37 protein-coding genes (1 of these 37 cut by a window edge) are annotated in these 43853 nt (G+C 66.8%); 22 read left to right on the forward strand and 15 right to left on the reverse strand.

Going from position 1 to position 43853, the window contains the following annotated elements:
• A protein-coding gene (locus tag AVT10_RS08475; protein ID WP_066689847.1) for a Glu/Leu/Phe/Val family dehydrogenase crosses the window boundary here: on the forward strand, positions 1-821 show its 3' portion. It extends 229 nt beyond the left edge of the window; only the last 821 of its 1050 coding nucleotides appear in the window; its start codon lies off the left edge, out of view; its stop codon occupies positions 819-821.
• A gap of 49 nt (positions 822-870) precedes the next feature.
• Here AVT10_RS08475 and AVT10_RS08480 read toward each other — a convergent pair whose 3' ends face one another.
• The gene (locus tag AVT10_RS08480) at positions 871-2646 is read right to left on the reverse strand and encodes a cation:proton antiporter domain-containing protein (protein WP_066689891.1); all 1776 of its coding nucleotides are present in this window, start codon (positions 2644-2646) and stop codon (positions 871-873) included.
• 106 nt (positions 2647-2752) lie between these two features.
• On the reverse strand, positions 2753-3973 hold the full coding sequence (locus AVT10_RS08485) for an NADP-dependent isocitrate dehydrogenase (RefSeq protein ID WP_066689848.1): 1221 nt from the start codon (positions 3971-3973) through the stop codon (positions 2753-2755).
• Positions 3974-4093: 120 nt separating this feature from the next.
• On the opposite strand from AVT10_RS08485, the gene AVT10_RS08490 reads away from it, so the two are divergent.
• Together AVT10_RS08490 and AVT10_RS08495 are read left to right on the forward strand one after the other, a co-directional pair.
• A complete protein-coding gene (locus AVT10_RS08490) occupies positions 4094-4825 on the forward strand; it encodes a phosphatidylserine decarboxylase (protein ID WP_066689849.1) in 732 nt (243 codons plus the stop codon).
• Between the two features lie 2 nt (positions 4826-4827).
• Positions 4828-5595: a CDP-alcohol phosphatidyltransferase family protein gene (locus AVT10_RS08495; RefSeq protein ID WP_066689850.1), complete on the forward strand. Its 768-nt coding sequence runs from the start codon at positions 4828-4830 to the stop codon at positions 5593-5595.
• On the opposite strand, the gene AVT10_RS08500 is transcribed toward AVT10_RS08495, so the two are convergent.
• Entirely contained in the window at positions 5558-5782 is a 225-nt protein-coding gene (locus AVT10_RS08500) for a hypothetical protein (protein ID WP_066689851.1), read from the reverse strand. The two genes, AVT10_RS08495 and AVT10_RS08500, sit on opposite strands and share 38 nt — an antisense overlap.
• A 254-nt stretch (positions 5783-6036) precedes the next feature.
• On the opposite strand from AVT10_RS08500, the gene rpsB reads away from it, so the two are divergent.
• The 12 genes from rpsB (at position 6037) to rpmE (ending at position 17359) form a co-directional block, all read left to right on the forward strand.
• Positions 6037-6816, forward strand: coding sequence for a 30S ribosomal protein S2 (rpsB, locus tag AVT10_RS08505; RefSeq protein WP_066689852.1), 780 nt, complete (start codon positions 6037-6039; stop codon positions 6814-6816).
• Between the two features lie 90 nt (positions 6817-6906).
• On the forward strand, positions 6907-7836 hold the full coding sequence (tsf, locus tag AVT10_RS08510) for a translation elongation factor Ts (RefSeq protein ID WP_066689853.1): 930 nt from the start codon (positions 6907-6909) through the stop codon (positions 7834-7836).
• A gap of 148 nt (positions 7837-7984) precedes the next feature.
• Positions 7985-8707: a UMP kinase gene (gene pyrH / locus AVT10_RS08515; RefSeq protein WP_066689854.1), complete on the forward strand. Its 723-nt coding sequence runs from the start codon at positions 7985-7987 to the stop codon at positions 8705-8707.
• Positions 8708-8725: 18 nt separating this feature from the next.
• Positions 8726-9283, forward strand: a complete 558-nt coding sequence (frr, locus tag AVT10_RS08520) for a ribosome recycling factor (RefSeq protein ID WP_066689855.1) — start codon at positions 8726-8728, stop codon at positions 9281-9283.
• A 50-nt stretch (positions 9284-9333) separates the two neighbouring features.
• Complete coding sequence (locus tag AVT10_RS08525; RefSeq protein WP_269746906.1) at positions 9334-10041, forward strand: isoprenyl transferase; 708 nt, start codon at positions 9334-9336, stop codon at positions 10039-10041.
• A complete protein-coding gene (locus AVT10_RS08530) occupies positions 10038-10841 on the forward strand; it encodes a phosphatidate cytidylyltransferase (RefSeq protein ID WP_269746905.1) in 804 nt (267 codons plus the stop codon). Before AVT10_RS08525 ends, AVT10_RS08530 begins: the two co-directional genes overlap by 4 nt.
• The gene (locus AVT10_RS08535; RefSeq protein ID WP_066689857.1) at positions 10838-11995 is read left to right on the forward strand and encodes a 1-deoxy-D-xylulose-5-phosphate reductoisomerase; all 1158 of its coding nucleotides are present in this window, start codon (positions 10838-10840) and stop codon (positions 11993-11995) included. The genes AVT10_RS08530 and AVT10_RS08535 overlap by 4 nt, the downstream gene beginning before the upstream one ends.
• Positions 11992-13125, forward strand: a complete 1134-nt coding sequence (locus tag AVT10_RS08540; RefSeq protein WP_066689858.1) for a M50 family metallopeptidase — start codon at positions 11992-11994, stop codon at positions 13123-13125. The genes AVT10_RS08535 and AVT10_RS08540 overlap by 4 nt, the downstream gene beginning before the upstream one ends.
• Before the next feature lie 121 nt (positions 13126-13246).
• On the forward strand, positions 13247-15946 hold the full coding sequence (bamA, locus tag AVT10_RS08545) for an outer membrane protein assembly factor BamA (protein ID WP_084401509.1): 2700 nt from the start codon (positions 13247-13249) through the stop codon (positions 15944-15946).
• A complete protein-coding gene (locus tag AVT10_RS08550) occupies positions 15946-16557 on the forward strand; it encodes an OmpH family outer membrane protein (RefSeq protein WP_066689859.1) in 612 nt (203 codons plus the stop codon). The genes bamA and AVT10_RS08550 overlap by 1 nt, the downstream gene beginning before the upstream one ends.
• A 3-nt stretch (positions 16558-16560) precedes the next feature.
• Positions 16561-17031, forward strand: coding sequence for a 3-hydroxyacyl-ACP dehydratase FabZ (fabZ, locus tag AVT10_RS08555; RefSeq protein WP_066689860.1), 471 nt, complete (start codon positions 16561-16563; stop codon positions 17029-17031).
• Positions 17032-17128: 97 nt separating this feature from the next.
• Entirely contained in the window at positions 17129-17359 is a 231-nt protein-coding gene (rpmE, locus tag AVT10_RS08560) for a 50S ribosomal protein L31 (protein ID WP_066689861.1), read from the forward strand.
• 267 nt (positions 17360-17626) lie between these two features.
• On the opposite strand, the gene AVT10_RS08565 is transcribed toward rpmE, so the two are convergent.
• The 9 genes from AVT10_RS08565 to AVT10_RS08605 form a co-directional block, all read right to left on the reverse strand.
• Positions 17627-19936, reverse strand: coding sequence for a beta-glucosidase family protein (locus AVT10_RS08565; RefSeq protein ID WP_066689862.1), 2310 nt, complete (start codon positions 19934-19936; stop codon positions 17627-17629).
• Positions 19937-20091: 155 nt separating this feature from the next.
• On the reverse strand, positions 20092-20673 hold the full coding sequence (locus AVT10_RS08570) for a YkgJ family cysteine cluster protein (RefSeq protein ID WP_066689863.1): 582 nt from the start codon (positions 20671-20673) through the stop codon (positions 20092-20094).
• A 42-nt stretch (positions 20674-20715) separates the two neighbouring features.
• Positions 20716-21402, reverse strand: a complete 687-nt coding sequence (locus AVT10_RS08575) for a response regulator transcription factor (protein WP_066689864.1) — start codon at positions 21400-21402, stop codon at positions 20716-20718.
• A complete protein-coding gene (locus AVT10_RS08580) occupies positions 21402-24074 on the reverse strand; it encodes a sensor histidine kinase (protein WP_066689865.1) in 2673 nt (890 codons plus the stop codon). The genes AVT10_RS08575 and AVT10_RS08580 overlap by 1 nt, the downstream gene beginning before the upstream one ends.
• A complete protein-coding gene (kdpC, locus tag AVT10_RS08585) occupies positions 24074-24655 on the reverse strand; it encodes a potassium-transporting ATPase subunit KdpC (protein WP_066689866.1) in 582 nt (193 codons plus the stop codon). The genes AVT10_RS08580 and kdpC overlap by 1 nt, the downstream gene beginning before the upstream one ends.
• Positions 24656-24666: 11 nt before the next feature.
• A complete protein-coding gene (gene kdpB / locus AVT10_RS08590) occupies positions 24667-26700 on the reverse strand; it encodes a potassium-transporting ATPase subunit KdpB (RefSeq protein ID WP_066689894.1) in 2034 nt (677 codons plus the stop codon).
• An 11-nt stretch (positions 26701-26711) separates the two neighbouring features.
• Positions 26712-28415: a potassium-transporting ATPase subunit KdpA gene (gene kdpA, locus AVT10_RS08595; protein ID WP_066689867.1), complete on the reverse strand. Its 1704-nt coding sequence runs from the start codon at positions 28413-28415 to the stop codon at positions 26712-26714.
• Positions 28416-28427: 12 nt separating this feature from the next.
• Positions 28428-28517, reverse strand: a complete 90-nt coding sequence (gene kdpF / locus AVT10_RS08600; protein ID WP_066689868.1) for a K(+)-transporting ATPase subunit F — start codon at positions 28515-28517, stop codon at positions 28428-28430.
• 110 nt (positions 28518-28627) lie between these two features.
• Positions 28628-29485, reverse strand: coding sequence for a TorF family putative porin (locus AVT10_RS08605; RefSeq protein WP_066689869.1), 858 nt, complete (start codon positions 29483-29485; stop codon positions 28628-28630).
• Between the two features lie 159 nt (positions 29486-29644).
• On the opposite strand from AVT10_RS08605, the gene AVT10_RS08610 reads away from it, so the two are divergent.
• The 7 genes from AVT10_RS08610 (at position 29645) to cobA (ending at position 39313) form a co-directional block, all read left to right on the forward strand.
• Entirely contained in the window at positions 29645-30226 is a 582-nt protein-coding gene (locus tag AVT10_RS08610) for an ANTAR domain-containing response regulator (protein WP_066689895.1), read from the forward strand.
• Complete coding sequence (locus AVT10_RS08615) at positions 30223-31434, forward strand: CmpA/NrtA family ABC transporter substrate-binding protein (protein WP_066689870.1); 1212 nt, start codon at positions 30223-30225, stop codon at positions 31432-31434. Before AVT10_RS08610 ends, AVT10_RS08615 begins: the two co-directional genes overlap by 4 nt.
• Positions 31435-31755: 321 nt before the next feature.
• Positions 31756-33000, forward strand: a complete 1245-nt coding sequence (locus AVT10_RS08620) for a nitrate/nitrite transporter (protein WP_066689871.1) — start codon at positions 31756-31758, stop codon at positions 32998-33000.
• A gap of 23 nt (positions 33001-33023) precedes the next feature.
• Positions 33024-35504: a nitrite reductase large subunit NirB gene (nirB, locus tag AVT10_RS08625; protein WP_157092717.1), complete on the forward strand. Its 2481-nt coding sequence runs from the start codon at positions 33024-33026 to the stop codon at positions 35502-35504.
• Entirely contained in the window at positions 35501-35839 is a 339-nt protein-coding gene (gene nirD / locus AVT10_RS08630; RefSeq protein ID WP_066689873.1) for a nitrite reductase small subunit NirD, read from the forward strand. Before nirB ends, nirD begins: the two co-directional genes overlap by 4 nt.
• Before the next feature lie 113 nt (positions 35840-35952).
• Complete coding sequence (locus AVT10_RS08635) at positions 35953-38541, forward strand: nitrate reductase (RefSeq protein ID WP_066689874.1); 2589 nt, start codon at positions 35953-35955, stop codon at positions 38539-38541.
• Positions 38531-39313 carry a uroporphyrinogen-III C-methyltransferase gene (gene cobA / locus AVT10_RS08640; protein WP_066689875.1) on the forward strand — a complete coding sequence of 261 codons (783 nt, stop codon included), beginning with the start codon at positions 38531-38533 and terminating at the stop codon, positions 39311-39313. Before AVT10_RS08635 ends, cobA begins: the two co-directional genes overlap by 11 nt.
• Positions 39314-39578: 265 nt before the next feature.
• On the opposite strand, the gene AVT10_RS08645 is transcribed toward cobA, so the two are convergent.
• The 3 genes from AVT10_RS08645 to AVT10_RS08655 all read right to left on the reverse strand — a co-directional run bounded on the left by AVT10_RS08645 (position 39579) and on the right by AVT10_RS08655 (position 43493).
• Positions 39579-41582 carry a S9 family peptidase gene (locus AVT10_RS08645; protein WP_066689876.1) on the reverse strand — a complete coding sequence of 668 codons (2004 nt, stop codon included), beginning with the start codon at positions 41580-41582 and terminating at the stop codon, positions 39579-39581.
• Positions 41583-41729: 147 nt separating this feature from the next.
• On the reverse strand, positions 41730-42584 hold the full coding sequence (locus AVT10_RS08650) for an MBL fold metallo-hydrolase (protein WP_066689877.1): 855 nt from the start codon (positions 42582-42584) through the stop codon (positions 41730-41732).
• 54 nt (positions 42585-42638) lie between these two features.
• The gene (locus tag AVT10_RS08655) at positions 42639-43493 is read right to left on the reverse strand and encodes a manganese catalase family protein (protein ID WP_066689878.1); all 855 of its coding nucleotides are present in this window, start codon (positions 43491-43493) and stop codon (positions 42639-42641) included.
• Positions 43494-43853: the final 360 nt, after the last annotated feature.

A 43853-nucleotide genomic window follows, 5' to 3' on the forward strand; every position in this document is an offset into this window, starting at 1 on the left:
TGGGCGGCGGCAAGGGCGTGGTGCTGGCGCCTGAGGGCGGCGCCAAGACGCCCGAACTGCTGGCGGCTTTCGGTCGTGCGGTCGAATCGCTCGGCGGGCGCTACGTTACGGCCGAAGATGTCGGCATGTCGGAAGCCGACATGATCACGATCTCCGGTTCGACCAAATATGTGTCCGGCCTGCCCGTCGCGGCGGGCAATGCCGGCGGCGATCCGGGGCCCTTCACCGCGATGGGCGTGTATCTGGGCGTCCGTGCGGCGGCCAGGCGAGCGCTGGGCAGCGACGACATGCGCGGCGTTCGCGTCGCGGTGCAGGGTGTCGGCTCGGTCGGTGGCGGGCTTGCGCGCCTGCTGGCCAAGGACGGTGCCGTGCTGACGCTGGCCGACGTCAACGAAGCACGGGCCGAAGCGCTGGCGAGCGAGCTGGGCGCGACGACCGCCGATCCGGCAACGGTCCTGACGCTGGAGGCCGATATCGTCAGCCCCAATGCGCTGGGGGCGGTGCTGGATGAAGCAACTATTGCGGCGCTGCGGTGCCGCGCGGTGGCGGGCGGCGCCAACAACCAGTTGGCGACGGCTGCGGACGGTGCGCGCCTGCAGGATCGCGGGATCCTCTACGCGCCCGATTACGTCATCAACGCGGGCGGGATCATCAACGTCGCGCTGGAATATCTCGGCCAGGGCAACCGTGCCGAGGTCGAGGCCCGCATTGCGCGCATCCCCGACCGGCTGGTGCAGGTGTGGGACGAGAGCGAAGCCAGCGGCAAGCCGCATTCGGACGTCGCGGATGCCATTGCCCGCCGGCTGATCGGCCGCGGCTGATCCTTCGTCGCCAGTCCCGCATCGGCAGGACTGGCGACCTTCTCTTAAGTCACACAGGATCGTCGATCCGGCGCAGGCGGCGGATACGGGGTTCGCGTTCCAGATCGGCCTGCTCGCGGATCGTCTGGCGCAATTCGTCACGCTTTTCGTGGATCGAGGCGATCACCGGTCCCATCGCGACGCCGAGATCGACCAGCACCGCTTCAGACAATTGCAGCGAGCTTTCGAGCGTTTCGGGCACCGCGTCGCTGACCCCGGCTGCATAGAGTTCGGCGGCATGGGTCGCGTCCCGAGCGCGGGCGAGGATCGTCAGGTTCGGCACCCAGCCGCGAACCCGGCGCGTCAACCGCACGGTCAGCACGGGATCGTCCATCGTCAGCACCAGGGCAGACGCACGGCCGAGGTCCAGGCGATCGACCAGTTCGGAACGCGATACGTCGCCGAACAGGATCGGATGCCCTTCCGCGCGTGCCGCCGCGACGTTGTCGATGTCTGAATCGACCGCGATATAGCTCTTGCCGTGGGTCTTGAGCATTTCGGCGACCAGCCGACCCACACGCCCGAACCCGATGATCACGACGCGTGCGGCGGCGGTTTCGACCGGGGCTTCCTCCGGCGTACCCGTGCGATGCTCGATCCGGCGTGACACCCGCTTGCCCAGCGTCGCCAGCAGCGGCGTGATGGTCAGACCGATGGCAGTGACCGTCTGCCAGAAGGCGGCAGTCGACGACTGGATCAGCTGCGCCTGCGTCGCGGCGGCCAGCACGATCAGCGTCGTTTCCGACGGGCTCGACATCAGCAGGCCGGTTTCGGTTGCGGTGCCAGGGCGCACGCCGTTGAACCACAGCAGCCCGCTGGTAACGACCGCCTTCAGCACGACCACGCCGGCGATGGCGCCAAGCAGTTCGGGCCAGTTGTCGGCGATAGTCGCGAGGTCGAGGCTCATGCCGACGGTGATCAGGAACACGCCCAGCGCCAGTCCCTTGAATGGCGCGGTGATGACCTCGACCTCGCTATGATATTCGGTTTCGGCGATCAGCAGGCCGGCGAGCAGCGCTCCGACGATCGGCGACAGGCCGGCTGCGGTCGTGACGAGGCTGGCGACGATGACGACGAGCAGGCTGGCGGACAGGAACAGCTCGGGGCTCTTGGTCCGGGCTGCCTGCGCGAACAGGCGTGGCAGGAACAGGCGGCCGGCGGCATAGAGGCCGACGACGCTCAAGCCGCCCCACATCGCGGTATTGGCAAGGCCGACCCAGCCGTCATCGGTCGCGGTCGGAGCGAGCGCGCCGAGCGCAAAGATGATCGGGACGAGCGCCAGATCCTCGAACAGCAGCATGGAGAAGGCGGTGCGGCCGACCGGTCCGGTCGTGCCTGCCATCGGCAGCACCAACGCGGTCGATGAAAGTGCGAGGGCGAGGCCGAGCCCGATCGCACCCGCGGTTGCCTGACCCAGTACCATCAGCGCGATGCCAATCAGCAGCGCCGATCCGAACAGTTCGGCGGCGCCCAGTCCGAACACCTGCCGGCGCATCGCCCAGAGGCGCTTGAACGACAGTTCGAGGCCGATCGAAAACAACAGGAGGACGATGCCGAATTCGGCGAAGGGTTCGATCGAATGTCGGTCGGTGATGGTGATGTGGAACAGCCAGGGCGCACGGTCGACCAGCGCGCCGAGGCCGAAGGGGCCGACGAGCACGCCGACCAGAATGAACCCGATGACCGGGTTGACCCGAAAGCGGGCAAACGCGGGAATGACGAGGCCGGCGGCCCCCAGAATGACCAGCGAATCGCTGAACGGCGTCGAATCAATCGGCAATGGCATGGCGGCATTGTTGCGGATGCGGCACGGACGCGGCAACCGCTAACGCACGAACGGCGCCCATCCGCGGGGATGAACGCCGTTCGCCTCTACCGATGATGGGGACGGATCAGCTCTGCGCGCCCATCGCCGATTCGAGGTTGACGCGAACCTGTTCGAAGAACTGTTCGGTGGTCATCCACGGCTGGTTCGGGCCGATCAGGATCGCGAGATCCTTGGTCATGTGGCCGGCTTCGACGGTTTCGATGCAGACCTTTTCCAGCGTCTCGGCGAACTTGGTGACTTCCGGCGTGCCGTCGAACTTGCCGCGATACTTCAGGCCGCCGGTCCAGGCGAAGATCGACGCGATCGGGTTGGTCGAGGTCGCCTTGCCCTGCTGATGTTGGCGATAGTGTCGCGTAACGGTGCCGTGGGCGGCTTCGGCTTCGATCGTCTTGCCGTCCGGCGACATCAGAACCGAAGTCATCAGGCCGAGCGAACCGAAACCCTGCGCGACCTGGTCAGACTGCACGTCGCCGTCATAGTTCTTGCAGGCCCAGACGAACTCGCCGTGCCACTTCAGCGCCGATGCAACCATGTCGTCGATTAGGCGATGCTGATATTCGATGCCGGCGGCCTGGAACTGATCCTTGAATTCGGTCGCGAATACTTCCTCGAAGATATCCTTGAAGCGGCCGTCATACGCTTTCAGGATCGTATTCTTGGTCGACAGATACACCGGCCAGCCACGGCCGAGGCCGTAGTTCATCGACGCGCGGGCAAAGTCACGGATCGATTCGTCGAGATTGTACATGCCCATGGCGACGCCGGCGGCGGGGAAGTCGAACACTTCCTCCTCGATCACCTGCCCGTCGGTGCCTTCCCACTTCATGGTGAGCTTGCCCGCACCCGGCACCTTGAAATCGGTCGCCTTATACTGGTCGCCGAATGCATGGCGGCCGACGACGATCGGCTTGGTCCAGCCCGGGATCAGGCGCGGCACGTTCGAGATGACGATCGGTTCGCGGAAGACCACGCCGCCCAGGATGTTGCGGATCGTGCCGTTGGGCGAGCGCCACATCTTCTTCAGGCCGAATTCCTCGACGCGGGCTTCGTCGGGGGTGATCGTGGCGCACTTCACGCCGACGCCATACTTCTGGATCGCCTTGGCGCTGTCGACCGTGATCTTGTCGTCGGTCTCGTCGCGCCTCTCGATGCCCAGGTCATAATATTCGAGGTCGATATCGAGATAGGGGAGGATCAGCCGTTCGCGAATCCATGCCCAGATGATGCGGGTCATTTCGTCGCCGTCGATCTCCACGACCGGGGTTTTGACCTTGATCTTCGCCATGCGCCTGCTCTCGATATTGTTGCGGTTGCGAGGGCCTTAGGGGGTCGTTGGCGCGGGATCAACCGGGCGGGCGGAGCGGGGCGGTTGTCAGCACGACCCGCCTTGGCTACACCACGCTTCATGGCATCGCTCGAAAAGCCCGCGGTCGGCACCACGACCGTCAAGTGGCGCTGGCCCTCGGTTCATCCCGAAGGGCGCAAATACGTCCTCATCGCCGCCGTCATCACCGCCTTCTTCGCCTTCATGGCATGGGAGACGCTGGCATGGCCGATGGGGCTGGTGACCTTGTGGGTCGCCTCCTTCTTTCGCGATCCGATCCGCACGACGCCGCAGGGCGAAGGCCTGATCGTCGCGCCGGCCGATGGCATGGTCACGATGATCCAGCGGGTCGAACTGCCGCCGGAGTTGCGCGGCCCCAACGGTCTTGGCGATCAGCCGCTGGTGCGGGTGTCGATCTTCATGTCGGTGTTCGACGTGCACATCAACCGTACGCCGATCGCGGGCACGGTGCGGCAGGTCGTCTATATTTCCGGCAAGTTCCTGAACGCCGATCTCGACAAGGCAAGCGACGAGAATGAGCGCCAGCATATCGTGGTCGAGGGACTGGATGGGCAGCGGGTCGGCTTCACCCAGATTGCCGGGCTGGTCGCGCGGCGGATCGTCGGCTTCGTGAAGCCGGGGGATTTCGTCGCGGCAGGACAGCGGATCGGCCTGATCCGCTTCGGCAGCCGCGTCGACGTGTTCCTGCCCGAAGGGATCGAGCCGCAGGTTGCGCTGGGCCAGCGCAGCGTTGCCGGTGAAACGGTACTGGGACGACCGGGACTTGCCGCCCCCGTCGGTGTGGCACAGTGAGGATGCGTCGCCAGCTTCCCGTGCGCGGTATTCCGCTGCGTGCCTTCGCGCCCAATGCCATCACCGCGCTGGCGCTGTGTTCCGGCCTGACCGGCATCCGTTTCGCCATTGGCGGCGAGTGGGAGCGCGCCGTGCTGATGGTGCTGCTCGCCGGGGTGCTCGACGGGCTGGACGGCAGGGTCGCGCGACTGGTGCGCGGCGAGAGCAAGTTCGGCGCGGAGCTCGATTCGCTGTCCGACGCGATCTCGTTCGGTGTGTCGCCGGCGCTGATCCTGTACCTCTGGTCGCTGCTGACCGAGCCGCGGATCGGATGGATCGTATCTTTGGTCTATGCGGTATTCACCGCGCTCCGCCTCGCCCGATTCAACGCGCGGATCGACGTGGCCGATCAGCCGCACAAGTCCGCCGGATTCCTGACCGGCATTCCTGCCCCGGCGGGTGCCGGGCTGGCCATGCTGCCGCTATACATCTGGATCTGGTCAGGCGAGGACCTGTTCCGGTCGCCGTGGCTGGTCGCCCCCTGGGTGGCGTTCGTCGCCTTCCTGATGGTGTCGAGCCTCGCCACCTATAGCTGGTCGTCGCTCAAGCTGCGTCCGAACATCCGGTTCGAAGCGATTGTCGGCGTGGTGATCGTTGCGGCTGCGTTGGTGTCCGCCGCGTGGGAAACGCTCACGGCAGTATGCGTCGCCTATCTGGTGACGCTGCCGTTCAGCATTCGCAGCTATGCGCGGGTCAGGCGGCTACGCGAAGCGGCTGCGCAGCGGCCGTAGCGGCGCGCTGGCGGATAACGCCACGGCGCGATGTCAGCCGTACCGGGGGCAGTGGGTCGATCGTCCATTCCGGGCCACGCAGCAGCAGGCGAAGGATGCGGTCCTTTGCCGGAACGATGGTGGCGAAGATCGTCGCCACCGCGACGATGAAACCGAAAGCGAACAACGCAGAAACCAACAGGGCCATCTCGAAACTCCCCGATCATGCGACCATGAAATCGCAAGCCCCCTCAACAGGTTAGTTGAGTTCTTGTTCCATGGTCCGTGTCTGAACCCTGTATGTTCTCATATCGTTCCATCGTCAAGTCTTGATCGCCCGCCGATGTTCCGCTAAGGGCCGCCGTCTCAACCCCACATGGGAAGCGCATATACCGGTGCCCGGGCCTAAGGCCCAAACAAGGGTTCCTGCTTCCCAGAGGATCAACCGGAAGGAATTATCCTATGGCGGCACCCGTCGTCACCATGCAGGCGCTGCTCGAATCGGGCGCGCACTTCGGCCACCAGACCCACCGCTGGAACCCGAAGATGAAGCCGTACATCTTTGGCGATCGTAACGGCGTCCACATCCTCGACCTGTCGCAGACCGTGCCGCTGTTCGCACGCGCGCTCGAATTCGTGTCGTCGACCGTCGCGTCGGGCGGCAAGGTCCTGTTCGTCGGCACCAAGCGCCAGGCGCAGGAGCCGATCGCCGAAGCAGCGCGCAAGTCGGGCCAGCATTTCGTCAACCATCGCTGGCTGGGCGGCATGCTCACCAACTGGAAGACGATCAGCAACTCGATCAAGCGTCTCAAGGCGCTCGAAGAGCAGCTGTCGGGTGACACGCACGGCCTGACCAAGAAGGAAGTGCTGAACCTGACCCGCGAGAAGGACAAGCTGGAGCTGTCGCTCGGCGGTATCCGCGATCTGGGCGGCATTCCCGACATCATGTTCGTGATCGACGCGAACAAGGAAGAGCTGGCGATCAAGGAAGCCAACACGCTAGGTATCCCGGTCGTCGCGATCCTCGATTCGAACGTGTCGCCGGACGGCATCGCCTTCCCGGTGCCCGCGAACGATGACGCGAGCCGTGCGATCCGCCTGTACTGCGAAGCCGTGGCGATCGCCGCGACCCGTGGCGGGCAGCAGGCGATGGCCCATTCGGGCCGCGACCTGGGCGCGATGGACGAGCCGCCGGCAGAGGAAGTGCTGACCGCCGAGCCGGAAGCCGCTGTCGAAGCGTAAGCTGTCACGGAACTGACGTGCGGGCGGGGCAGGGCGGAACACGCGCTGCCTCGCCCGCAAGCATATCGAACACCAATCAGGAGCCTGATCATGGCAGAAGTTACCGCCGCCGCCGTCAAGGAACTGCGTGAGCGCTCGGGCGCAGGCATGATGGACTGCAAGAAGGCGCTGTCCGAGAATAATGGCGACATGGAAGCCGCCGTCGACTGGCTGCGTACCAAGGGCCTTGCCGCCGTCGCCAAGAAGTCGAGCCGCACCGCGGCCGAAGGTCTGGTCGGCGTTGCCGTCGCCGGCACCAAGGGCGTTGCGATCGAAGTCAACAGCCAGACCGACTTCGTCGCCAAGAACGACCAGTTCCAGAGCTTCGTTCGTGACGTCGTCGCGATCGCGCTGGAAAAGGGCGACGATATCGAGGCGCTGAAGGGCCAGGCGATGCCGAACGGCGGCACCGTCGAGGACGCGCTGGTCGCCAACATCTCGACCATCGGCGAAAACCAGGTGCTGCGTCGCGCGAAGGCCGTCGAAGTCGCCAAGGGCGCGGTGATCCCGTATGTCCACAACGCCGCCGCCCCCGGCCTGGGCAAGATCGGCGTGCTGGTCGCGCTGGAATCGGACGCCGGCGTCGACGTCCTCGAACCGCTGGGCAAGCAGATCGCGATGCACATCGCCGCTGCCTTCCCGCTGGCGCTGGACGAGAGCGGTCTGGACCAGGACATCCTGGAGCGTGAGCGCCAGATCGCGACCGAAAAGGCCGCCGAATCGGGTAAGCCGGCCGACATCATCGCCAAGATGGTCGAAGGTTCGGTGAAGAAGTTCGCCAAGGAAAACGCGCTGCTGAGCCAGCCGATCGTGATGGACGGCAAGACGCCGGTCGCGGACGTCGTCGCCAAGGCGGCCAAGGACGCGGGCACGACCATCGTGCTGAAGGACTATGTCCGCTTCCAGCTCGGCGAAGGCATCGAGAAGGAAGAGAGCGACTTCGCCGCCGAAGTCGCCGCCACGGCCGGCCTGACCAAGTAAGGTCCTACCCGCCGATCCGGCAAAGGCAGGGGCCGCAGGTGTGATATGCACCTGCGGCCCTTGTCGTATCGGCCAATGGCCGCTTGGCTTTGCGGGCGGTCGCGGCTAGGGTCCGCCGCGCTCCAATCCAGCCAACTTTGCAGGTTTCATGACCCGTCCCCGCTTCAATCGTATCCTCCTGAAACTGTCCGGCGAAGTGCTGATGGGATCGGGCCAGTTCGGCATCGACCCCGCGATGTGCGACCGCGTCGCCCGCGAGATCAAGGCCGCGCGGGGCGAAGGGCATGAGGTGTGCGTCGTGGTCGGCGGCGGTAACATCTTCCGCGGTGTCGCCGGGGCTGCGGCGGGCTTCGAGCGCGCGAGCGCCGATTATATGGGCATGCTCGCGACCGTGATGAACGCGCTCGCCATGCAGAACGCACTGGAACAGATCGGCGTCGAAACCCGCGTCCAGTCGGCGATCCCGATGGCGTCGGTGTGCGAGCCCTATATCCGCCGTCGCGCGGTGCGCCACATGGAGAAGGGGCGCGTCGTGATCTTCGCCGCCGGCACTGGCAGCCCGTTCTTCACCACCGATACCACCGCCGCGCTGCGCGCCGCCGAAATGGGTTGCGAGGCGCTGTTCAAGGGCACCAGTGTCGACGGCGTCTATGACGCGGACCCGAAGAAGGTGCCGACCGCCAAGCGCTACGACACGCTGGGCTTCGGGCGCGTGCTGGCCGACGACCTGAAGGTGATGGACGCGTCGGCGGTGGCGCTGTGCCGCGACAACAATATCCCGATCGTCGTCTTCAACATTCGCGACGAAGGCAACCTTGCCGCCGTGCTGGCGGGCGAAGGTGTGTCGACGATCGTCCAGAACAACGCTTGATTCAGAAGGAAGTCGGTTATGGCCGCATATAACAAGGCCGATCTGGAGCGCCGGATGGCCGGTGCCGTGGAATCGCTGAAGGGCGACCTGAGCGGTCTGCGCACCGGGCGGGCGGCGGTATCGCTGCTCGATCCGGTGATGGTCGAGGTGTACGGCGCGCACATGCCGCTGAACCAGGTCGCGACCGTGTCGGCGCCCGAGCCGCGCATGCTGTCGGTCCAGGTGTGGGACAAGTCGAATGTCGGCCCGGCCGACAAGGCGATCCGTTCGGCCGGTCTCGGCCTCAACCCGATCGTCGACGGCCAGACGCTGCGCCTGCCGATCCCCGACCTGACCGAGGAGCGTCGCAAGGAACTGGCGAAGCTGGCCGGCAAATATGCGGAATCGGCGCGTATCGCCGTGCGCAACGTCCGTCGCGACGGCATGGAAAGCCTGAAGACCGACGAGAAGAAGGGCGTCTATTCGGAAGACGAGCGCAAGCGCCACGAGACCGAGGTCCAGAAGCTGACCGACGCCACGATCGCCGAGATCGATGCGGCGGCCGATGCCAAGGAAAAGGAAATCCTCGGCAAGTGACGTCGTTCGCCGCGCGTGCTCCGGTTCCGGCCCATGCCGACGAACCGGGCCTGCATTCCTCCGCATCCATTCCGCGTCATGTGGCGATCATCATGGACGGCAACGGCCGCTGGGCGAAGGCCCGGCGCCTGCCGCGCGTGGCGGGCCATCGGCAGGGCGTGGAGGCGGTGCGTCGCATCACCCGGGCCGCGCGCGAACAGGGCATCGAGGCGCTGACGCTCTATGCCTTCTCGTCGGAGAATTGGCGCCGGCCGGAAGAGGAAATCGGCGACCTGATGGGGTTGCTGCGCCATTTCCTGAAGAACGAGATCAAGGAACTGACGCGCGAGGGCGTGCGGCTGCGCATCCTTGGGAATTACCGCGCGCTCAAGGCCGACTTGGTCGAGTTGATCGACGACGCGGTGGCGCGGACGGCGACCAACACCGGGCCGATCCTGGCCATCGCGCTGAACTATGGCGCGCAGGCCGAATTGGTCGCGGCGGCGCGGCGGCTGGCGGAAAAGGTTGCGGCCGGGATGCCCGTGTCGGCGATCGACGAGGCGGCGATCGACCGTGAACTCGATACCGATGGCCTGCCGCCGCTCGACCTGATGATCCGCACGTCGGGGGAACAGCGCCTGTCGAACTTCCTGTTGTGGCAGGCGGCTTATGCCGAGCTGTTGTTCGTCGACACGCTGTGGCCCGATTTCGACGGCGAGTGCCTGGCGCAGGCGATCGCCGCCTATGGCCAGCGGCAGCGCCGGTTCGGGGGCCTGTGATTCCCGATCCCGCCGCCGATCCGGTTGCGCGGCGCAAATCCGACCTTGCCACGCGGACGCTGGCCAGTGTCGGCATGATTGCGGTGGCGGCGACCGCCTTGTGGCTGGGCGGTTTCGTGTTCTGGCTGCTGGTCGCGATCGGCACCCTGTTCATGATGGCCGAATGGGCCGACCTGCACAAAGTCTCGCGCGAGCATAAGCGGCTGGCGCAGTTCGCGCTGACCGTGCCGCTGGCGATCCTGTCGCCGCTGGCGGCGGGAGCGAGTTTCCTGGCGCTGGGGCTGATTATTGGCGCTGCGTTCTTCGTCGTCATCACGACCCGCCTGCCGGGGCTGGCGCGTGGCATCGTCTATTGCGGGGCGCCGGCGCTGGCGGTCGTGTTCCTGCGCGGGCAGGGCGACGGGCTGCTGCTCGCCTTCTGGGCGATGGCGCTGGTCTGGGCATGCGACATCGGCGCCTATTTCGCGGGCCGGTCGATCGGCGGGCCGAAGCTTGCGCCGACGATCAGCCCGAACAAGACCTGGGCCGGACTGATCGGCGGCGTAATCGCCGCGTCGGTGCTGGCGGGCGTGCTGCAATATGCCGGACTGCCGCTGCATCTGGTGCTGGCGACGCCGCTGCTGGCGGTACTGGCGCAGATGGGCGACCTGTATGAGAGCCAGCTGAAGCGCAAGGCCGGGGTCAAGGATTCGGGCAACGTCCTGCCCGGCCATGGCGGCGTCTTGGATCGTTTGGACGGACTGGTTCCCGTCGCGCCGGCTGCGGCGCTGATGGTATTGGCGGGGCTGTATCTGGCATGAAGCGGGTTACCATATTGGGCGCGACCGGATCGGTCGGGTCGTCGACGCTCGACCTGATCGAGCGCAATCCCGATGATTTCGCGGTCGAGGCGCTGACGGCACATCGTGACGTCGGCAAGCTGGCAGCCGCTGCACGCCGGGTCGGCGCGGCGCTGGCGGTGGTCGGCGACGAAGCCTGTCTGCCGGCGTTGCGCGACGCGCTGGACGGCAGCGGGATCGAGGCGGCGGGCGGCGCGCAGGCGGTGGTCGAAGCGGCGGCGCGGCCGGTCGACTGGACCATGGCGGCGATCGTCGGCACCGCGGGGCTGAAGCCGGTCATGGCAGCGTTGGCGCGCGGTGGCGCGGTGGCGCTTGCCAACAAGGAAGCCCTGGTTTCGGCCGGCGATGTGATGATGGCGGCGGCGCGCCGGGCGGGCACCACGCTGCTGCCGGTCGACAGCGAGCATAATGCGGTCTTCCAGTGCCTCGACGATTGCCCGCCCGAGCGCATCCGCCGCATCATCCTGACCGCGAGCGGCGGGCCGTTCCGCGAGCGATCACTGGAAGAGATGCGCGCCATCACGCCCGAACAGGCGGTGGCGCATCCCAATTGGTCGATGGGCGCCAAGATTTCGGTCGATTCGGCGACGATGATGAACAAGGGCCTCGAACTGATCGAGGCGTATCACCTGTTCCCCGTCAGCCCCGAACAGCTCGACGTGCTGGTCCATCGCCAGTCGGTGATCCATTCGATGGTCGAATATGTCGACGGGTCGACACTGGCGCAACTGGGGTCGCCGGACATGCGCGTGCCGATCGCGCACGCGCTCGCCTGGCCCGACCGGATGGATACGCCGTGCGAACGGCTCGATCTTGCCCGGATCGGGCGGCTGGATTTCGAGGCGCCCGACATGGTGCGCTTCTCCGCTCTCGCGCTGGCCCGTGCCGCGCTGTCGGCGGGCGGGGCGCGGCCGGCGATCCTGAACGCGGCGAATGAAGTCGCGGTGGCGGCGTTTCTCGACCGGCGGATCGGCTTCCTCGAAATTGCCGCAATCGTCGCGGATGTTCTGGATCGCTTCGATCCGCCGAAGCCGCAGACGCTCGACGCCGTGCTGACGATCGATGCGGAGGCAAGGGTGTTGGCGGGCGAGCGTGTGAAGGACGGCGTCGCTTGATCGAATCCCCCGGACTGTTGATGACCATCATCGCGTTCCTGCTGGTGCTGGGGCCGTTGGTGTTCCTGCACGAGCTTGGCCATTATGCCGCCGGACGCTGGTTCGGTGTGAAGGTCGATGCGTTTTCGGTCGGGTTCGGCCGGGAGATTGCCGGCTTTACCGACCGGCACGGCACCCGGTGGAAGTTCGGATGGCTACCGCTGGGGGGCTATGTCCGCTTTGCCGGCGACATGAACCCGGCGTCGCAGCCGGATGCGGAATGGCTGCAACTGCCGGCCCATGAGCGCGCTCGCACGTTTCAGGCCAAGCCGGTATGGCAGCGGGCGATCATCGTTGCGGCGGGGCCGGCGGTGAACCTGTTGCTCGCAGTCCTGATCCTGGGTGGCTTTGCCGCAGCCTATGGCGTGGATCGCACGCCGGCCACAGTCGGCGGTGTGGTGCAGGGCAGTGCTGCGGACCGCGCCGGATTGCAGCCGGGGGACCGGATCGCGGCGCTGGACGGGCGGACGATCGAAACCTTTTCGGACCTGTCCTTCTATACCGCGATGCATCCGGGCGAACGGGTGACGGTGGAGTATCTGCGCGGCGGAGCGGCGCAGAAGACCGATGCCGTCATCGGTTCGGTGGTACAGCGCGACCGGTTCGGCAACGAAGCGAAGATCGGCCGGTTCGGCATCGAGCGTGGGCCTCCGGTCTATGCCCCGCTGCCGCTCTGGCAGGCGCCAGCCGAAGGCACGCGGATGGTCGGTGCGATCCTGCGCGGGACCGTCGACGGGCTGTGGCAGATCATCACCGGGCGGCGTTCGATGGACGAAATGGGCGGCCCCTTGCGCATTGCCAAGACGTCGGGCGAACAGCTGTCGCTCGGTTGGCCGGCGCTGGTGACGTTCGTGGCGTTCGTATCCATTAACTTGGGGTTCATCAACTTGTTGCCAGTTCCGATGCTGGATGGCGGCCACCTGTTCTTCTACGCCATCGAAGCGGTGAAGCGCGGGCCGGTCAGCCCGCAGACGATGGAGTGGGCGTTCCGCGGCGGATTGGCGCTGTTGCTTGCATTGATGATTTTCGTCACGGTGAACGATCTGGGGGCGTTCGGCGTGTGGCGTGGGCTGGCCGGCTTGATCGGCTGACGCGGTTAGGGCAGGGCGCAATCGTCCTGTTTGGAAAGTTCCTCCGGTTGGGGTGGGTTTGGTGACGGCAAGCAAGTTTTCGATTTACGGCGCGCATGGCGTCGCGCTGCTCGCGAGCACGATGCTCTCGGGCACGGCCGCCTCGGCCCAGACGCGCCCGGCCGCTGCTGCCCCGGCAGTCCAGCCGCCCACCGCGCAGGCGCCGGCGGCGCCCGTCGCGCCGACCCGTACCATCCGCTCGCTCCGGGTCGAAGGCGCACAGCGTATCGAACCGGACACGGTGCTGTCCTATACCAAGCTGCGCGTCGGCATTCCGTACACCGCGGAAACGCTCGATCAGGCGATCAAGGACCTGTACGCGTCGGACCTGCTCGCCAATGTCGAGATCGAGGGCGCCGAGACCAGCGACATCATCGTCCGGGTGCGCGAGAACCCGATCATCAACCGCGTCGTGCTGGAAGGCAACAAGCGGCTGAAGGACGACAAGATCACCAAGGAGATCAAGCTCGCCCCGCGGCAGATCTTCACCCGTACCGCCGTCCGTGCCGACGTGGCGCGGATCGTCGAGCTGTATCGCCGTCAGGGCCGGTTCGCGGCGAATGTCGAGCCGAAGATGGTCATGCTCGACCAGAACCGCGTCGACGTAATCTTCGAAATCCAGGAAGGGCCGAAGTCCAAGGTCCGCCAGATCAACATCCTCGGCAACGAGGTGTTCAGCGACAGCGAGCTGCGCGGCGAGATGGCGACCAAGGAGTCGCGGCCGTGGCGCATCTTCAGCTCGAACACGAGCTATGATCAGGATCGCCTCGCCTACGACCAGCAGAAGCTGCGCCAATTCTACCTGACCAACGGCTATGCCGATTTCCGCGTCATCTCGGCCGTTGCCGAACTGACGCCGGACAAGGAAGACTTCATCATCACCTACGTGGTGGAGGAAGGGAAGCGGTACAAATTCGGCGATGTGGCGGTCGAAAGCGCGATCCGCGACTTCGACAACGCATCGTTGACCAAGTCGCTGCCGATGAAGAAGGGCGACTGGTACAACGCGAAGCTGACCGAAGACGCGATCGACCAACTGAGCGAATATGCCGGGCTGTTCGGCTATGCGTTCACCGACGTGCGCCCGGAATATCAGCCGGACCGCGAAAACCTGACCATGGCGATCACGTTCTTCCTGAACGAAGCCAACCGCACCTATGTCGAGAAGATCGACATCACCGGCAATACGCAGACGCAGGACCGCGTGATCCGTCGCGAATTCCGCGTGGCCGAAGGGGACGCGTTCAACGCGTTCCTGATCAAGCGTTCGCAGGACCGCATCAATTCGCTGGGATATTTCCAGGACAAGTTCGAAATCGAGCGCAAGGAAGGGTCCTCGCCCGACCGGATCATCCTGGCGGCGAATGTCGAGGAAAAGTCGACCGGCGAACTGACGCTGTCGGCCGGCTTCTCCAGCCTCGAACGCTTCATCATCCAGGCGTCGATCCGCCAACGGAATTTCCGGGGCAAGGGGCAGGACCTTCAGGCGTCGGTCAATTATTCGACCTATCAGAAGTCGATCGAGCTGGGCTTCACCGAACCCTATCTGTTCGACAAGAATATCGCGCTGGGCGGTACGCTGTTCCGCCGCGATTTCAATTCGTTCAACTTCCTCGGCACCGGCCGCAACTCGCTCTATTCGCAGATTTCGACCGGCGGACAGGTCGTGGCGAGCGTGCCGCTGACCGAGTTCTGGACGCTGTCGGGCCGCTATCAGTTGAGCCAGGACAATGTCGGGCTGGACGAGGCGACCTATTTCACCGACGGCGTCTGCGACCCGTTGAAGGCCGGGCGCTATCTGTGCGATTCAATCGGCAACCGTTTGTCGAGCATCGTCGGCGCGAATCTGATCTTCGACAATCTCAACAACCGCCTGCGCCCGTCGCGTGGCCAGCGGCTGGTGACCGGCGTCGACTTTGCCGGTCTGGGCGGCGACGTGCGCTATGCCCGCGTGCGCGGCGACTTCGACAAATACTGGAATCTCGGCGGGTTCGTCCTGTCGGCCGGTATCGAGGGCGGCTATATCCACGCGCTCCAGAAGAGCCCGGGCGAGGGAATCGATCCGGTCCGCATCGTCGATCGCTTCTATCTGGGTGAACCGCAGTTCCGCGGCTTCGACATTCGCGGCGTCGGCCCGCGCATCCAGCGGCAGCGTTACACCGGGTCGGTCGCCGGGGGCGATCAGGCGCTGATCACCGCACGCGATCAGGTGCTGAACGACCCGCTGGGCGGCAAGGCCTATTATCTCGGCAAGCTCGAACTCGAGCCGCCGTTGGGATCGGGCATCGCCGAGCTGGGGCTGCGTCCGTCGATCTTCATCCAGGCCGGTGCGCTGTTCGGCGTCACCCGTCCGCTGCCGACCGTTCAGTTCGAGCAGGCGAAGAATGCCGATGGCACGTTGCGGTTCAACAAGGACGGGTCGCCGTCGTTGCTGCCGTTCAGCCAGCCGACCAAGATCAACGGTCAGCAGGTCTACAACAACCAGTTCACCGACGCGTCGGGCGCAACGGCATTCCGCCAGACCACCTGTGCGGTCGGTTACTCGGCGACGATCGGTGGCACGTGCGCCGGCGGTGAAGCGAACACGCTTGCCGTGTCGACCACCGATCCCTTCCTCGAACAGTTCCTTGGCGATTCGGCTCGCCCGCGCCTGTCGATCGGTATCGGGGTGAACTGGAACTCGCCGTTCGGGCCGCTGCGCATCGACCTTGCCAAGGCGTTGCTGAGCCAGCCGGGCGACGACAAGAAACTCATTACTTTCAACGTAGGAACCCAATTCTGATGCGTAGCTTCACCAAGGCGGCTGTCGCCGCATTCGTTTTCGCCCTTCCGACCGCCCCGGCGTTCGCCCAGGCGCTGCCCGACGCGAAGATCGCCGTCGTGGATTCGGAGCGGATCTTCCGCGACTGCACCGCGTGCAAGGCGGCAACCGCGCAGCTCCAGACGCAGCGCACCCAGCTCCAGTCGCTCGCGACCTCGCTCGGCCAGCCGCTGCAGACCGAAGCGCAGTCGCTGCAGACCGCCGTGACCGCCGCCAAGGGCAACCCGGACGCCGCGCTCCAGACCCGCATCCGCACCTTCGAGCAGCGCCAGCAGCAGGCGCAGCAGCAGATCGGCCAGCAGGAACAGCAGGTCCAGCGCAACATCGCCTATGTCCGCGAACAGATCGGCACGAAGCTGGGCCCGATCATTACCCAGGTCGCGCAGCAGCGCGGCGCGACGCTGGCCGTCGACAAGGGCAGCAGCTTCTACAACGCACCGGCGACCGAGATCACCGACGCGGTGCTCGCCGCCCTCAACGCGCAGCTGCCGAGCGTCAGCGTGACCGCCCCGGCACAGGCCGCCCCGACCGCGCCCGCCGCCGGCGCACGTCCGGCCCCGGCAGGCCGCTGATCGATGGAAGGGGAAGCGACCTCGATCGGACCGCTCGACATCACGCGCGTGATGGCGGCGATCCCGCATCGCTATCCCATGTTGCTGGTCGACCGTGTCGCGGAGCTGATCCCCGACCGGTCGATCACCGCGATCAAGGCGGTGACGATCAACGAAGGCTTTTTCCAGGGGCATTTCCCCGGCCGTCCGATCATGCCGGGCGTGCTGATCGTCGAGGCGCTGGCGCAGGCCGCCGGCATCCTCGCGGTCGAAAGCCTCGGCCTCGCCGGCTCGGGCAAGCTGGTCTATTTCATGTCGATCGACGGCGTGAAGTTCCGCAAGCCGGTCGAGCCGGGCGTGCTGCTGACGCTGGAGGCGGAGTTCGTGCAGAAGCGCGCGCGGGTCTGCAAGTTCGCGGGCAAGGCGCGGATCGATGGCGAACTGGCCGCCGAATGCGAATTCACCGCGATGATCGCCGACCCGCCCAAGGCGTAGGCGGATACCGATCATTGCTATTATGGGCGCGTCCGTGTACGGGCGCGCCTTCCCCTTTCCAGGGCTGGTCGGAACCAGCCGCTTGCGGAGACAGTCGATGAAGAAAGACACGCACCCCGACTACCACATGATCAAGGTCCAGATGACCGACGGCACGGTGTTCGAAACCCGCTCCACCTGGGGCAAGGAAGGCGACACGATGCAGCTGGACATCGACCCGCTGGCGCACCCGGCATGGACCGGCGGCCGTGGCCAGATGCTGGATTCGGGCGGCCAGGTCGCGCGCTTCAACAAGCGCTTCGGCGGTCTCACGCTCGGCAAGAAGTAAGTCGCACGCGGCGGGATGCCGCGTCGATTGCTGCGAAAAGGGCCGCGGTGGCAGATGCTACCGCGGCCCTTTTTGTTTTGCGGAGAGCGTCACCTTCCCCACTTCATGGCGTAAAACCCGGCCGGCTCGGCTTGTCCGGCGGACGACGAATTTGAGCGCGACAGGACCGATCCACCAGCTCGTCATCCCGGGTCAAGCCCGGGGTGACGGAGATGGCGTGGTCTGGTTGGACGATCCGGGGATCGAGACCGATCCCCGGACGTCCCATCACCGCCCGCGATTGTCGAGCGTAGCGGGCGCCAGCCGCACCGTTGCCCGTTCGGCGATGTCGGTCGCGGAATGGGCCAGCAGCAGCTGATAGTCGCCGCCGGCGATGTTCCAGCCGCGGGTCTTGCTGTCGAAGGTCGCTAGCAGGCGCGGATCGACGGTCAGCGTGACCGACCGGCTTTCACCCGGGGCCAGATCGACCTTGGTGAAGCCGCCGAGCCGCTTGGGTGCTTCCCAGCCGTTGCCGGCGACATAGAGCTGGGCCAGCCCCTTGCCCCGGACCTTGCCGCTGTTGGTGATGGTGAAGCTCGCCGACACGCTCTTGCCCTGCGGCGTGGCGGTCAGCTTGCCGAGCGTGAAATTGGTGTAGGAGAGGCCGTAGCCGAACGGGAACAGCGGCCTGGCGCCGGTCTTGTCGAACCATTTGTAGCCGACCGCAGCGCCTTCGATATCGTAATTGCCCATCGGGTGTGAATCGCGGTCGAGCTTGGGATCGCCCTCGATCACCGGACGCGGCAGCTGGGCGAGCGAAGCGGGGAAGGTTGCGGGCAGGTGACCCGACGGGTTGACCTCGCCGGTCAGGACGCGGGCGATCGCTTCGCCGCCCGAGGTGCCGGAATACCATGCCTCGAGCACTGAGCCGACCTTTGGCAGCCACGGCATCAGCACCGGACCGCCGGTTTCGAGCACGACGACGGTGCGCTTGTTGGCGCGCGCGACCGCGTCGATCAGCGCATCCTGATTGTCGGGCAGGTTCAGGTTCGGCGCGTCGATCGATTCGCCAGTCCATTGTTCACCGAACACGATGACGACATCGGCCTTGCGCGCGGCGGCCGCGGCGGCGCGAACGTCCTTGCCGTCGAGATAGGTAACGGTGGCGCGGGTGCGGGCCTGCAACGCCTTCACTGGTGAGGACGGGTGGTAGAGCTTGGGGCCGGGGAAGCCGCTGGGGAATTCGTCCGCCACGGCCAAGCCGTTGACCGGACCGCCATAGGGATAGACCTGGCTCGACCCGCCGCCCGACAGGACGCCGACATCGGCATGGGCACCGATGACGAGGATCGACTTTGCCGTGCGCGACAACGGCAGCAGGCCCGGCGTGTTCTTGAGCAGGACGATGCCTTCTTCCGCATCGGCGCGGGTGACGGCGGCGTGGGCGGCATAGTCGATCGTGGTCGCGCGGTCGCCGGCCACCGGCTTGTCGAACAGGCCGTTGTCGAACATCGCCCACAGAATGCGGCGGGCCATGTCGGTCGCGCGGGCTTCGGGCACATAGCCGTTGTTGACCGCTTCGCGCAGCGCATCGGCGAAATAGGGCGAGCGGTCGAACGCCCAGCCCGATTGCTGGTCCAACCCGGCATTGGCCGCCTGCGTCGTCGAATGGGTTGCGCCCCAGTCGGACATGACGAAGCCCTTGTAGCCCCAGTCCTGCTTCAGCGTCTTGTTGAGCAGCCAGTCATTCTCGCACGCATAGAAGCCGTTGACGCGGTTGTAGGCGCACATGACTGATCCGGGATCGCCGACCTCCAGCGCGAATTCGAAAGCGAGCAGGTCGGACTGGCGGGCGGCCTGTTCGCCGATCCTGTGGTCGATGTTGAAGCGGTTCGTTTCCTGCCCGTTGAAGGCGAAATGCTTCATCGTCGAAACGACGTTCTGCGACTGGATGCCCTTGATCTCGTGGCCGGTGATGATGCCCGCGAGCAGCGGGTCTTCGCCGCCATATTCGAAATTCCGCCCGTTGCGCGGTTCGCGCATCAGGTTCATGCCGCCGGCCAGCTGCACGTTGAAGCCCGACAGAAACGCCTCGTTCCCGATCATCGCACCGCCCGCCTGCGCGAGTTCGGGGTTCCAGGTCGCGGCGGTGGCGATGCCCGAGGGGAGCGACGTGCGCAGACGCGGGGTCTGCGTACGCTGGCTGGCGACGCCGACACCGGCATCGGTCTGCCACTGGTTCGGGATGCCGAGGCGCGGGATGCCCGGGACGATGCCGGCGGAATCGGGCAGGCCGTCCTTCGGCATCTGCCAGTTCTTGATCGGCGAGCGTTGCCATTCCGCCTTGGTCGAGAAATAGCCGAAGGTCAGCTGGAGCTTTTCGTCGAGCGTCATTTCCTTCAGCAGCAATTCGGTCCGCGCCGCGGCGTCGAGCGCGGTGTTCATCCATGGGCGCTGCTGCGGGCCTTCGGTCGGCGCACTAGCGGCCTTGGGTGCGTTGTTGGTCGTCTGCGCCAAAGCGGGCGACGACAGGATGCTGCCGGCGAGCAACGTGCCGCCGAGCAGGCGCAGCAGGGTGGTGCGGGAAGTGGCGGGCATGCGGTGCTTTCCGATCGAAGTCGAGTGAACGTTCACAATGGTTCTATTCAGTCCGTTTGTCGATACTGGCATCATCGTCCCCCAGCCGTTTCCTGTTCGCTGTTCGCGCCCGACTTACTGCAGGATGATAACGTTGTCAGCCCAGACGGTCTGCGTCAGTCGGCATCGGTCCGATCGGCGCCGAACAGGGCGTAGCGTTCGCGCCAAGCGGCTACCTCTGGCGCGAGCGCGGCGGGCGGCGGGGTGTCGGACAGGACGTGACGGGCGACGTCGGCCGCCGGGTGCATCAGCATCTTTTCCTCGCCGTCGCTGAACCAGACCGGCACCAGGTCCCGGCACAGGCGGTCGAGCGTCGCGGCGGCCAGCCCGTTGCGGATTGCGTCGCTGCCCGGCAGCATGCGGATATTGATCGACACCGCCTCCAGACAATTCTGCGCCTGGTCGACGAAATTCAGCGAGACGAGCAGGCCGGAGCGGTCGGGCCGGGCGGCGTCGGGCAGGTCGGCGCGGCGGCGCCAGACACAGAACCAGGTCCGGCAGATATGCGGGCGTACTGCGTGGATGCCGCATCCGCCTGGCGTCAGGTGCGAACAGGCGATGCCGGCCGGCTTGGCGAAATCCGGCGAATTGACCGTCAGATGGGTGCAGCAGGCAGTGCAGTCGCCGCAGTCGCGCTCCGGCAGGACCGGGCCGAGCAGCATGGTTTCGATATCGGGTTCACTCGGCGGGCGGTGCATGTGCGGCCTATACCGCCGGATGCCGAAGCGGCAAAATCGCGGTCAGCTGTCAGACCGCAGCCGATAGCCGACGCCCAGTTCATTGGCGATGACGCTGCCGACCGGGTCGGGGGCTTCGAGCTTCTGGCGCAGGTTGCGGATGATGATGCGCAGATATTCGATGCGGGGGTCCTCGTCGCCACCCCAGCAGGTCGTCAGCAGCCGTTCGTGCGTCACGATGCGGCCGATGTGGCGGGCGAGTTGCGCCAGCACGTCATGTTCCTTGCGGGTCAGGTGGAGCTCGACCCCGGCGCGGAATACGGTGCGACGATCCAGGTCGATGCGCAGGTCGCCGCGCTCGACGATCTGCCGTGCGGGGTCGTTGGCGCGGCGATGCCGCAGCGCGACCCGGAGGCGCGCGAGCAGTTCCTCGGTATCGAACGGCTTGGTGACGAAGTCGTCGGCGCCGAGGTCGAGCGCGGATACCTTTTCCTCCACGGCATCGCGCGCGGAGACGACCAGCACGACCGCGTCGCCCTGCGCACGCAGCAGCGGGATCAGGCTCAGTCCGTCGCGGTCGGGCAGGCCGAGGTCGAGCAGGACCGCGTCGGGGCGTTCGGCTGCAGCTTCGTGCAAGGCATCCCGACCGTTACAGGCGTCGACGACGTCATAACCTGCGCGGACCAGGGTGTTGCGGAGTAGACGGCGGATGGCGGCTTCGTCGTCGACGACGAGAATTTTCGCGGGCATCAGTCGGCGCTCCCCGCGACGTCGCGCAGCAGCAGGGCGGGCGGGAGGATCAGTGAGAAGATAGCGCCGGCGCCATCGGGTCGGTTCGCGGCGGTGACGGTCATCCCCATCGCTTCGGCAAAGGCCTTGACGATGGCAAGGCCCAGCCCGGTGCCGCCGGCCGAGCGATCGGTCCCCTCCAGCCGGGTAAAGGTTTCGAACACGCGCGCCTCCTGTCCGGGGGGAAGGCCCGGCCCCTGATCGCGGACCGACAGGCTGATCTCGCCATAGCGGTTGCGCCCTTCGATCACGATTTCGGTGCCCGGATCGGCGTAACGCCCGGCATTGTCGAGCAGATTGAGCAGGCAATGGTGCAGTAATTGCGGATCGACGCGCACCAGCGGCAGATCGGGCGGCACGTCGAGGCGGACGTCATGCCCCGCCAGCGCATCGCGCGCGTCGTGCGCGGCCCCGGCGACAGCATCGCTGAGGTCGGTCGCCTCGACCTTCAGCCGGATCGCGCCGGCCTCCACCCGCGCCATGTCGAGCAGGTTGGCGACGAAGCGGTTCAGCCGCGCCGCTTCCGACCGGATCGTGCCGACCAGTTCGGGCGTGACGCCGTGGCCCAGCTGGTCGGCGGCGACCATCACGGCGGTCAGCGGGGTGCGCAGGTCGTGGCTGACCGACGACAGCAGTGCGGCGCGCAGCCGGTCGCGGGTACGGACGGCGTCGACGTCGCGCATCTCGGCCTGCAGGCGCAGCCGTTCGAGGACGAGCGCGGATTGGTCGGCGAGGCTGGAGAGCAGGGGAAGCTGGTCGGGGCGGACCGGATTGCCGCCACTTTCATTGGCGATGGCCAGTACACCGACCCTCCGTTCGCCGGCCTTCAGCGGGTGGAACAGCCATTCGGAGGCGGTGAGCGTGCCCGATCCCTTGCCGGCAGGCGTGCCGGTTTCATAGGCCCAGTTTGCGGCGGCGTGGTCCATGGTGTCGAGCCGATAGGCCGGGTCGGTCGCGGCAAGGATTGCGACGTTGCTGGCGCGATCCGGTCCCAGCAGCAGCACCTGTACGCCGAGCAGCCGTCGAACATCGTCGCAGATCATCCGCGCGGCGGTGTCGATGTCGTTTACGCTCGCGATCTGGCGCAGGAAGCCGGCGAGCGTCGCGTTGGTCCGCGCGCTGGCGGCGGCAAGATCGGCCTGCGCCCGCACGCGCGCGGTCAGCTGGCTGGTCGCGACGGCGACACCGAACAGCACCACGACCGACACGATATTTTCGGGATTGCTGATGCTGAGCGTGCCGACCGGTGGCAGGAAGAAGAAGTTGTAGGCGAGGCTGGAGGCCAGTCCGGCGAACAGGCCGGTGCGAAGCCCATGCAGGCTGGCGGCGACCATCACCGGGAGCAGATACAGCATCCCGATATTGCCGAGTTCGAGGATGTGGAACAGCGCGCTGGCGATCGCGGTGATGCCGGCGACCATCGCGGTAGTCAGCGCGTAGCCGGTGGCCGTACCCCAGGGATGTATCGGGCGCTGTCGGCGGCTGTCGGGCGGCGCTTCGCCTTCGACCGGCAGGACGTGGATCGTCACGCCCGGCGTGTCGCGCACCAGCCGGTCGACGACCGATCCATGCCGCAATTCGAACCAGCGCGACCGGCGCGACTTGCCCAGCACCAGCTGGGTCGCGCGGGCATCGGAGAGAAAGCCGCGGATGCCGTCCACCACATTGGGCGCCGGCACGGTCGCGACCGCTGCGCCGAGTTGAGTCGCGAGGGTCATCGTCGCAGCGACGCGGGCGTGCTGCGCCGGCGTGAAGGCGGCGGTGCGCGGGGTTTCGACGAACAGCGCGGTCCAGGGGCCGCGCAGGCCGTCGGCAACGCGCTTGGCCGCGCGGACCAGATTGTCGGCGCCGGGCAGTTCGTTGATCGCGACGACGATCCGGTCGCTGCCCGCCCAGGTCCCGCCCAGCCCCAGCGCGCGAACATCGTCGAGCATTCGGGCGTCGACCGCCTGTGCGGCGCGGCGCAGCGCCAGTTCGCGCAGCGCCGAGAGGTTCGATTTGGAAAAGAAATGGTCGAGCGCGCGGGTGGCCTCCTGCGGCAGATAGACCTTGCCCGCCTTCAGCCGGTCGATCAGCTCGTCGGGAGGGATATCGACGACCTCGATCTCGGCGGCTTCGAGGATGCTGTCGGGCACGGTTTCGCGGACGCGGACCCGGGTGAAGCTGGCGACGACGTCGTTGAGGCTTTCGACATGCTGGATGTTGAGCGTCGAATAGACCGAGATGCCGGCGGCCAGCAGTTCTTCGACATCCTGATAGCGTTTGGGATGGCGGCTGCCCGGTGCGTTGGTGTGCGCCAGTTCGTCCACGAGGACGAGGCGGGGGGTACGGGCCAGGATGGCGTCGATGTCCATCTCGCCCAGCGTGCGGCCTTCATAGGCGACGTCGCGACGGGGGACGATTTCGTGCCCACGGGTCAGCGCCTCGGTCTCGACCCGGCCGTGCGTCTCGACGACTCCGACCACCACGTCGACGCCGTCGCGTTTGCGCGCCGCCCCTTCGGACAGCATCTCATAGGTCTTGCCGACCCCCGGCGCCGCGCCGAGGAAGATCTTCAGCCGCCCGCGCCCCTCCTGCGCGGCGGTGCGCAGCAGGGCGTCGGGGTCGGGACGGTGCGGGTCGGCTGGCGGCATCAGCGCGGGGCGGGGGCCAGCCGGTCGAGTGCGCGGTTGAGCGCGAGGACATTGACAGTCGGGTCGCCGAGGACGGAGGTTTCGGTGGTCTCCGTCACGAGGCGGCGGACCGCATCGACGCCGATCCCGCGTACCCGCGCGACCCGGGGCGCCTGTGCCAGCGCGGCGGTTGGCGACAGGTCGGGGTCGAGCCCCGATCCGCTGGTGGTCACGAGGTCGGCTGGCAGGGGGCCGTTCACCGCTTCCGCGCGCTGCTTCGCCACGTCTGTCGTTACGCGTTCCATCAGCGCCTTGGACGTCGGGCCGAGGTTGGAGCCGGACGAGGCGAGTCCGTCATAGCCCTTGCCTGCCGCCGATGGACGGGTCTGGAAATAGCGGTCGGTGGTGAAGGCCTGTCCGACGACACTCGACCCGATCACGCGGCCGGCGTCGTCGCGGACCAGGCTGCCATTGGCCTGCGCCGGGAAGAGCGCCTGTCCAATCCCGGTCATCGCCAGCGGATAGCCGAGGCCGAGCAGCGTGGCGAACAGTAGCGTCATCACGATGGCCGGCCGCAGCGCGGAGGAGAAATCCTTGTTCATGTCCGTCTTCCTTACGCGAGGCCGAGGCCGCTGACGACGATATCGATGAGCTTGATGCCGAAAAACGGCGCGACCAGCCCCCCCAGACCGTAGATGGCGAGGTTGCGCGACAGCAGCGGCCCCGCCGCCATCGGCTTGTAGGTGACACCCTTCAGCGCCAGCGGCACCAGCATCGGGATGATGACCGCATTGAAGATGATCGCCGACAGGATCGCCGATTGCGGCGAGGCCAGCCCCATGACGTTGAGCACGCCGAGCGTCGGGTAGAGCGCGACGAACATCGCCGGGATGATCGCGAAATATTTCGCGACGTCGTTGGCGACCGAGAAGGTCGTCAGCGCCCCGCGGGTCATCAGCAACTGCTTGCCCAGCCCCACGACCTCGATCAGCTTGGTCGGATCGCTGTCGAGATCGACCATGTTGCCCGCTTCGCGTGCGGCCTGCGTGCCCGTATTCATCGCCACGCCGACATCCGCTTGGGCAAGGGCGGGGGCGTCGTTGGTGCCGTCGCCGCACATCGCGACCAGCTTGCCGCCCTGTTGTTCCTTGCGGATCAGCGCCAGCTTGTCCTCCGGCGTCGCTTCGGCGAGGAAGTCGTCGACCCCGGCTTCCGCAGCGATGGCGGCGGCGGTCAGCGGGTTGTCGCCGGTGATCATCACCGTACGAATCCCCATGGCGCGCAGTTCGCCGAAGCGTTCGCGGATGCCGGCCTTCACCACGTCCTTCAGGAAGATCGCGCCGAGCAGCCGGCCGTCCTTCACCACCGCCAGTGGCGTGCCGCCGGCCCGCGCAATCTCATCGGTGATGCGGCGCAGTTCGGTGGCGGCTGCGGTGGCGCCGGCACCGCCGCTCACCTTCAGGATCGAATCGACCGCGCCCTTCTGGATCACGGTCTCGCCGTCCCGGATGCCCGACACGCGGGTCTGTGCGGTGAAGGGAATGACCTCCGCGCCCGACGGCATCGTCAGTCTCAGGTCGAACCGGTCGCGGGCGAGGACGACGATCGAGCGGCCCTCGGGCGTCTCGTCGGCGAGGCTGGCGAGCAGCGCCGCCTCGGCCAGTTCGGCCTCGCTGGTGCCGCCGACCGCGCGGAACTCGGATGCCTGACGGTCGCCGATGGTGATCGTGCCGGTCTTGTCGAGCAGCAGCACGTCGACATCGCCCGCCGCTTCCACCGCGCGGCCCGATTTGGCGAGCACGTTGAAACGGACCAGCCGGTCCATGCCGGCGATGCCGATCGCCGACAGGAGCGCGGCGATGGTCGTCGGGATCAGCGTGATGAGCAGCGCGGCGAGGATCGCGACGGGGATGTTGCCGCCGGCATAGCTGGCGAACCCCGGAATGGTCGCGACCGCGATCAGGAAGATGATGGTGAGGCCGACGAGCAGCAGCGTCAGTGCGATCTCGTTCGGGGTCTTCTGCCGCTCCGCTCCCTCGACCAGCGCGATCATGCGGTCGAGAAAGCCCTTGCCCGGCTCGACGGTCACGCGGACGCGGATTTCGTCGGAGATGACGCGGGTCCCGGCGGTGACGGCGGAACGGTCGCCGCCCGCCTCGCGGATCACCGGCGCGCTCTCGCCGGTGATCGCCGCTTCGTTGACCGAGGCGACGCCCGACACGACCTCGCCGTCCGACGGGATCAGGTCGTTGGTTTCGACCAGTACGACGTCGCCGACGGTCAGCGCGCTTGCCGGAACGGCGTCATAATTGCGTCCATCGCCACGCAGCCGCTTTGCGGTCAGTTCCGCCTTGGTCGCGCGCAGCGATGCCGCCTGCGCCTTGCCGCGCCCTTCGGCCAGTGCCTCGGCAAAGGTGCCGAACAGGACGGTCAGCCACAGCCACACGACCAGTTGCAGCTTGAAGCCGGCGGTCAGGCCGTCATTGCCGACGACGAGCAGGATGGTGAGCAGCGCCGCGACGGTCGCGGTCACGAACATGACCGGATTGCGCACCAGTTCGGCCGGGTGCAGCTTAACGAACGAAGCCCGACACGCCGGCACGATCAGATCGGCGGTGAACAGGCTCTTGCCTTGGGATTGTGCCACCATGGCTCCCCTTAGAAGGATTGACCGCGGATCATCGCGAGATGATCGGCGATGGGACCGAGCGCGAGGCTCGGCAAGAAGGTCAGGCCGCCCAGCACCAGGATGATGCCGACCAGCAGCCCCACCCACAGGCCGCCGGTGGTCGGGAAGGACCCGGTGCTTTCCGGCGTATGCTTCTTGGCGGCGAGGCTGCCGGCGATGGCCAGCATCGGCACGATGACGAAGAAGCGGCCGAGCCACATCGCGACGCCCAGCATCCCGTTGTACCAGGGCGTGTTGGCGGTGAGGCCGGCGAAGGCCGATCCGTTGTTCGCGACCGCGCTGGTGAAGGCGTAGAGGATTTCGCTGAACCCGTGCGGCCCCTTGTTGAGCGGCCCGGCCAGCCCCTGTTCCAGCACCGACGACAGCGCAGTGAGGCCGAGAATGGCGAGCGGGAGGACGGCGATGGCCAGCACCGCCAGCTTCACTTCGCGCGCCTCGATCTTCTTGCCGACATATTCGGGCGTGCGTCCGACCATCAGTCCGGCGACGAACACGGCGAGGATCGCGAACAGCAGGAAGCCGTAGATGCCGGCGCCCACGCCGCCGATCACGACCTCCCCCAGTTGCATGTTGAACAGCGGGATCAGGCCGCCCAGCGCGGTGAAGCTGTCGTGCATCGCATTGACCGCACCGCACGATGCCGCCGTCGTGACCACCGAGAAGAGTGCGCTGGCGGCGATCCCGAAGCGGACTTCCTTGCCCTCCATATTGCCGCCTGCGACACCAAGGCTGTGCAGCATCGGGTTGCCTGCGGCTTCCTGCCAGTAGGTGACGGTCGTGCCGGCCAGGAACAGGATCATCATCGCGGCGAGGATCGCCCAACCCTGACGCGGGTTGCCGACCGCCTTGCCGAAGGTCCAGGTCAGCCCGACGCCGATCACGAAGATCGACAGTATTTGGATGAAGTTGGTCAGTGCGGTCGGGTTTTCGAACGGGTGCGCCGAATTGGCGTTGAAGAAGCCGCCGCCATTGGTGCCGAGCATCTTGATCGCTTCCTGGGATGCGACCGGACCCAGCAGGATCGACTGACGTGCGCCCTCCAGCGTCTGGACGTCGACGACGCCGGCCAGCGTCTGCGGCACGCCGCTGGCGATGTAGAAGACCGTCAGCACGACACAGAGCGGGAGCAGCAGGTAGAGCGTGATGCGGGTGATGTCGGCCCAGAAATTGCCGATCGCCTTCGCTTCCCGCCGGGCAAAGCCGCGGAACAGCGCGAACGCCAGCGCGATGCCGGTCGCCGCCGACAGGAAATTGTGGATCGTCAGCCCCAGCATCTGGCTGAGGTTCGACATGGTGCTCTCACCGCCATAGCTCTGCCAATTGGTGTTGGCGGTGAAACTGATCGCGGTATTGAACGACAGATGCTCACCGACCGCCGCCAACCCCTGCGGATTGCCCGGCAGTACCGCCTGCAACCGCAGCACGGCATAGGTTAAGAACATCAACACGGCGTTGAACACGAGCATGTGCACGGCATAGCGCCGCCAGCCCTGTTCCTGGCTCGGATCGATGCCGGAAAGACGGTAGAGGCCCCGCTCGACGGGGCCGAGGAGGAGATGGAGCGGCGTACGACGGCCTTCGTAGAGCGCGTGCAGCCACAGGCCCATCGGCTTGGCCAGCGCCAGCAGGATGCCAACGAAGCCAAGAATCAGGAGCCAGCCCTGAAATGTCATGGAACCGCCCCTTCAGAAGCGTTCGGGGCGGATCAGCACCGCCACCAGATAGACGAGCAGCCCGAGCGCGGTGATCGCGGCGAGCCAGAGGTCGAGGGTCATCGCCGCCCCCTCACGCGTTGTCGCACAGGCGGACATAGGCGAGCGTCAGCGCGACCAGTCCGACCATGACGGCGAGCCAGAGAATATCCTGCATGATGGTCGCTCCCGATTCAGAAGGCGGCCGTCAGCGCGACGACGACCGTCCCGCCGGCGATGTTGCCGCTGCCGTCCTGTCCGCGGCTGAAGCTCGGGCGGAGATAGGCGGCGTCACGGTCGGAGAGGTCGGTGTCGACATAGCTGACGTTCAGGGTAAGGGTGCGCCAGGTCGCGTCCGCGCCCAGCGACCAGTCCCAATAGCTGCCGGTCGGTGACACAGCGGTCGCGTTGGGGCCAAGCCCGTCCTGACCCCAGCTGTGGCCGATATGCGCCTTGGCGGTGATCGGGATGCCGGTGACGGGGAGGGCGGCGTCGCCCCACAGGTAGAGATTGTCGTCCTTCGCGCCCGGGCGGGTATAGACCCCGCGTGCCGCATCGGCGCCGGTTGCATACCATTTCCCGATCGCCTCCTGCTTCGGCGCATAGGCGGCACCCGCGGTCAGCGTCGCGGGGCCGGCGGTGCCGGTCAGCCTGGCATAGGGTTCGGCGAAGTCGGTCTTGTCCGCCCCGCCGGGATAGACATACCAGGTCAGGCCGACGTCGAGCGTCGCACCGTCGGCGATCGCCGTCTTGTAGCCGGCGATCAGGTCCAGTTCCATGTTGGCGCCGCCGAACGTGCCCCATCCGGCAAGGTTCGATGCCCAGGTGCCGATATACGCGCCGCTGTCGTGTGCGATGGTAATGCCGCCCTGTACCGCCATTTCCTGATCCGACTGCGAGACGCCCCGGAAACGATAGTCGGAAGCGACGGCCGCCGATCCGCTGACGGTGACGCTGGCCGGCGGTTCGGTCGGTTCGGGCGCGGCCTGGGCGTAGGTGGTGGTGGGAAATGCGGCCAGCGCCAAGGCGATGGCGGCGGGACGGAACGTCATGGATGTTACCCCTATGTCGAGGCGTCCGTCACGCGACGGCGCCTTACGGGGTGCGCGATTAGGCGCATGGGGCGTATCAATTCGAGAGCGATTCCGTTCGATCGCATAGTGCTGGCGTATAGTTGCCGCATCCGGCCGATCGCGGTAGTCGAGGCATCCGTGAGGATCGCAATCATCGACACCAGCAGCACGCGCGCGGCGATCATCGCCGAGGGCCTGGCGGAAGCGGGGCTGGACGATCAGGTGGTGATCGATCCCGCCGGACCGATCGTCCGCCAGATCGAGGCATGTTCGCCCGAAGTCGTGCTGATCAACCTCGAAAATCCGGGCCGCGACCTGCTTGAGGATTTCTTCGCCATGTCGCGCGCGCTCGACCGGCCGATCGCGATGTTCGTCGATCAGTCCGATGCGGACAGCGCGCTGGCGGCGGTCGATGCCGGAGTGTCCGCCTATGTCGTGGACGGGCTTGCCAAGCAGCGGATCAAGCCGGTCCTCGATGTCGCCATCCGCAGGTTTGAAGCCTTTTCGCGGTTGCAGGCCGAGCTGGCCGAAGCGAAGACAGCGCTGGCCGATCGGCAGACGATCGATAAGGCCAAGGCGATTCTGATGCGGCGGCGCGGGATCGACGAACCCGCCGCCTATGCGCTGCTGCGCGGCCACGCGATGCAGTCGAACCGCCGCATTGCCGAAGTGGCGGAGGCGATCGTCACCAGCGATGCGCTGATGGGGGATTTGCCATGACGACCGAGCGTTTCCGTATCGGCTTCCTGCCGCTCGTCGACGCCGCGCTGCCGATCCTGGCGCACGAACTGGGCTTTGCCGAGGAACAGGGCGTCGCGATCGATCTCGTCCGTGACGTGACCTGGGCGGCGGTGCGCGACCGGCTGCTCTATGGCCATACCGATGCGGCGCATATGGTCGCGCCGCTCGCCATCGCGTCCAGCCTGGGCCGCGACCGGCCGGCGGTGCCGATGGCGGTGCCGTTCGTGCTGGGGCTGAACGGCAATGCCATCACCTTTTCGACCGCGTTGGGCGAGGCGTGCGGGCTGGGTGACGAACTGGGCGATCCGGTCGCCGTGGGTGCGGCGCTGAAGGCTGTGGCGGAAGCGCGTGCGTCGGCGGGGCGAAGGCTGCGCTTCGGTGTCGTCCATCGCTATTCCAGCCACAACTATATGCTGCGCTACTGGCTGGCGGGAGTCGGCATCCGACCGGATATCGATGTCGAGATCGTCGTGACCAGCCCGCCCTTCGCCGCCGATGCGCTGGCGGCGGGCGAGGTGGACGGCATCTGCGTGGGCGAGCCGTGGAATTCCATCGCGGTGGATCTCGGCGTCGGGAGGATCGCGCTGGCGACCGCGCAGATATGGCGGCGGGGCGTCGAGAAGGTGCTGGCGATGCGGGCTGATACCGCTGCCGGGCGGGGCGACGCGACGTTGCGGCTGATCCGCGCATTGCACGCTGCCGCTGCGCATTTCGTCGATCCCGCGACGGTCGAACAGAGTGCTGCGATCCTTGCCCGCGACGCCTATCTCGACGCGCCGGTCGACGCGATCCTGCGGGCGATCACCGACCGCATCCGGGTGGTGCCGGGCGGGGCGCCCGTTCACTATCCGGACTTCATGTTCCAGTATCGCGAGGCAGCGAACTTCCCGTGGCGCAGTCAGGCGGCGTGGCTTTATGCACAGATGGTTCGCTGGGACGGGCGGGGTTTTGATGCCGGGGACGCGGCGATCGCGGCGGCAACATTCCGGCCGGACCTGTATCGAGCCGCGCTGGCCGGATCGGGCGCGCCGTTGCCAGGCGCCAGTTCGAAGCTGGAAGGGGCGCTGGGTGGGCCGATCGGGGCGGGCTCGACGCAGGGTCGGTTGATGCTCGGCAGCGATCGGTTCTTCGACGAGCGGTCGTTCGATCCGGATGACATTCCGGGGTATTTGGCTGGTTTGCCATAAGTCGGTGCCTCTAGCCGTCGCCTCGGGGCAAGCCCGGCGTGGCGATGAAGGCTTTGGTTTCGCGCTGTTACCAACGCAATTTTGCTGCGTCTGCGAAAGCCTCTTGTATCCGATCCGCGAATCGGGCAGCTTGATCGCAGCCCGGCAATGGCGTCGGGCACGCAATAGCAGCGACAAGCCTCTCCAGCGCCGGGGAGGTTCCCGCTGACGGAGTACGGGCATCGGCCCGTCATCCGACACAGGCAACGAAGCCGCCAGAACGCGCCCGACTAGGGCCGCCGTTCTGGCGGCTTTTTTCGTTTCCGGCTCTGGGAGGCAGGAATGGCAACGGCATATTGGCAAGACACGCAGGTTGAGCGCGAAGGCAGCGACAGTTTCTGGAACAGCGGGCACAAGCCGACGCTGATCGCCGCGTTCCTGTACTTCGACCTCGCGTTCATGGTGTGGGTGTTGCTCGGGCCGCTCGCGCCCGACATCGCACTGACGCTGGGGCTGTCGCCCGCGCAGAAGGGGCTGATGGTCGCGGTGCCTACGCTGGCGGGCGCGGTGCTGCGGGTCGTCAATGGCCTTGCGGTCGATCGGATCGGGCCGAAGCGCGCCGGGGCGATCAGCCAGATCATCGTCATCGCCGGCCTGTTCGTCGCGTGGCTGCTGGGCGTAAACAGCTTTGGCGGCACGCTGGCGCTGGGCGTGATCCTCGGCTTTGCCGGCGCGTCCTTCGCTATCGCCCTGCCGCTTGCGAGCCGCTGGTATCCGCCGGAGCATCAGGGCAAGGCGATGGGCCTCGCCGGCATGGGCAATTCGGGCACGGTGCTGGCCGCATTGTTTGCGCCTGCGCTCGCCAAGCTGTTCGGCTGGAACACCGTGCTGGGCCTGGCCTGCATTCCGCTGACCCTCGTCTTCTTCGCCTATATGGTGATGGCGAAGGACGCGCCGAATGCACCCGCGCCGCGTTCGCTGACCGCCTATCTCAGCCCCCTGAAGCAGGCCGACGCCTGGTGGCTGATGGGCTTCTATGCCGTGACCTTCGGCGGGTTCGTCGGGTTGGCGGCCAGCCTGCCGGTCTACTTCACCGATCAATTCGGGCTCTCGACGATCGCGGCCGGCTATTGCACCGCCGCCTGCGTCTTTGCCGGGTCGCTGGTGCGGCCGATGGGCGGGGCGCTGGCCGACAAGGTCGGCGGCGTGAAGGCGCTGACCGCCGTGTTCGCGGTCGCTGCGCTGGCGCTGGTGGGAGTGAGTGCGGCGGGCAGCGTCGAGGCGGCACTGGCGCTGTTCGTGCTGGCCATGCTGGCGCTCGGCACCGGCAACGGCGCGGTGTTCCAGCTGGTGCCGCAGCGTTTTGCCGCCGAGATCGGCGTAATGACCGGACTGGTCGGCATGGCCGGCGGGGTCGGTGGCTTCTACCTCGCCTCGTCGCTCGGCCTCGCCAAGCAATGGACGGGGAGCTTTGCGCCCGGCTTCCTGATCTTCGCCGCGCTGTCGGTCCTCGCGCTGGGCGGACTGACGCTGGTCAAGGCCGGCTGGCGCCGCCGCTGGGCGACCGCCGACGGCGTGCGGATCTGATCCCTCTTCACCGGATGATAGTCATGCAACACGAACCCATCCAAAGCCCGCAAGGCGACACCCGCGAGCACTTGATCGTCATCGGCAACGGCATGGCGGGATGCCGCGCGGTCGAGGAATTGCTGGCGCGCGATCCGAACCGGTACCGGGTAACGATCTTCGGTGCCGAACCGCTGGTGAACTATAACCGCATCATGCTGTCGCCGGTGCTGGCCGGCGAGAAGACGTTTGACGAGATCGTCATCAACGGCCTCGACTGGTATGCCGACAATGGGATCACGCTGCTGAGCGGCGATCCGGTGATCGCCATCGACCGCGCCGCGCGGACGGTGACCAGCCGCAGCGGCCTGACGCTCGACTATGACCGGCTGCTGATCGCGACCGGGTCCGATCCGTTCATCATCCCGGTGCCCGGCAAGGACCTGCCCGGCGTCATCAGCTTTCGCGATATGAAGGATGTCGAGCATATGCTGGCGGCGGCCGACCGGGGCGGCAGCGCGGTGGTGATCGGCGGTGGGCTGCTTGGGCTGGAGGCTGCACACGGGCTCAGCTTGCGCGGCATGAAGGTGACCGTGCTGCACATCATGCCGACGCTGATGGAGCGGCAACTGGACGAAGCCGCCGGCTGGTTGCTGAAGACCGCGCTGGAGGCGCGCGGGCAGACGATCCTGACGGGGGCCGACACCGCCGCAATCGTTGGCGACGGCAGGGTCGAGGCGGTGCACCTGAAGGACGGGACGGTCATCCCCGCCGATCTGGTGGTGATGGCGGTCGGTATCCGCCCCTCGGTCGCACTGGCGCGCGAGACGGGGCTGGACGTCGGGCGCGGGATCAAGGTCGACGACCATATGGTGACGAGCGATCCTAACGTTCTGGCGGTCGGCGAATGTGTCGAGCATGACGGACAGGTCTATGGCCTCGTTGCGCCGCTGTGGGACATGTGTCGCGCGCTGGCCGACGGGCTGGTCGAGGCACCCAGCGGCTACAAGCCTGCTGCCACCTCGACCAAGCTCAAGGTAGCCGGGCTGGATGTGTTCTCCGCAGGTGATTTTTCGGGCGGCGACGGCGCGGAGGACATCGTGCTGCGCGACGCCTCGCGCGGCATCTACAAGCGGGTGGTGGTCAGGGACGACCGGATCGTCGGTGCGGTGCTCTATGGCGATACCGCCGATGGCAACTGGTATTTCGACTTGCTCAAGAAGGGCGAGAGCGTTGCCGATATCCGCGACGCCCTGATCTTCGGTCAGGCCTTCGCCTCGGGAGGGGGGCAGGCGGACCCTAAGGCGGCCGTTGCGGCGCTTTCCGACGATGCGGAAATCTGCGGCTGCAACGGCGTGTCCAAGGGCAAGGTCTTCGCGTGCATCGATGGCGGCGCGCACAGCCTCGACGCGGTGCGATCGGGGTGCAAGGCGTCGGCGAGTTGCGGGTCGTGCACCGGTATCGTCGAGAGCCTGCTGGCGCTCAGGCTGGGCGGCGAGGTCGAGGCAGGGCCGAAGACCATGTGCAAATGCACCAGCTTCGGCCATGACGACGTGCGTCGGGAGATCGTCGCGCAGGACATGCGCTCGATCCCCGAGGTGATGCAGAAGCTGCACTGGTCGACGCCCGACGGCTGTTCGTCGTGCCGTCCGGCGCTCAACTATTATCTGCTTTGCGCGCTGCCGGGCGAGTATAAGGACGATCAGCAGAGCCGCTTCGTCAACGAGCGGATGCACGCCAACATCCAGAAGGACGGGACCTATTCGGTCGTGCCGCGCATGTGGGGTGGCCTGACCAACCCGACCGAACTGCGCGCGATCGCCGATGTGGTCGAGAAGTTCAACGCGCCGATGGTGAAGGTCACCGGCGGCCAGCGGCTCGACATCTTCGGGATCAAGAAGGAGGACCTGCCTGCCGTCTGGGCCGATCTGAACGCCGCCGGGATGGTCAGCGGCCATGCCTATGGCAAGTCGCTGCGCACGGTGAAGACCTGTGTCGGCAGCGAATGGTGCCGCTTCGGCACGCAGGATTCGACTGGCTTGGGCGTCAAGATCGAGCGCGCGACCTGGGGGTCGTGGATGCCGCACAAGTTCAAGATCGCCGTGTCGGGCTGCCCCCGCAATTGCGCCGAGGCGACGATCAAGGATTTCGGCATCGTGTGTGTCGACAGCGGCTATGAGCTGCATGTCGGCGGCAATGGCGGGATCAAGGTCCGTGCCACTGACCTGCTCTGCAAGGTCGCGACCGAGGCGGAGGCGATGGAGATGTGCGCTGCCTTCATCCAGCTCTATCGCGAGGAGGCACGCTATCTTGAGCGGACCGCACCTTGGATCGAGCGGGTCGGGCTGACCTACATCCAGTCGCGGCTGCTGCCCGATGCGGATGCGCGGGCCGAACTGGCGCGGCGATTCGTCCATTCGCAGCAATTCTCGCAGGACGATCCGTGGGCGGCGCGCGTCGCGGGCGAGGAGCGCGAAATCCATACGCCGATGGCGCGCTTTCAGCCCGTGGGAGAGATGGCATGATCGGCGAGTGGCTCGATATCGGCTGGGTCGAGGAAATCCCCCTGCGCGGCAGCCGCACGGTGCAGGTTGATGGCGGCGACGATATCGCGGTGTTCCGCACCGGCGAGGGCAAGGTGTTCGCGCTGCGCGACCGTTGCCCGCACAAGCATGGCAAGCTGTCGCAGGGGATCGTCCATGGCGGCGCGGTGGCGTGCCCGCTGCATAACTGGAGGATTTCACTGACGACCGGCGAAGCGCTGGGCGAGGATCGCGGGTGTACGCCGACCGTGCCGGTCAAGGTGAGCGGTGGACGGGTGCTGATCTGTCGGGCTTCCACGTTGCAGGCGGCGGCGTGAGCGGGATTGGAAAAGCCCTCACCCGGAAGGGGAGGGGGGCGGGTGTCTCACCGAGGCAAGCGCTTGCGGGAACGCCCCTCTCCCAACCCTCTCCCCTTCTGGGAGAGGGCTAGATGACTGTACGCACCACCTGCGCCTATTGCGGCGTCGGCTGCGGCATTCGCGCGACCGTCACCGGTGAGCGCAGCGTGCGGATCGAGGGCGATCTGGACCACCCGGCCAATCGCGGGAAGCTTTGTTCCAAGGGCACGCACCTGGGCGAGACGGTCGGGCTGGAGGGGCGGTTGCTCCATCCGATGATCGGTAAGCGGCGGGCGAGTTGGGACAAGGCGCTCGATCAGGTCGCGCGCCGGTTCCGCGAGACGATCGAGCGGCATGGGCCGGGCAGCGTCGCCTTCTATGTCTCGGGCCAGCTGCTGACCGAGGATTATTACGTCGCCAACAAGCTGATGAAGGGGTTCATCGGGTCGGCGCATATCGACACCAATTCGCGGCTGTGCATGTCGAGCGCGGTGGCCGGGCACATGCGGGCATTCGGCGAGGATGTCGTTCCGGCATCCTATGACGATCTCGACGTCGCCGACCTGATCGTGCTCATCGGGTCGAACACCGCATGGTGCCATCCGATCGTCTATCAACGGATCCGGGCGCGCTGCGATGCGGGCGCCAGGCTGGTCGTGATCGATCCGCGCCGCACCGAGACCGCCGAGCAGGCCGACCTGGACCTCGCCATCCGGCCGGGCAGCGATGTGGCGTTGATGAATGGGCTGCTGGCGTGGTGTCGCGAGGCGGGGGCGCTCGATACCGATTTCCTCGACCGGCATGTGATGACGCCCGACGGCTTTTGGGAGCAGGTGGGTGAGGGCAGCGACCTGTGGTCGGTTGCCCGGGCCTGCGATGTGCCTGCCGCCGATCTGCGCCGCTTCTACGAATGGTTCGCGGCGACTCCGCGGACCGTGACCATGTTCAGCCAGGGGGTGAACCAGTCGCTGACCGGCACCGACCAGGTGAACGCGATCATCAACGTCCACCTCGCGACCGGGCGTATCGGCAAGCCCGGCGCGCAGCCCTTTTCGATCACGGGGCAGCCCAATGCAATGGGTGGGCGCGAGGTCGGCGGGCTCGCCTCGACGCTGGCGGCGCACATGGATTTTGCCGAGGAAAACCGGGCGCTCGTCCAACGCTTCTGGGCGTCGCCGACCATGGCGACCAAGCCGGGGCTGAAGGCGGTCGACCTGTTCCGCGAGCTGGGCCATGGCCGGATCAAGGCGTTGTGGGTGATGGCGACCAACCCCGCCGTGTCGATGCCCGATGCGGGGCGGGTGCGCGAAGCGCTGGCGGGGTGTCCGTTCGTGGTGGTGAGCGACGTGATCGCCGACACCGATACGTCGGCCTTTGCCCATGTCCGGCTGCCGGCGGCGGCGTGGGGGGAGAAGGACGGGACGGTCACCAACAGCGACCGGACGGTCAGTCGCCAGCGGGCGCTGTTCCCGCTGCCGGGCGAAGCGAAGCCCGACTGGTGGATCATCAAGGAAGTCGCCCGGCGCATGGGGTGGAAGACCGCCTTCGCCTACGACCGGCCGGCGGAGATCTGGCGCGAGCATGTCCGGCTGTCGACCTATCGCAATGACGGTAAGCGGCTGTTTTCGCTGGCCGGGCACGGTGCGGGCGGCAATGCCGAGTATGATGCGATGACGCCGTTCCGGTGGGGGGGCAAGCCGTTTGCGGATGGGCGCTTCCCGACCGGGGACGGGCGGGCGAAGTTGGTGAAGGTTACGCAGAAGGCGATTTCGGAGCCGCTCAAGGACTGGCCGCTGACGCTGAACACCGGGCGGTACCGGGATCAGTGGCATACGATGACGCGGACCGGATTGGCGCCGAAGTTGGCACGGCATCGCGAGGAGCCGCTGGTCGAGGTGCATCCGGACGACGCCCGCCGGCTGGAACTGGTCGATGGCGGCCTGGCGCGGTTGGCGACGCCGCAGGGGGAGAGCCTGTACCGGGTGCAGGTCACCGACAGCCAGCGGCCGGGCGAGCTGTTCACCCCGATCCATTGGACCGACCGGACGTCGAGCGGCGGGCGCACGGGGTTGCTGCCGCGGCCGTTGACCGATCCGGTTTCCGGCCAGCCGGGGTTCAAGTCGACCCCCGCCAACATCGGCGCGGTTGCCACCGAATGGCGCGGCTTCCTGATCGTCGCGGGCGAGCCGGTGCGCCGTCCCGACTGCCTGTGGGCGACGCGGGTGGCGGTGCCGGCGGGGAGCCTGTGGGAGCTGGCCGGCAATGGCGATGCCGCGCGGCTGGAGGCGTGCCTGCCGGCCGGCGAGCGGATCGAGGCGGTCGACCGGGCGCGGGGCACGCGGCGGATCGCGGTGCTGGCCGAAGGGCGGCTGGTCGCCGCGCTGTTCGTGACCGAGCGCGGGGAGCTGCCGAGCCGCGACTGGCTGATCGGGCAACTGAGCGAGGCGCAGGCCGCGCCGACGGTGCTGGCCGGACGTGCGCCGGGCGCGGCGGTCGATCGTGGGCCGATCATCTGTTCCTGTTTCGATATCGGCATGCGGACCATCGTCGCAGCGATCCGGGATCAACGGCTGGCCGATGTCGCCGCGATCGGCGCGGCGATCGGCGCCGGGACCAATTGTGGATCGTGTCGCCCGGCACTCGCCCGCCTGCTTACCGAGGAGAAGACCCATGCCGCATGACGATTTTCCCGCCGGGTCGGTGTGGCTGGTGGGGGCGGGGCCGGGCGATCCCGACCTGTTGACGCGCAAGGCGGCGCGGCTGATCGGCGCGGCCGAGGTCGTGTTCTACGACGCATTGGTCGGGCCGGGCGTGCTCGACCTGATCGCGCCGGGTGCCGAGCGGGTCAGCGTCGGCAAGCGGTCCGGGCGGCATTCGAAGGATCAGGGAACGATCGATGCGCTGATCGTCGCCGCCGCGCTGTCGGGCAAGCGGATCGTGCGGTTGAAGGGCGGCGATCCGGCGATCTTCGGCCGGACGGCGGAGGAGGTTGCCGCCTGCAACGCCGCCGGCGTCGCGGTCCGCATCTGTCCGGGGATTACGGCGGCGAGCGCGGCGGTGGCGTCGGCGGGCACCAGCCTGACGCTGCGCGGGATCGCGCGGCGGCTGACGCTGGTCACGGCGCATGCGCAGGCGGGACAGCCGATCGATCTCGACTGGGACGTGCTGGCCGCACCCGATGCGACGCTGGCGATCTATATGGGGCGGGCGGCGGCGGCGACGGTGGCGCAGCAACTGATCGCGGCCGGGCGCGCGGCGGAGACGCCGGTGCTGGTGGTGGTCAATGCGTCGTTGCCGGATGAACGGATCATTCGCGGGCGGCTGTCGGCGCTGGCGTTTCTGGTCGAGGCGATCAGTGCGAGTGATCCGGCGGTGTTGATCGTGGGGGAGGCGGTGGCGGGGGGCGCGCCGTCGAGGGTCGCGCGGGGGACGGCACTTTCGGTCGTCGGATAGAGCGGGCTAGCAAGTATCCTCCCCGGTACGGGGAGGGGGACCGTCGCCGGAGGCGATGGTGGAGGGGATTCATTGCGCAAAGCAACGGTGCCGTATGCGGACGCCCCCTCCACCATGCTGCGCATGGTCCCCTTCCCCGTGCCGGGGAGGATCCGTTGCTCGCGGAGCATTTCGCTGGAAAAGCGGGACCCCGGGTCAAGCCCGGGGTGACGTTTGGCGGGAAGGGGGCACCGCCATGCCGAAGGGCATGGCGGTGCTGCGCAGGTCAGTTGCCCTTGGCGCCCGGCGCTACCGCGCCCTCTACACTGCCGGCCTTCACCTGCGCGGTCGAGGCGGCCAGCGCGCCGCCGATCGGTTCGGCGCGGCCGCCGAGGCATTTGGCGAGGAAATTCTCCGCCACCGCGTTGAAGGCGATGTTGTTCGCCGGGCGGGCGAAGCCATGGCCTTCGTCGGGAAAGACGACATAGGTGACCGGAATCTTCTTCGCCTGCATCGCGGCGACGATCTGGTCGCTTTCGGCCACGTTGACGCGGGGATCGTTGGCGCCCTGTCCGATCAGCAGCGGCCGCTTGATCGCATCGGCATAGGTCAGCGGGCTGCGTTCCTTCAGCAGCGCCTGACCCTCCGGCGTGGTCGGATCGCCCATGCGGCGGTACATCTGCTGCTTGCCCGCCTCCCAATAGGGCGGAATGGTCTTGAGCAGGGTGAACAGGTTCGACGGGCCGACGATATCGACGCCGCAGGCGAACTTGTCGGGCGTCATCGTCAGCCCGGCGAGCGTCGCATAGCCGCCATAGGAACCGCCCATGATCGCGACCTTGTCGCTGGTCGTGACACCGCGCTTCACCGCCCAGTCGACGGCGTCGATCAGGTCGTCGTGCATCTTGCGGCCCCATTGCCGGTCGCCGGCCTGCACGAATTTCTTCCCGAACCCGGTCGAGGCACGGAAGTTGACCGACAGCACCGCATAGCCGCGATTGGCGAGCCATTGGTGATAGCCGTTATAGCCATAGCTGTCGCGGCCCCAGGGTCCGCCATGGACGAGCAGCACCATCGGCGTGGCGCCGGTCGCGCCTTTGGGCCGGGTCAGATAGCTGACCATCGACAGCCCGTCGCGGGTCGGAATGTCGACCGGTTCCATGCCGACCAGCGGTGCGCCGACCAGTTCGGGACGCGGGGTGTAGAGCGCGGTCAGTTTGCGGGCGCGACGGTCGTAGAGCCAGGTGGACGACGGCGCGCTGACCGGATCGAAGGTGACGAGCCATTTGTCGTCGGCATCGGTGCGGGTGCCGATATAGAATTCGCCCTTGTTCTGCGCCTTCAGGAAGGCGAGGTCCGCCTTCACCGCTTCGCCGACCGGGACATATTCATTGCGGTGGAAGTTGACGGAATACGCCTCCACGACGCCGGTCTTCGGATTGGTCAGCCCGGCGCCGACATCGGCCCGGTCGCTCGCGCCGATGGTGGTGAACTTCCCGGTCGCCATGTCCTGCGCCAGCAGCGCGACGGTATCGCGGCCGCGGGCGTCGCCCCAATAGAGCGTCTTGCCATCGGTGGTGAAACCATAGGGGATGGTCGTCGAGGCATCTTCATAATCGACGCGGGTGAAGGGGGTCGCCTCCACCTTGTTGTCGGTCACCCGGTAATAGTCCATGCCGCTGTCGGCGCGCGGCTTTACGGCGATGCGCACGCGCAGCTGGTCGTCGGTGATGAAGCCGGCATAGCCGTCATTCTGAAGCACCGGCGTCAACTTGCCGGTGGCCAGGTTCAGTTCCTGTACGTCGTGCCAGCGCGGGTCGCGATTGTTGACGCCGAGGAGGATACGGTCCTTGATCGTGTCGGACATGCCGATGACCTGCACGGTCGTCTTTTCGAACGGAGTCAGCGCCCGTTGCCGGCCGGTCGTCAGGTCGACGCCGTAGAGCAGGAAATTCTCGTCGCCGCCCTTGTCGTTCACGAACAGGATCTGCCGCGAATCCGGCGACCAGAAATAGGATCGGATCGGGCGCTTCGTCTCGGCGGTCAGGGCGCGGGCTTCGTTCGGGCGGTCGACCGGCGCGACCCAGATGTTCTGCACGCCCCCCTGCGGCGCGATGAAGGCGAGCCATTTGCCATCGGGCGACAGCCGGCCGTTGGTGCGCGTGGGGTTGCCGAAGAGCTTGGTACGCTCGATCAGCGGCACGTCGCCCGTCGGGGCGGCATAGGCCGCGCCCGCGATCGACAGCAGTGCCGCCCCGCTCAACGATCCCAGCAGAATTGACGTACGCATGGCCTTGTCCCCCCGTTATGTAGTGTATTGCCAGTACACCACACCCTTTCCGGGGCGGCAAGGGGATATCGTTATCGAAACGGACGGCCGGTTACCCGCGGGGTCGGGCCGTCGGTGTGGCCTGCCCCGTCACGACCCAGCGCAGGATCAGAGCGGCGTTCCGGCCTGACAGTGCTCCAGCTCGACCGGATCATGGGCACACACGATGCTGAAGTCGCCCCGTTGGTCGACGGACAGGGCGCGCAGGCGCTCCTGGTTCGCCATGCGGCGATCGGCATCGACCTGCATCAAGCGCTGATAGGCGCGCAGCCCGGGGGTGCAGCGGCGGCGCGCCCGACGCATCTCGCCCCGGTAGAAATAGGCGTCGCCGGCGTGGAGCAGCCACCGGCCGTCATCGCCGCGTACGGCCACCCCGGCATGGCCCCAGCTATGCCCGGGTAAGGGGACGAGGAGGATGTCGGACGGTAACCCGTCGAGATCGCGGACCGCGTCGAAACCGAACCACGGCTCGCCCGGCGCACCATAGCCGCGCCAATGACGGACGTCGTCGAACTGGCGCGTGCGCCAGCGATTGCGCGCGACGATGCCGGTCTTGGGTCTGGTCGCGTCGTCATATTCACGCTGCATGACGTGGACGGTCGCGTGCGGGAAATCCTCCAGCCCGCCGGCGTGATCGAAATCGAGATGGGTCAGCACGATGTGCCGCACGTCCTGTGCGCGAAAGCCGAGCGCCTCGATCTGGCGAATGGCGGTTTCTTCCTCGCGCAGGCGGATGTTGAGCAGCATCCGCCATGGCAGGGTGATGCGCGGATCGGGGCGGGCATGGGCATGGGCGACGTCGCGCAGGCCATAGCCGGTATCGACCAGTACCAGCCCGTGCGCGTCGGTTTCGATCAACAGGCAATGGCAGACGAGATGGCCGAGCAGCCCGTGGCTGCGCCCGTCGAACAGCGCCCCGCCCAGGGGGCAGTCGCTGCCGCAGTTCAGGTGATGGATTCGCATGGACGCGGTCCTTGGCAAAGGGGCGGGGATGGTGAGGCATCCCCGCCGGTCGCGTCAGCCGATCTGCTGGTCCTGTGCGCCGCTGTCAGGGCGCGCGGGACCCAGCACCGGTTCCTGGCCGAGCGGCTTGTTCTGGAACACGGTGAATTCGTCGCGGCCGTCCATCGTCGGGCCGGCGGTCCAGCGCCCTTCGGGGTACGTGCCGTCGACCGAGGTCGCGTAGAAGTTATAGTTGTTCGCCTGATCCTCCATGTCCTGCGGGAAAGAGTTGGGGACGGGCAGGTTGGCCGAGGCGCCGCCCAGTTCCTCCAGCACGGCCAGCCATTGCTGCTGGTGCATGGTGTCGCGCGCGATCATGTAGTGCAGCATCTTCTTCATGCCGTCGTCGTCGGTCGCGTTGAACAGCCGGACCGCCAGCACCCGCCCGGTGCTTTCCGCCGCGACGTTGCAGTACATGTCGGCGGCGACGTTCCCGCTGGCATAGATGTGGCTCATGTTGAAAGGCACGCCGTCGGAATCGATCGGCATTGCCGCCAGGCCGCCCGTCAACAGGTTCTTGTGGATCATGCCCTCGATCGACGCCTTGGCGCTGCCGCCGCCCATGACCGCGCCGACGATCGAGTCCGCGGCACCTTCCTCCTGCACCGACGCCGGTGCGGTTTCGAGGTTCATGGCAACCGCGGTGGCCAGCATCTCGATATGGCCGATCTCCTCGGTCGCGGTGTGGAGCAGCATGTCGCGATAGGTGGTGGTGGGCGCGCGGTTGCCCCATGCCTGGAAGAAATACTGCATGCAGACGCGAATCTCGCCCTCGACCCCGCCGATGGCCTGTTGCAGCATCCGCGCGAATGCCGGGTTGGGCTTGTCGACGGTGACCGGGTACTGCAGGCGCTTGTCGTGATAGTACATGATGCTCTCCACGTTCGTGCAACGTCTGGGGTGGAGAACACCTGGCGGCTGACTAAGTTGTTGTAATATTTACCTGATGCAGGTTACGAAGCGGGGGGTCCGGCGGATCTTGCCGGGCGCGGGGGCGGATGGACGGCGCTGGGTGAGGCGCCGTCGGCGGCGCCGCAAACCTGCCTCTTCGCACAGCGATGGAACTTTTTTGAGAAAGTTTGTTGACAGCAAAGTTTCACCCACCTAGATGGAGCTCACCGCAGCGGTGGCCGACACGGTCACCGAGGCAGACAGCGACCTGAGGCGACGCCCCAAACCTTCCGAAAGGCAGGCTAGGAAGCGACGCCGGTATTGTTGTCTAGTTCTTTG

This window comes from Sphingomonas hankookensis, from assembly GCF_001619955.1.
Classification (GTDB): Bacteria; Pseudomonadota; Alphaproteobacteria; order Sphingomonadales; family Sphingomonadaceae; genus Sphingomonas; species Sphingomonas hankookensis_A.

Excerpts from the sequence above, each read along its gene's own strand:
- AVT10_RS08480 (WP_066689891.1), bottom strand. The coding sequence starts at position 2,646 with ATGCCATTGCCGATTGATTCGACGCCGTTCAGCGATTCGCTGGTCATT.
- AVT10_RS08485 (WP_066689848.1), bottom strand. The coding sequence starts at position 3,973 with ATGGCGAAGATCAAGGTCAAAACCCCGGTCGTGGAGATCGACGGCGAC.
- AVT10_RS08490 (WP_066689849.1), top strand. The coding sequence starts at position 4,094 with ATGGCATCGCTCGAAAAGCCCGCGGTCGGCACCACGACCGTCAAGTGG.
- AVT10_RS08495 (WP_066689850.1), top strand. The coding sequence starts at position 4,828 with ATGCGTCGCCAGCTTCCCGTGCGCGGTATTCCGCTGCGTGCCTTCGCG.
- AVT10_RS08500 (WP_066689851.1), bottom strand. The coding sequence starts at position 5,782 with ATGGCCCTGTTGGTTTCTGCGTTGTTCGCTTTCGGTTTCATCGTCGCG.
- rpsB (WP_066689852.1), top strand. The coding sequence starts at position 6,037 with ATGGCGGCACCCGTCGTCACCATGCAGGCGCTGCTCGAATCGGGCGCG.
- tsf (WP_066689853.1), top strand. The coding sequence starts at position 6,907 with ATGGCAGAAGTTACCGCCGCCGCCGTCAAGGAACTGCGTGAGCGCTCG.
- pyrH (WP_066689854.1), top strand. The coding sequence starts at position 7,985 with ATGACCCGTCCCCGCTTCAATCGTATCCTCCTGAAACTGTCCGGCGAA.
- frr (WP_066689855.1), top strand. The coding sequence starts at position 8,726 with ATGGCCGCATATAACAAGGCCGATCTGGAGCGCCGGATGGCCGGTGCC.
- AVT10_RS08535 (WP_066689857.1), top strand. The coding sequence starts at position 10,838 with ATGAAGCGGGTTACCATATTGGGCGCGACCGGATCGGTCGGGTCGTCG.
- bamA (WP_084401509.1), top strand. The coding sequence starts at position 13,247 with ATGCTCTCGGGCACGGCCGCCTCGGCCCAGACGCGCCCGGCCGCTGCT.
- AVT10_RS08550 (WP_066689859.1), top strand. The coding sequence starts at position 15,946 with ATGCGTAGCTTCACCAAGGCGGCTGTCGCCGCATTCGTTTTCGCCCTT.
- fabZ (WP_066689860.1), top strand. The coding sequence starts at position 16,561 with ATGGAAGGGGAAGCGACCTCGATCGGACCGCTCGACATCACGCGCGTG.
- rpmE (WP_066689861.1), top strand. The coding sequence starts at position 17,129 with ATGAAGAAAGACACGCACCCCGACTACCACATGATCAAGGTCCAGATG.
- AVT10_RS08565 (WP_066689862.1), bottom strand. The coding sequence starts at position 19,936 with ATGCCCGCCACTTCCCGCACCACCCTGCTGCGCCTGCTCGGCGGCACG.
- AVT10_RS08570 (WP_066689863.1), bottom strand. The coding sequence starts at position 20,673 with ATGCACCGCCCGCCGAGTGAACCCGATATCGAAACCATGCTGCTCGGC.
- AVT10_RS08575 (WP_066689864.1), bottom strand. The coding sequence starts at position 21,402 with ATGCCCGCGAAAATTCTCGTCGTCGACGACGAAGCCGCCATCCGCCGT.
- AVT10_RS08580 (WP_066689865.1), bottom strand. The coding sequence starts at position 24,074 with ATGCCGCCAGCCGACCCGCACCGTCCCGACCCCGACGCCCTGCTGCGC.
- kdpC (WP_066689866.1), bottom strand. The coding sequence starts at position 24,655 with ATGAACAAGGATTTCTCCTCCGCGCTGCGGCCGGCCATCGTGATGACG.
- kdpA (WP_066689867.1), bottom strand. The coding sequence starts at position 28,415 with ATGACATTTCAGGGCTGGCTCCTGATTCTTGGCTTCGTTGGCATCCTG.
- kdpF (WP_066689868.1), bottom strand. The coding sequence starts at position 28,517 with ATGACCCTCGACCTCTGGCTCGCCGCGATCACCGCGCTCGGGCTGCTC.
- AVT10_RS08605 (WP_066689869.1), bottom strand. The coding sequence starts at position 29,485 with ATGACGTTCCGTCCCGCCGCCATCGCCTTGGCGCTGGCCGCATTTCCC.
- AVT10_RS08615 (WP_066689870.1), top strand. The coding sequence starts at position 30,223 with ATGACGACCGAGCGTTTCCGTATCGGCTTCCTGCCGCTCGTCGACGCC.
- AVT10_RS08620 (WP_066689871.1), top strand. The coding sequence starts at position 31,756 with ATGGCAACGGCATATTGGCAAGACACGCAGGTTGAGCGCGAAGGCAGC.
- nirB (WP_157092717.1), top strand. The coding sequence starts at position 33,024 with ATGCAACACGAACCCATCCAAAGCCCGCAAGGCGACACCCGCGAGCAC.
- nirD (WP_066689873.1), top strand. The coding sequence starts at position 35,501 with ATGATCGGCGAGTGGCTCGATATCGGCTGGGTCGAGGAAATCCCCCTG.
- AVT10_RS08635 (WP_066689874.1), top strand. The coding sequence starts at position 35,953 with ATGACTGTACGCACCACCTGCGCCTATTGCGGCGTCGGCTGCGGCATT.
- cobA (WP_066689875.1), top strand. The coding sequence starts at position 38,531 with ATGCCGCATGACGATTTTCCCGCCGGGTCGGTGTGGCTGGTGGGGGCG.
- AVT10_RS08645 (WP_066689876.1), bottom strand. The coding sequence starts at position 41,582 with ATGCGTACGTCAATTCTGCTGGGATCGTTGAGCGGGGCGGCACTGCTG.
- AVT10_RS08650 (WP_066689877.1), bottom strand. The coding sequence starts at position 42,584 with ATGCGAATCCATCACCTGAACTGCGGCAGCGACTGCCCCCTGGGCGGG.
- AVT10_RS08655 (WP_066689878.1), bottom strand. The coding sequence starts at position 43,493 with ATGTACTATCACGACAAGCGCCTGCAGTACCCGGTCACCGTCGACAAG.